53 protein-coding genes and 1 tRNA gene (1 of these 54 only partly in view) are annotated in these 57186 nt (G+C 64.6%); 37 read left to right on the top strand and 17 right to left on the bottom strand.

Annotated elements, in window-relative coordinates; genetic code table 11:
- The first annotated feature begins 185 nt into the window (after positions 1-185).
- Positions 186-1037 (top strand): N-carbamoylputrescine amidase, encoded by an 852-nt coding sequence (aguB, locus tag ATE59_RS15680; RefSeq protein ID WP_058813294.1) that lies wholly within the window; start codon positions 186-188, stop codon positions 1035-1037.
- A gap of 23 nt (positions 1038-1060) precedes the next feature.
- Positions 1061-1720 carry an FABP family protein gene (locus ATE59_RS15685; RefSeq protein ID WP_058813239.1) on the top strand — a complete coding sequence of 220 codons (660 nt, stop codon included), beginning with the start codon at positions 1061-1063 and terminating at the stop codon, positions 1718-1720.
- A gap of 5 nt (positions 1721-1725) precedes the next feature.
- Here the strand turns inward: ATE59_RS15685 and ATE59_RS15690 are convergent, their stop codons facing one another.
- From ATE59_RS15690 to ATE59_RS15710, 5 genes are all read right to left on the bottom strand, one after another.
- A complete protein-coding gene (locus tag ATE59_RS15690; protein WP_058813295.1) occupies positions 1726-2346 on the bottom strand; it encodes a PilZ domain-containing protein in 621 nt (206 codons plus the stop codon).
- 298 nt (positions 2347-2644) lie between these two features.
- Positions 2645-5152, bottom strand: coding sequence for a DNA ligase D (gene ligD, locus ATE59_RS15695; protein WP_058813240.1), 2508 nt, complete (start codon positions 5150-5152; stop codon positions 2645-2647).
- A 156-nt stretch (positions 5153-5308) separates the two neighbouring features.
- Positions 5309-6169, bottom strand: coding sequence for a non-homologous end joining protein Ku (gene ku, locus ATE59_RS15700; RefSeq protein ID WP_058813241.1), 861 nt, complete (start codon positions 6167-6169; stop codon positions 5309-5311).
- 95 nt (positions 6170-6264) lie between these two features.
- Positions 6265-6349 (bottom strand) — tRNA-Leu (locus tag ATE59_RS15705).
- Positions 6350-6415: 66 nt separating this feature from the next.
- Complete coding sequence (locus ATE59_RS15710; protein WP_058813242.1) at positions 6416-7870, bottom strand: coniferyl aldehyde dehydrogenase; 1455 nt, start codon at positions 7868-7870, stop codon at positions 6416-6418.
- A gap of 760 nt (positions 7871-8630) precedes the next feature.
- Here ATE59_RS15710 and ATE59_RS15715 point away from each other — a divergent pair.
- On the top strand, positions 8631-8894 hold the full coding sequence (locus ATE59_RS15715) for a hypothetical protein (protein ID WP_156416819.1): 264 nt from the start codon (positions 8631-8633) through the stop codon (positions 8892-8894).
- Between the two features lie 240 nt (positions 8895-9134).
- On the opposite strand, the gene ATE59_RS15720 is transcribed toward ATE59_RS15715, so the two are convergent.
- Positions 9135-9374 carry a helix-turn-helix domain-containing protein gene (locus ATE59_RS15720; RefSeq protein WP_058813244.1) on the bottom strand — a complete coding sequence of 80 codons (240 nt, stop codon included), beginning with the start codon at positions 9372-9374 and terminating at the stop codon, positions 9135-9137.
- Between the two features lie 705 nt (positions 9375-10079).
- On the opposite strand from ATE59_RS15720, the gene ATE59_RS15725 reads away from it, so the two are divergent.
- The gene (locus tag ATE59_RS15725; RefSeq protein WP_058813245.1) at positions 10080-11267 is read left to right on the top strand and encodes an acetyl-CoA C-acyltransferase; all 1188 of its coding nucleotides are present in this window, start codon (positions 10080-10082) and stop codon (positions 11265-11267) included.
- 278 nt (positions 11268-11545) lie between these two features.
- Entirely contained in the window at positions 11546-12010 is a 465-nt protein-coding gene (locus ATE59_RS15730; protein ID WP_003044510.1) for an RcnB family protein, read from the top strand.
- 84 nt (positions 12011-12094) lie between these two features.
- Here the strand turns inward: ATE59_RS15730 and ATE59_RS15735 are convergent, their stop codons facing one another.
- Entirely contained in the window at positions 12095-12553 is a 459-nt protein-coding gene (locus tag ATE59_RS15735; RefSeq protein WP_003044512.1) for an SH3 domain-containing protein, read from the bottom strand.
- 136 nt (positions 12554-12689) lie between these two features.
- Between ATE59_RS15735 and ATE59_RS15740 the strand changes: the two genes are divergently transcribed.
- Entirely contained in the window at positions 12690-13688 is a 999-nt protein-coding gene (locus ATE59_RS15740) for a 2-hydroxyacid dehydrogenase (protein ID WP_003044514.1), read from the top strand.
- A 75-nt stretch (positions 13689-13763) separates the two neighbouring features.
- Here ATE59_RS15740 and ATE59_RS15745 read toward each other — a convergent pair whose 3' ends face one another.
- The 3 genes from ATE59_RS15745 to ATE59_RS15755 form a co-directional block, all read right to left on the bottom strand.
- Positions 13764-15167 (bottom strand): NAD(P)H-dependent flavin oxidoreductase, encoded by a 1404-nt coding sequence (locus tag ATE59_RS15745; protein ID WP_058813246.1) that lies wholly within the window; start codon positions 15165-15167, stop codon positions 13764-13766.
- 85 nt (positions 15168-15252) lie between these two features.
- Positions 15253-16455, bottom strand: a complete 1203-nt coding sequence (locus tag ATE59_RS15750; protein ID WP_156416820.1) for a glycosyltransferase — start codon at positions 16453-16455, stop codon at positions 15253-15255.
- Entirely contained in the window at positions 16452-17342 is an 891-nt protein-coding gene (locus ATE59_RS15755) for an alpha/beta fold hydrolase (protein ID WP_058813247.1), read from the bottom strand. Before ATE59_RS15755 ends, ATE59_RS15750 begins: the two co-directional genes overlap by 4 nt.
- Positions 17343-17571: 229 nt before the next feature.
- Between ATE59_RS15755 and astD the strand changes: the two genes are divergently transcribed.
- From astD to ATE59_RS15785, 6 genes are all read left to right on the top strand, one after another.
- A complete protein-coding gene (gene astD / locus ATE59_RS15760; RefSeq protein ID WP_003044522.1) occupies positions 17572-19017 on the top strand; it encodes a succinylglutamate-semialdehyde dehydrogenase in 1446 nt (481 codons plus the stop codon).
- Between the two features lie 86 nt (positions 19018-19103).
- Complete coding sequence (cobA, locus tag ATE59_RS15765; protein ID WP_058813248.1) at positions 19104-19892, top strand: uroporphyrinogen-III C-methyltransferase; 789 nt, start codon at positions 19104-19106, stop codon at positions 19890-19892.
- A complete protein-coding gene (locus tag ATE59_RS15770) occupies positions 19889-20185 on the top strand; it encodes a DUF2849 domain-containing protein (RefSeq protein WP_058813249.1) in 297 nt (98 codons plus the stop codon). The genes cobA and ATE59_RS15770 overlap by 4 nt, the downstream gene beginning before the upstream one ends.
- A gap of 1 nt (position 20186) precedes the next feature.
- The gene (locus tag ATE59_RS15775) at positions 20187-21818 is read left to right on the top strand and encodes a nitrite/sulfite reductase (RefSeq protein ID WP_058813250.1); all 1632 of its coding nucleotides are present in this window, start codon (positions 20187-20189) and stop codon (positions 21816-21818) included.
- Complete coding sequence (locus tag ATE59_RS15780) at positions 21811-22257, top strand: DUF934 domain-containing protein (RefSeq protein ID WP_058813251.1); 447 nt, start codon at positions 21811-21813, stop codon at positions 22255-22257. The genes ATE59_RS15775 and ATE59_RS15780 overlap by 8 nt, the downstream gene beginning before the upstream one ends.
- Positions 22250-23035, top strand: coding sequence for a phosphoadenylyl-sulfate reductase (locus tag ATE59_RS15785; RefSeq protein ID WP_058813252.1), 786 nt, complete (start codon positions 22250-22252; stop codon positions 23033-23035). The genes ATE59_RS15780 and ATE59_RS15785 overlap by 8 nt, the downstream gene beginning before the upstream one ends.
- A gap of 124 nt (positions 23036-23159) precedes the next feature.
- Here ATE59_RS15785 and ATE59_RS15790 read toward each other — a convergent pair whose 3' ends face one another.
- Positions 23160-24671, bottom strand: coding sequence for a replicative DNA helicase (locus tag ATE59_RS15790; RefSeq protein ID WP_058813253.1), 1512 nt, complete (start codon positions 24669-24671; stop codon positions 23160-23162).
- Between the two features lie 128 nt (positions 24672-24799).
- Here ATE59_RS15790 and ATE59_RS15795 point away from each other — a divergent pair, with 128 nt between their 5' ends.
- Genes ATE59_RS15795 through dcd form a run of 4 tightly spaced genes read left to right on the top strand, consistent with a single transcriptional unit; the run spans position 24800 to position 27101 of the window.
- Complete coding sequence (locus tag ATE59_RS15795) at positions 24800-25297, top strand: UPF0262 family protein (protein ID WP_003044535.1); 498 nt, start codon at positions 24800-24802, stop codon at positions 25295-25297.
- Positions 25294-26055, top strand: a complete 762-nt coding sequence (locus ATE59_RS15800) for a glycoside hydrolase family 25 protein (protein WP_231737457.1) — start codon at positions 25294-25296, stop codon at positions 26053-26055. The genes ATE59_RS15795 and ATE59_RS15800 overlap by 4 nt, the downstream gene beginning before the upstream one ends.
- Entirely contained in the window at positions 26055-26507 is a 453-nt protein-coding gene (locus tag ATE59_RS15805) for a cytidine deaminase (RefSeq protein ID WP_058813254.1), read from the top strand. The genes ATE59_RS15800 and ATE59_RS15805 overlap by 1 nt, the downstream gene beginning before the upstream one ends.
- Before the next feature lie 39 nt (positions 26508-26546).
- Positions 26547-27101 (top strand): dCTP deaminase, encoded by a 555-nt coding sequence (gene dcd, locus ATE59_RS15810; protein ID WP_058813255.1) that lies wholly within the window; start codon positions 26547-26549, stop codon positions 27099-27101.
- Between the two features lie 54 nt (positions 27102-27155).
- Here dcd and ATE59_RS15815 read toward each other — a convergent pair whose 3' ends face one another.
- Positions 27156-27332, bottom strand: coding sequence for a YegP family protein (locus ATE59_RS15815; RefSeq protein ID WP_082657463.1), 177 nt, complete (start codon positions 27330-27332; stop codon positions 27156-27158).
- Positions 27333-27416: 84 nt separating this feature from the next.
- A complete protein-coding gene (locus ATE59_RS15820) occupies positions 27417-28556 on the bottom strand; it encodes an NAD(P)/FAD-dependent oxidoreductase (RefSeq protein ID WP_058813257.1) in 1140 nt (379 codons plus the stop codon).
- Positions 28557-28650: 94 nt separating this feature from the next.
- Between ATE59_RS15820 and ATE59_RS15825 the strand changes: the two genes are divergently transcribed.
- From ATE59_RS15825 to ATE59_RS15855, 7 genes are all read left to right on the top strand, one after another.
- A complete protein-coding gene (locus ATE59_RS15825; RefSeq protein WP_058813258.1) occupies positions 28651-29139 on the top strand; it encodes an A24 family peptidase in 489 nt (162 codons plus the stop codon).
- A 47-nt stretch (positions 29140-29186) separates the two neighbouring features.
- Positions 29187-30209 carry a Flp pilus assembly protein CpaB gene (gene cpaB, locus ATE59_RS15830; RefSeq protein ID WP_058813259.1) on the top strand — a complete coding sequence of 341 codons (1023 nt, stop codon included), beginning with the start codon at positions 29187-29189 and terminating at the stop codon, positions 30207-30209.
- 1 nt (position 30210) lies between these two features.
- On the top strand, positions 30211-31716 hold the full coding sequence (locus tag ATE59_RS15835) for a type II and III secretion system protein family protein (protein ID WP_058813260.1): 1506 nt from the start codon (positions 30211-30213) through the stop codon (positions 31714-31716).
- A 23-nt stretch (positions 31717-31739) separates the two neighbouring features.
- Entirely contained in the window at positions 31740-32390 is a 651-nt protein-coding gene (locus tag ATE59_RS15840; RefSeq protein ID WP_058813298.1) for a CpaD family pilus assembly protein, read from the top strand.
- Positions 32387-33655, top strand: a complete 1269-nt coding sequence (locus ATE59_RS15845; protein ID WP_058813261.1) for a pilus assembly protein CpaE — start codon at positions 32387-32389, stop codon at positions 33653-33655. The genes ATE59_RS15840 and ATE59_RS15845 overlap by 4 nt, the downstream gene beginning before the upstream one ends.
- Positions 33656-33724: 69 nt before the next feature.
- On the top strand, positions 33725-34696 hold the full coding sequence (locus tag ATE59_RS15850) for a type II secretion system F family protein (RefSeq protein WP_058813262.1): 972 nt from the start codon (positions 33725-33727) through the stop codon (positions 34694-34696).
- Between the two features lie 13 nt (positions 34697-34709).
- Positions 34710-35756, top strand: a complete 1047-nt coding sequence (locus ATE59_RS15855; RefSeq protein ID WP_058813263.1) for a type II secretion system F family protein — start codon at positions 34710-34712, stop codon at positions 35754-35756.
- A gap of 70 nt (positions 35757-35826) precedes the next feature.
- Here the strand turns inward: ATE59_RS15855 and ATE59_RS15860 are convergent, their stop codons facing one another.
- Complete coding sequence (locus tag ATE59_RS15860; protein WP_058813264.1) at positions 35827-36828, bottom strand: fumarylacetoacetate hydrolase family protein; 1002 nt, start codon at positions 36826-36828, stop codon at positions 35827-35829.
- A gap of 57 nt (positions 36829-36885) precedes the next feature.
- Positions 36886-37299, bottom strand: a complete 414-nt coding sequence (locus tag ATE59_RS15865) for a hypothetical protein (RefSeq protein WP_058813265.1) — start codon at positions 37297-37299, stop codon at positions 36886-36888.
- Between the two features lie 476 nt (positions 37300-37775).
- Here ATE59_RS15865 and ATE59_RS15870 point away from each other — a divergent pair, with 476 nt between their 5' ends.
- The 4 genes from ATE59_RS15870 to lexA all read left to right on the top strand — a co-directional run bounded on the left by ATE59_RS15870 (position 37776) and on the right by lexA (position 41430).
- On the top strand, positions 37776-39005 hold the full coding sequence (locus ATE59_RS15870; protein WP_058813266.1) for a sensor histidine kinase: 1230 nt from the start codon (positions 37776-37778) through the stop codon (positions 39003-39005).
- A gap of 15 nt (positions 39006-39020) precedes the next feature.
- Positions 39021-39494, top strand: coding sequence for a cyclic pyranopterin monophosphate synthase MoaC (moaC, locus tag ATE59_RS15875; RefSeq protein WP_058813267.1), 474 nt, complete (start codon positions 39021-39023; stop codon positions 39492-39494).
- Positions 39491-40681, top strand: coding sequence for a molybdopterin molybdotransferase MoeA (locus ATE59_RS15880; RefSeq protein WP_058813268.1), 1191 nt, complete (start codon positions 39491-39493; stop codon positions 40679-40681). Before moaC ends, ATE59_RS15880 begins: the two co-directional genes overlap by 4 nt.
- 65 nt (positions 40682-40746) lie before the next feature.
- A complete protein-coding gene (gene lexA / locus ATE59_RS15885; RefSeq protein WP_058813269.1) occupies positions 40747-41430 on the top strand; it encodes a transcriptional repressor LexA in 684 nt (227 codons plus the stop codon).
- On the opposite strand, the gene ATE59_RS15890 is transcribed toward lexA, so the two are convergent.
- The gene (locus ATE59_RS15890; RefSeq protein ID WP_058813270.1) at positions 41384-43543 is read right to left on the bottom strand and encodes a ComEC/Rec2 family competence protein; all 2160 of its coding nucleotides are present in this window, start codon (positions 43541-43543) and stop codon (positions 41384-41386) included. The two genes, lexA and ATE59_RS15890, sit on opposite strands and share 47 nt — an antisense overlap.
- Positions 43544-43613: 70 nt before the next feature.
- On the opposite strand from ATE59_RS15890, the gene gltX reads away from it, so the two are divergent.
- Positions 43614-45080, top strand: coding sequence for a glutamate--tRNA ligase (gene gltX / locus ATE59_RS15895; RefSeq protein ID WP_058813271.1), 1467 nt, complete (start codon positions 43614-43616; stop codon positions 45078-45080).
- Between the two features lie 37 nt (positions 45081-45117).
- Positions 45118-46404, top strand: coding sequence for a citrate synthase (locus ATE59_RS15900; protein WP_058813272.1), 1287 nt, complete (start codon positions 45118-45120; stop codon positions 46402-46404).
- A gap of 93 nt (positions 46405-46497) precedes the next feature.
- On the opposite strand, the gene ATE59_RS15905 is transcribed toward ATE59_RS15900, so the two are convergent.
- A complete protein-coding gene (locus tag ATE59_RS15905) occupies positions 46498-47811 on the bottom strand; it encodes an aspartate aminotransferase family protein (RefSeq protein ID WP_058813273.1) in 1314 nt (437 codons plus the stop codon).
- An 829-nt stretch (positions 47812-48640) separates the two neighbouring features.
- On the opposite strand from ATE59_RS15905, the gene ATE59_RS15910 reads away from it, so the two are divergent.
- From ATE59_RS15910 to ATE59_RS15945, 8 genes are all read left to right on the top strand, one after another.
- Entirely contained in the window at positions 48641-49987 is a 1347-nt protein-coding gene (locus ATE59_RS15910; protein WP_058813274.1) for a glutamine synthetase family protein, read from the top strand.
- 13 nt (positions 49988-50000) lie between these two features.
- Positions 50001-51266, top strand: a complete 1266-nt coding sequence (locus ATE59_RS15915; protein WP_058813275.1) for an NAD(P)/FAD-dependent oxidoreductase — start codon at positions 50001-50003, stop codon at positions 51264-51266.
- The gene (locus ATE59_RS15920) at positions 51263-52606 is read left to right on the top strand and encodes a transaminase (RefSeq protein ID WP_058813276.1); all 1344 of its coding nucleotides are present in this window, start codon (positions 51263-51265) and stop codon (positions 52604-52606) included. Before ATE59_RS15915 ends, ATE59_RS15920 begins: the two co-directional genes overlap by 4 nt.
- A gap of 7 nt (positions 52607-52613) precedes the next feature.
- Positions 52614-54005 carry a glutamine synthetase family protein gene (locus tag ATE59_RS15925; RefSeq protein ID WP_058813277.1) on the top strand — a complete coding sequence of 464 codons (1392 nt, stop codon included), beginning with the start codon at positions 52614-52616 and terminating at the stop codon, positions 54003-54005.
- A 118-nt stretch (positions 54006-54123) separates the two neighbouring features.
- The gene (locus ATE59_RS15930) at positions 54124-55230 is read left to right on the top strand and encodes an ABC transporter substrate-binding protein (protein ID WP_003044614.1); all 1107 of its coding nucleotides are present in this window, start codon (positions 54124-54126) and stop codon (positions 55228-55230) included.
- 24 nt (positions 55231-55254) lie between these two features.
- The gene (locus tag ATE59_RS15935) at positions 55255-56160 is read left to right on the top strand and encodes an ABC transporter permease (RefSeq protein WP_058813278.1); all 906 of its coding nucleotides are present in this window, start codon (positions 55255-55257) and stop codon (positions 56158-56160) included.
- Positions 56160-57005 (top strand): ABC transporter permease, encoded by an 846-nt coding sequence (locus tag ATE59_RS15940; RefSeq protein ID WP_058813279.1) that lies wholly within the window; start codon positions 56160-56162, stop codon positions 57003-57005. Before ATE59_RS15935 ends, ATE59_RS15940 begins: the two co-directional genes overlap by 1 nt.
- Before the next feature lie 2 nt (positions 57006-57007).
- Positions 57008-57186 carry the start of an ABC transporter ATP-binding protein gene (locus ATE59_RS15945; RefSeq protein WP_058813280.1) on the top strand. Its footprint extends 952 nt past the window's final position, so 179 of the gene's 1131 nt are visible here — the first part of the coding sequence; the start codon lies at positions 57008-57010; the stop codon falls past the right edge of the window.

A 57186-nucleotide genomic window follows, 5' to 3' on the forward strand; every position in this document is an offset into this window, starting at 1 on the left:
GATCATGCTGACCACTAGCGCTGCGGCCAAGATTGCTATTTCGTTCCAGTTCATCGGGCTACATTGTTATGCGACGATTGGATCGACCGCAATCGGTCGCTTGCGGACGACCCCTGCCATAACAACGCCAACCGCCCATCCGCTTTTGCGGTGGCAAGATGCGCCGGCTTGCTTATATCCGCCTCATGACCCGCTCCATCACCGTCGCTGCGCTCCAGCTTCCCCTGCCCGGCCCCGTGCAACCCAATGTCGACGCGGTCACGGCGCTCGCCGAGGAGGCTGCGGCCAAGGGCGCGCAGGTCATCCTGCCGCCCGAGCTGTTTGAAGGCCCCTATTTCTGCCAGGTCGAAGAAGAGGCGCTGTTCGCTAGCGCCCACCCGACCGCCGACCATCCCAGCGTCAAGGCGATGCAGGCGCTCGCCGCGAAGCTCAAAGTTGCGATCCCGACCAGCTTCTTCGAGAAGGACGGGCCGCATTACTACAATACGCTCGCGATGATCGGCCCCGATGGCGCGATCATGGGCACCTATCGCAAAAGCCACATCCCCGACGGGCCGGGCTATGAAGAGAAATATTATTTCCGCCCCGGCAACACGGGTTTCAAGGTCTGGGACGTCTTCGGAACGCGGATCGGCGTCGGGGTGTGCTGGGACCAGTGGTATCCCGAATGCGCGCGTGCGATGGCGCTGATGGGTGCCGAACTGCTCTTTTATCCGACCGCCATCGGCAGCGAGCCCTATGACGCCGACCTCGACACCAGCCGCATGTGGCGCCGCGCGATGCAGGGTCATGCGGTGTCGAACTGCATGCCGGTGATCGCCGCCAACCGCATCGGCGCAGAAGGTGACGCGAATTTCTATGGCCACAGCTTCATCACCGACGAATGGGGCGATCTGACGCAGGCGTTCGGCGCCGCCGAAACGGGGGTGCTGGTCGAAACGATCGATCTCGACCGCGCGGCGAAGCATCGCGCGGGGATGGGTTTTTTCCGTGACCGCCGGCCCCAGCTTTACGGACGGCTGGCCGAGGACATCTGACCGCGCGGATTGGGGGATAACACATGGACGTGCCGAACGACATCTTCACCGAGCCCGAGAATGTCGACCCCGACACGCTCGCCAATCTCGGCCCACTGCGCCATTTCGCCGGCATCTGGGAAGGAAAGCGCGGCGTCGATGTCAATCCGAAGGCCGACGGCCCTGAAACCCGCAACTATTACGAGCGGGTCGAAATGCAGCCGATCGACCCGCAGGCGAACGGGCCGCAGCTATTCTATGGCCTGCGCTACCATCTGCACATCAACACGCCCGAAGAGGATATCACCTTCCATGACCAGGTCGGTTACTGGCTCTACGAACCGGCGACCGGGCTGATCCTGCAAACGCTGGCGATTCCGCGCGGCCAGATCGCGATTGCGGCGGGACACGCGGCGCCCGATGCGCGCAAGCTGTCGGTGCGCGCCGAGCGCGGCCAGACTGAATATGGCATCTGTTCGACCGCGTTTCTGGAAGCGGCGTTCCGCACCGACAGCTATCAGCTCGACGTCGAATTCCATGCGGATGGATCGTGGAGCTATGTCTCCGACACGATGCTGATGGTGCATGGCCGCGACGCGCCTTTCCGCCACCGCGACCACAACCGCCTGATCAAGGTCGCCGAGGCCGACCTCAACCCTTGGGCGAAGATCGTCCGCGACGGCAAGGCAAAGGCGATCGCCTGAGCGGTTCAGCCCTCGAAACGGCGAATGCTTTCCAGATCGACGCGGTTCAGCGGTTCGGTAAACCACAATCCCCCGCGGCCGCCGCGCGCCCAGCGTACGATCGCCTTGCGCTCCAGCCCGTCGGCCAGCGTCAGGTGCAGATGGCGCCCGACCTCGAGATGTCCGCCATGGACGAAGCCCGCGCCGCTTTGCGACATGTCGACAAGCTCGATGATGCTCTCAACCCCGTCGACCTGCGCCTTGGCGCGCGAGTGGAGCGGGATGCGGGGGGCGCGATAGCCATAAGCGCGCTGTTCGGCAGCAAGCTGTTTGAGCACGCCGGCGCCGTCGATCTCTTCGTGAAAGGCCACGCCGCAGCGGCCACCGTCGGCCCATACGATCTTGCCCTTCAGCACGACACTGTCGGACAGATAGATGTCCAGATTTTCGTCGACATGAACGGGAACGTCGGCCGCAAGCTGCATGCCGCGGTCCGAAATATTGCGCACGCGCCATAGCCCGACATCATTGTCGCGCACGACTTTTGCGATCCGCCAGACCGTCCGGTAACGGTCCCCCCCACGACGATCGCCATCGGTCGCGGCCCTGGGTTCGTGCGCCGTGCCCGAAAAGCGGGGTTCGATCATTCCATCCTCCTGATCCACAATGCCATCCCGATGGAAGGAAATGGCATCGAACTAATGGAGAATATTCACGCCTGGTCGGGCAAGAATATCCGAATTCTGTAAAATATTCAATCATGTCCCGAGTAAGGTTAACCTGCTTTCAACAAGTTGACCGAACCACCCGATAAGCATGCAACCCGATTATGAATAATTTGCACATTTTCCTCATTTTAACGGTGCCAGAATTGCAACATTAAATGGCTAAGCATCGTTATTTTGCGGGCCTCGAAAGCGGGAGGATCGCAGCGCCGATGCGGGGTCAGATCGCGGGCAGCGCCTGCCGCGCAAATCCCCATCCCTTCAGCGTCGGGCTCGCGGCGCGATCGAGCAAGGCGCGGGCGTCTGCGATCGTCCAGTGGCGCGCGCTGTCGATGGCGGCCAGCCCGTCCCAATCGATGGGAACCGCCACCGGCGCCCCCGCCCGCGCCCGCGCCGAATAGGGCATGATCGCGGTACTGCCGCGCTGATTGCGCAGCCAGTCGATGAAGATCTTTCCCTTGCGCTTTGCCTTGCTCATCGTCGCGACGAAGCGATCGGGTTCGGCAAGGCTCATCGCCTCGGCAAAGCGCTTCGCAAAATCCTTATGCGCGTCCCAGCTGTGCCCCGGATCGAGCGGCACGACGACATGGACGCCCTTGCCGCCCGAGAGCATGGCAAAGCTGACGAGGCCGATGTCGGCGAGTTGACGCTTCAAATCCGCCGCGGCCTTTTTGACGTCGGCGAAGTCGAGCCCTTCGTCGGGGTCGAGGTCGAAGACCATGCGGTCCGGCTGTTCGAGCGTATCGACGTGGCTGCCCCAGCCGTGAAATTCGATCGTCCCCATCTGGACGCAGGCGAGGATGCCGTCCGCATCCTCGACATAGAGATAATCCTCAACGCCGCCGTCCTTCTCTTCGATCGGAACGCGGTGGACGTGCGGGCCGAAAGAGCCTGAATCATGCTTCTGGAAGAAGCATTGCTTCGCGCGTCCCTGCGGACAGCGGACCAGGCTGGCCGGGCGGCGGGCGAGATGCGGCAGCATTATCGGCGCGACGGCGGCATAATAGTCGGCGAGGTCGCCCTTCGTCGCCTTTGCCTCCGGGAAGATGACGCGGTCGCGGCTGCTGATCTTCACGTCGCTGACCGGGGCGGGAGCCTTGGCCTTGGTTTCGGGTTTCACGTCCTTCGCCTCCTTGTCGGCGCGCAACCCAACGAAGCTCGCGTGGCGGACCGAGCCGCCGGCGGTATATTCGGCGAAGGCGATCTCGGCGACAAGGTCGGGCCTTACCCAATGGACCTTGCGCGCCGCCGCCTTGTCGACATCGACCGGCGCCGTCTTGCGCGCGCGGCCCGCGAATTTCGCCGCGAGCATCGCCATCGCATCGGCATCGAAACCGGTGCCGACATTGCCCTTATAGACGAGTTCGCCCTTTTCGCACTGCGCGAGGAGTAGCGAGGCGAAGGGACGTGCCTTCGCCGAACTCTCCTTCCAGCCGACGATGATGAATTCCTGGCGGCGGGTGCATTTGACCTTCACCCAGTTTTTCGACCGGCGGCCGGCATAGGGTGCATCGGCGCGCTTGGCGATGATGCCCTCCTGCCCTGCGCCGCACATCGCCTCATAGAGCGTTTCGCCCGCGCCGATGACATGATCGGCGACCGCAATCGGCGGCGCTGCATCGCGGAGCAGCGCCTCGAGACGTTCCTTGCGTGCTAGATTGCCGAGCGCGGTGAGCGACTTGCCGTTCTCTTCGAGCAGGTCGAAGGCGAAGAAGTGGAGGTCGGTCGCCTCGTCCTGCGCGCCATGCCCGCGCTTGAGGACCGCCTGGAGCGCCGAGAAGTCGGGGTTGCCGTCCTTGCCATAGGCGACGATCTCACCGTCGATCAGGCACGGCGGCAGGTCGAGTGCGGCGATATGGCGGGCGAGCGGCGCGAACTTGTCGGTCCAGTCGAGCCCGCTGCGCGTATAGACGACGACCTGATCCCCCGCCGCGGCGACGAGCGCACGATAGCCATCGAACTTGATCTCGTGGAACCAGTTGTTGCCCGTCGGCACGCTGTCGACGAGCGTTGCCAGCTGTAGCTTGCGGAATTTGGGCGGCTTGGCGTCGGCTTTTGCGCCTTTGGCGACCTTGCGGTTATGCGCCGCCGCGGCCGCCATCTTCTTCGCGAACGCTTCGCCCTTTGCGCCCTTCAGCGATTGCTCGCCGTCTTCGTCGCCCGCGATCTCGGCCATCGCGCGATCGGTGAGGACGCTGGTGAGGTAGCGGCCGGTCAAGTCGTCGCTGCCCCCCGCATAGGCATCGTCGATCTTGCGGAGCAGCCAGTTTTCGCGCTTTTCGCCGGCGCGGGGCTTCATGCGGACGAGCAGCCATTCGCCCTTCATCCGCTCGCCGTCGAGGGTGAAGTGAAGATGGCCCTTTTCCAGATCCTTCGCGCTCTTCCCCGCGACCGGCGCCCAGGTGCCGCGATCCCACAGCATCACCGAACCGCCGCCATATTCGCCCTTGGGGATCACCCCCTCGAAATCGGCGTAGGCCATCGGATGATCTTCGGTGCGCACCGCGAGCCGCTTGTCGTCGGGGTTCGCGCTCGGCCCCTTGGTGACCGCCCAGCTCTTGAGCACGCCATCGACTTCGAGCCGGAAGTCGTAATGGAGGCGCGTCGCGTCGTGTTTCTGGACGATGAAGCGATTGCCGCCCCCCTTCGCAACCTTGCCCGCGGGTTCGGGGGTCAGCTTGAAATCGCGCTTCTTGTTATATTGGGCGAGAGGGTCGGCACGGGTCATCGCGTTCCACCTTGTCTGTGCCCCCGCGAAGGCAGGGGCCCATCACCGAAGCGGGCGACGCGAGCCGAACCGTAGGAAAATGGCGCGAGGCCGGATGATGGACCCCTGCCTTCGCAGGGGCACACAATAGCCGAGGGCAATCCGGCGTTCACGAGACTATGCCCGCTTTGTCGCCGGCGCCTTTTTGGCGGGCGCCTTCTTCTTCGTCGCAGCGGCGGCCGTTTTCTTGCCGTCGACCGACGCCTTGAGCGCTGCCATCAGATCAATGACATTCGATCCTTCGCGCACATCGGCGGGCTCCCCGACATCCTCGAGCACGCGCTTGCCCTTGGCTTTCGCTTTCTTGGCGATGACGCGCTTCAGCGCATCGACATAGTGATTGTGATAGTCGGCGGCGTCGAACTTGCCGCTCTTCTTGTCGATCAGCGTTTCGGCGAGATCGAGCAGGTCGGCGTCGGGCTTGCTCGCGGGCACGTCGCGGAAATAGCTGGCGGCCTTGTTCACTTCCTCGGCATAGCGCAGCACTTCGAGCACCAGCCCCTTGCCGCAAGGGCGCAGCCCGACGAGCTGTTCCTGACCGCGCAGCGCAAGCTGTCCCAGCCCCACTTTCTTCGTTCGCCGCAGCGCTTCGCGCAGGACGATGTAGGCTTCCTCGGCCAGATCGTCGGCGGGGACGACATAATAGGGCTTTTCATAATAGAGGATGTCGATGTCGCTCGCGTCGACGAATTGGACCAGCTCGAGCGTCCGCTTGCTCTCCAGCTTGACCGCCTCGATCTCTTCTTCGTCGAGCAGGACATAGTTGCCCTTCGACACCTCATAGCCCTTGACGATGTCGTCGGTATCGATGGCGCCGATGCCGGGCACGACCTTTTCATATTTGACCGGCTTGCCGCTCGGTTCGTGGATCTGGCGAAAGCTGACGCTCGCCCCCGATTTGGTCGCCGGATAGATTTCGACCGGGATCGACACCAAAGCGAGGCGGATCTGACCCTTCCAATAGGCGCGTTGCACCATCTGCAAACCTCCATAGCGGAATGCGAATGCAATGCGCGGCCTGCCATGCGGGTTCCGCCGGGGCCGTTACGCGTCTGAAAGTCGATTCTCGGTTATGGTGCCCCTGGCCGGACTCGAACCAGCACTCCTTGCGGAACTCGATTTTGAGTCGAGCGCGTCTACCAATTTCACCACAGGGGCCTGCCACGGGCGCATCGCCCGAAAGCGCGGCGCTCCCCCTAGGGCGAAGCGCCGCCGCTTGCCAAGCTATTTCTTCAATTCCTTCGCCAGCGTCTTGGCGGTCGCCTTGCCATAGGGCGGCTTGAAGCCGGCGAGCCCGGCGACGTCGAGCTTGGGCTGGCGATAAACGGCGCGCGCGTGACTGAAGGTGCGGAAGCCGTCCAGCCCATGATAATTGCCCATTCCCGACGGTCCGACCCCACCGAAGGGCAGGTCTTCCATCGCATTATGAAACAGCACGTCGTTGACCGTGACGCCGCCCGAAATCGTCCGCGTCAGCACGCGGTCCTCCTCGCTCTTGTCCTGCCCGAAATAATAAAGGCCGAGCGGACGATCATGCGCATTCACATAATCGATCGCCTCGTCGATCGTCTTGTAGGTCTTGACCGGCAGGATCGGGCCGAAGATTTCCTCCTGCATCACCTTCATATCGTCGGTCGCGCCGCGCACGATATGGAGCGGCATCTTGTGGCCGTTGGCGCTCGCGAAATCCTCGTTCGCGGGATTGACCTCGATCACCTCGGCGCCCTTTTCGCGCGCGTCGGCCAGATAGCCCTGCAGGCGGTCGAAATTGCGGCCGTTGACGACCGACGTATAGTCGTCATTCTTGAGCAGCGTCGGATAGAGCGATGCGACGCCCTTGCTCACGCTGTCGATCACCTCGCCCTCCTGATCCTCGGCGACGAGCAGATAGTCGGGCGCAAGGCAGATCTGCCCCGCGTTCATCATCTTGCCGAGCGCGACGCGCTGGCCGACGAGGTCTTTGTTCGCGCTGCGCCCGATGAACGTCGGCGACTTGCCACCCAGCTCGAGCGTCACGGGAACCAGATTATCCGCCGCGGCGCGCATGATATGCTTGCCGACGCTCGTCGCCCCGGTGAAGATCATATGGTCGAACGCCAGCTTCGAGAAAGCGACGCCAACGTCGGCCCCGCCCGTGAACACGGCCATTTCGCTCTCGTCAAAATAGTCGGGGACAAGGCGCGCCATCAGGTCGGAGACATTCTCGGTAAACTCGCTCGGCTTGATCATCGCGCGGTTGCCCGCCGCCAATATCCCCGCCATCGGCACGAAGACCATGCCGACCGGGAAATTCCACGGAGCGACCACACCGACGACACCCTTCGGCTGATAGACAACCTCGGCTTTCGCGCCGAGCAGGCCGAGCGGAAAGGTGGGCTTGCGCTTTTCGCCGCGCGACCAGGCCGCCATATGCTTCTTGGCATGTTTGAGGGCGCTGACCGAGGGCATGATGTCGGTCATCAACGTCTGTTCGCGGCTGCGATGGCCGAAATCCTCGCTCACCGCCTTGGCGAAATCCTCGGCATGATCGACCAGCAGCGCGATCGCGCGGTCGATGCGGTCGGTGCGGACCGACAGGCTTTCGGGCATCGCGGCGGTAAAGCTGGCGCGCTGCGTTTCGAGCACGCGCTGCATCCGCGCGGTTTCGCTGGCGATATCTTCCTTGATGGCGGTGGCCATGACCCGTCTCCCCATATGATTGCGCCTGTTTGACCACGCTCTGCAGCGGGTTTCAAGTTGAAACTGGGATCATACGCCTACACCTTATTTTATCATATTAGTCGTGTAAAATCAAATAGTTTTCGTGAATTTACATCGTCTCGAAGGCGCTACCGGGATACGAATTTTGTGCTTGGTGCGCCTCAATGCCATCATACCGAGCAGGATCCACCAGCTACTGCCTCAAAAACCTTGATCTGCACTGCATCCAGCCACGAGACGAATCGCAACAAGAGCGGTGCCAGTTAGGGGCGGGATACGCCGGAAATGGAAAATGAGACAATTTCAGATGCTTACAGAGAAGGTGCATGTTTCACCGTGAAACATGCACTTCATGTAGCCTTTAACCCCAGTGCCGTTACCGACGAGTGATGGATCAACTATGTGTCTGACCAATCCCTGCACTGGCGCAATCGCAGCCTAATATGCATGAGACGCCGCGCCAATTCGGCGAGCGTCGCAAGCGTTGGCCGAAGTCATAGATGTTCACGCGGCGTTCTCTGCGAACAGAATGGCAACATCTGGACTTTTTCGATTTTTTGTGCTACGCAAACCAGTCGGGGCGGCCCTACCAGAACCGCCCCGATTCGAGTTCGGCAATTACCCTCGAAAGGCCGCCGGACCCAAAGTGATTGAACGCCGTGGCGCTCCGTATTGACAATTATGGATGCCACATTTTCAGGCATTTTGCAAGGCCTTTCGGCAACCAAGGATGCCTACGATGGCTTATTTTGCAGTGTCCTATCAATTGAACAAAACCAAGGATTACAAACCACTTTGGGCTGCACTCGCCAAGCTCAACGCTACGAAGGTGATGCGGGACTTCTACCTTGTGGACGTCACGTCCACGGCGATAGAGTTGCGTAATTATCTTAGCAAAGAAGTTGACGCCGACGATATGATATTCGTCGTGCCCTTCTCGCGGAGGCCATCTTACAACCGCGCTTTTGTCGGCACGAATGGATGGATAGCCGCTAGGTTCTAGACGCTTCGGTCGGGGTGCGGTCCAGCCTTCCAAACCGCACCCCGCCCATAACCACGGTGAGACCCGGAAGGCTGCTCGGAAGGCCTACGATCTTTGATAATTATGCAGACGGCGATGAGGCGATAAAGGCGATTATCTAGCCGAACGAACGCGCCGCACTTGCTAGGCATAACGCTTGAATATTTCGAAATGTCTTTATTGGATCTGTGTTTCAAATTGCGCGACCATCTCCTCGAACGGCTATCCTGGGTCACCAATCGCACATGGGTCATCAATCGAAATCAATAAATCAATCGGCTCACCTCCGAGCGGCCGGCTCAACTCATGGAGGGTCAGCACGGTCGGATTGCGGCGGCCACGCTCAAGCCCGCTGATATACTGCTGACTGACTCCTGTCAGATCAGCTGCCTGCTCTTGGGTTAATCCTCGAGCCAAGCGAAGCCTCTTGAAATTCATCCCGACCTGGAGGCGCACGTCCATTCGACAGACACTGCCGCAATGAACCATTGAAATTTATCTACTATAATATGTATGCGCAGAAAGCACGCTGTTGCTCGGGCACCGCACAGCAGGGGTAGGCCGCCTAATTGACCATCAAGCTCACAACACCGCCGGTCCCCCGCCTACTTGGTAGCGCGATGGCGGCAGCCTATCTCGGGATCAGCGAGAGGATGCTCAGCCAAGTTCGTTTGAGGGCTGATTTCCCACAGCCCATAAAACTGGGTCGAAGGATTCTGTGGGATCGAAAAGCATTAGACGTGTTCGTTGAAGGCCTACACGCCCAACCATACGACCCATGGGCCGACGTAAGCGTAGGCTCGTAGAGGCAGAAAACGCCCTCTATCAATGACCTGAAGCTCATTGATCCTGCTCGCCGATCATGACTACACACATGCAGAAGGCCAAAAAATGGACCCATCGACCCCGCTGTGCTACACCAAGAAGATTGCCCCAATGGAGGGGCGGTTCGTATCCCATGCAGACATCCCATTTGAACGACATAGAACAACATAGCACAAAAGCGGGATACGAAATTTAGAAATATCGTTATTTTTCAATGCTATACATCGTTCAAGTTGAAACGCGCATCGTTTAGGGCGATCCCCCTACCCCACCCCCTTTCGCAAGTGCAGCAAAGGCGCTAATCGGGCCACCGATGACCTTTCCCCTACGGAGTCTTTTGCCATGACCGCCACCGATCCCGTCGTTTTCCTCTCCTATGCCCGCACCCCGATGGGCGGCATGCAGGGCGTGTTGTCGGACGCGAGCGCGACCGATCTCGGCGCGACCGCGGTGAAGGCGGCGGTCGAGCGCGCGGGCGTTGCCGGCGACGATGTCGAACGCATCTATATGGGTTGCGTGCTGCCCGCCGGCCTCGGCCAGGCACCGGCACGTCAGGCCGCCATCAAGGCAGGCCTGCCCAAGTCGGTGCAGGCGACGACCGTGAACAAGGTGTGCGGTTCGGGCATGCAGACCGTCATCATGGGTGCCGAGGCGCTCGCCGCGGGCAGCATCGATCTCGTCGTTGCAGGCGGCATGGAGTCGATGACCAACGCCCCCTATCTGCTCAAGAAGCATCGTTCGGGCGCGCGCATCGGCCATGACACCGCCTATGATCATATGTTCCTCGACGGGCTGGAGGACGCGTATGACGCCGGCCGCGCCATGGGCACTTTCGCGCAGGACACCGCCGACGCCTATCAGCTCAGCCGCCAGGCGCAGGACGATTATTCGATCGAATCGCTGAAGCGCGCCCAGGCAGCGATCGCCGACGGCGCCTTCGCCGCCGAAATCACGCCCGTCACGCTGACCACCCGCAAGGGCGAGGTTGTCGTCGACACCGACGAACAGCCCGGCAAGGGCAACCCCGACAAGATCCCGACGCTGCGTCCTGCCTTCGCCAAGGACGGCACGATCACCGCGGCGACAAGTTCGTCGATCTCCGACGGTGCCGCCGCGGTCGTGCTGACGCGCCAGTCGGTCGCCGAAGCGAAGGGCAAGAAGCCGGTCGCCAAGCTCGTTGCGCATGCCGCGCACGCGCAGGAACCCAAGGATTTCACGGTCGCTCCCGTCGGCGCGATCAACAAGGTGCTGGCGAAGGCCGGCTGGTCGATCGGCGACGTCGACCTGTTCGAAGTCAACGAAGCCTTCGCCTGCGTCGCGATGTTCGCGATGCACGACCTTGGCATTTCGCACGACAAGATCAACGTCCACGGCGGCGCGACCGCGCTCGGCCATCCGATCGGCGCCAGCGGCACGCGCATCATCACCACGCTGATCGCCGCGCTTCAGCGCCACGGCAAGAAGCGCGGCATCGCAAGCCTGTGCATCGGCGGCGGCGAAGCCACCGCGGTCGCGGTCGAGCTGGTTTAAGCCAGCTCGATGCTGTCATTGCGAACCCGGCGAAAGCCGGGTGAAGCAATCCAGAGCGGTTTATGCCGGCTCTGGATTGCCGCGCGGCTCCGCCGTTCGCAATAACGAAGCATGGCGACGATCGCGCCGCGGCCATTTTCAACCCGCGCGACACTTTGCGACACTAATGTCCTCAAAATAAACGCGGCATTCCGGCTCCGTTCAAATCGACTCGCCTAATCCTTTTCCTGTCATCGGGCAGATCCCCTCCCCCTGACGGCAAGACAAGGAATGGCATTATGAAGAGCAAAATTCTCACCGCCGGCCTGATCGCCGCGATGATGGTACCCGCCATGGCGCAGGCCCAGACCCGCGAGCTCGCCCGCGATCGGCAGGATATTCGCCAGGAACAGCGCGACCTCAACCATGCGAAGCGCTATGGCGATCGCCATGATGTGCGCGATGCTCACCGCGACGTGCGCGACGCGAAGCGCGAATATCGCGAGGACAAGCGCGACTGGCGCCGCGACAATCGCTACCAGAACTGGCGTGCGCCGTTCAGCTATCACCGCTTCGCGGTCGGCAATTCGCTGCGTTCGACCTATTACGCCCCGACCTATCGCCTGAACTATGATGCGCGCTGGGGCGTCCCGAAGGCGGGCCGCAACCTGGCCTATGTCCGCCACTATAACGACCTGTTGCTGGTCAATGTGCGCACGGGCAAGGTGGTTCGCGTCTATTATAACCACTTCCGCTGGCGCTAAACGCCAACGGTGACGAGAGAAGGGGCCGGCGGGCGACTGCCGGCCCCTTTTGTCATGCGTTGCGGGGTCATGCGTTGCGGGCGATCAATCGCCCCAGATATGGTCGGTTTCGATCCAGCCCTTGCGGCCCTTCACGTTGAACAAGCACCAGCCGTCCTTGCAGTCGGTGATGCGGCCGACCACACCGGCCTCGGCGCGAAAGGCGATCGCCGCGGCGGCGTCGGGCTTTTCGCGCATCGGACGGATGCCACCGGTGACGATCGCGGTGCGCGTGCGGCTGAGCAGCCGCGCCGCCATCCACCCCTGCGTCCCGTCGGGATCCTCGATCTTGCGCCAGATATCGTGGCGCGCGACCACTTTGACGGGCAGATCCTTGCGCCGATATTCCCACACGACGGGCACATCGGGCGACGGCCCCTTGCGCATCCGCGCCTCGTCGACGCTGATCGACGCCCAATAGGGCAGTTCGGGATCGCTTTGCGCCGCGGCGGGTCCGGTCGCCACGGCCAGCGTCAGGAGGGCGAATATCGTGCGGCTGGTCATCCGTCTGCCTTGTCAAAATCGGGGGCGCTTTTCAACCGTTCGCCGCAGCCTTCGCCCCGTTCGTCCACAGCGGCTTTCGCATCGGCGCACGCTTGGCCCTCTTGACCCCCACGCGCCGCCGCGCTCTATCGGCGCCATGCCCGATTCATCCCGCCCCAAACGCCCGCGCGTCATCGTCACCCGCCAGTTGATGCCGGCGGTCGAGGCGCGCATGGCCGAATTGTTCGACGTCGCCCTGTCGGCGCACGATCACGCCTTTACCAAGGACGAACTCAAGGCCGCGGTCGCCGATTGCGACGTGCTGGTGCCGACCGTGACCGACGAGATCGATGCCGAGATCATCGGCGCGGCGGGCGACCGGCTCAAGCTGATCGCCAATTTCGGGGCCGGGGTCGACCATATCGACCTCGCTGCGGCGCGCGCGAAGGGCATCATGGTCGCCAACACCCCCGGCGTCTTTACCGAGGACACCGCCGATATGACCATGGCGCTGATCCTGTCGGTCCCGCGCCGGCTGGCCGAGGGCGAAAAGCTGATGCGCTCGGGCAAATGGCAGGGCTGGGCGCCGAGCGCGATGCTGGGCCACCGCGTCGGCGGCAAATTGCTCGGCATCGTCGGCATGGGTCGCATCGGCCTCGCCGTCGCGCGGCGCGCCCGCGCCTTCGGCCTGTCGATCCACTATCACAACCGCCGCCGCCTGCCCGAAACGATCGAAGAGGAACTGGGCGCGAGCTATCATGCGAGCGTCGACACGCTGCTGCGGATCAGCGACGTGGTCACGATCCACTGTCCGCACACCGCCGAAACCCATGAGATGGTCAGCGCGGCGCGTATCGGTGCGATGAAGCCGACCGCCTATCTGATCAACACCGCGCGCGGCGAGATCGTCGACGAAAAGGCGCTGATTGCGGCGCTCAAAACCGGCCGCATCGCGGGCGCGGGGCTCGACGTCTATACGCACGAGCCCGCGGTCGACCCCGACCTGCTCGCGCTCGACAATGTCGTGCTGCTGCCCCACCTCGGCTCGGCGACGATCGAGGGCCGCGAGGCGTCGGGCGAGAAGGTCATCGCCAATATCCGTGCCTGGTGCGACGGGCACCGGCCGCCCGATCAGGTGCTGGAGGGGTGGGCTTAGCCTGAGCTACGATAACGGTTCGCCATACCGCTCTGGATTGCTTCGTCGCTGCGCTCCTCGCAATGACAGGATCTATCAATCCCCCGTCAGAATCCGGTCGACCAGTTCCTTCACCGTCGGGGTGAAGTTGTTGGAATAAAAGGGATCGGTCTTGAAGTTGAACGCGGCGTGGCCCGCGAACATCAGATTCTGGTCGACGTCGCCGCCGTGCGCGATGTCCTGCAGCGTTTTCTGGATGCAGAAGCTGCGCGGATCGGCGAGATAGCCGGTCGAATAATCGTCATGGTCCTTCCACGCCGAAAAGCCGCAGTGCGACAGGCAGCCCATGCAATCGGCCTGATCCTTGCGGATCACCGTCCTATCCTCTTCGGTGACGAAGACGACCGTATTGTCGGGCGTCTTGAGCGCGGTGGTATAGCCTTCGGCCACCCAGTCGCGCGCGCGGTCGCGGTCGTGCGGGGTCACCCAGAAATTGCGCCCCTTCACGCCGACGTCGAGCTGCGCGACATGGTCGCCCGCTTCCTGCTTCGAATAGGGAATCTGCCGCTCCGACCGCGCTTCGAGATCGCGGAGGAATGGATTGCGCACCGCGCTCGAATAAAAGCCTGTGGGCGAGAAGCGGTGGAGCAACACATCGCCCTCGTCGAGCGTGCGCAGCCGGTCCTTCCACTCCTGCGGGATCGGGCTTTCCTGCGTCAGCAGCGGCCGCGTGCCATATTGAAAGGCGATCGAGCCCAATTCGGGATTGTCGATCCAGTCGTTCCAGTCGCGCAGATACCAGACGCCGCCCGCCATCACGATCGGCACTTCGTCCGAAATCCCCTCGGCGCGCATCGTGTCGCGCAGCGCCTTGACGCGCGGATAGGGATCTTCGGGCTTCAGCGGATCTTCGGCGTTCGACAGGCCGTTGTGCCCGCCGGCGAGCCACGGATCTTCATAGACGACCGCCGCCATCAGATGCGCGACCTTGTGATAGGCGCGCTTCCAGAGCGCGCGAAACGCACGCGCCGACGAGATGATCGGCAGATAATGGACATTGTGCCGCGCGGCGATTTCGCTGAGCTTGTACGGCATCCCCGCGCCGCAGGTGACGCCGGTGATCAGCCCCTTGGTGCGTTCGAGCACGCCTTCCAATACCTGCTGCGCTCCGCCCATTTCCCAGAGGACGTTGATGTTGATCGCACCCTTGCCGCTGGCGAGGTCATAAGCGCGCTTCACCTGTTCGACCGCGCCGTCGATGGCGTAGCGGACCAGTTCTTCGTGCCGTTCGCGGCGCGTCGCAGCGCGATAGACCTGCGGTACGATCTTGCCTTCGGCGTCGTAGCTGTCGGCGTTGACCGCCGAAACGGTGCCGATCCCGCCGGCCGCGGCCCAGGCGCCGCTCGACATATGGTTGGTCGCCGACACGCCCTTCCCGCCCTCGACCAGCGGCCAGACTTCGCGTCCGCCGTAAAGGATGGGCTTCAAACCTTTGAACACTATAAACCTCTTTCTCTCCGCCGGCTGCGCAGCCGCGCGCCAGCCCCCATTTGCCTCTTCCGTAAGCGGAACCGGACCGCCTTTGTCAATCGAAGGCGGGGTCCGACCCCAGGAAACGCCCCGTAAAAACGTCATATCCTTCCAGCGCGCGAGCATAGAGGCTTTGATAGCCCGCGACCATCCCGGATTCGGTGAAGCGCTCGGCGGCAACGCGCCGATTCTCCGCACCCACCGCTGCGCGCAACGCCGCATCGTCCGCAAGGCGCGCCAGCGCGGCGCGAAAACCCGCCTCATCCGCCGCGATGAACGGGCGGTTCGCCTCGCCCGCCATCGCGGCCACGTCGCCGACCGCCGGGCTGACAAAGGGCAGCCCCGCCGCCATCGCCTCGATCACCGCAATCGGCGCCTGTTCGCTCCGCGACGAGAGCGCGAGCAGGTCGAAATGGCCGATCCATTGCGCCGGTTCGGGCATGAATCCCGCAAGCACCAGCCGGTCGGCCATGCCGCACGCCGCCGCCTCGGCGGCGATCGCCGCGCGCTCAGGCCCCTCCCCCACGATTACCAGCCGCACATGCGGCGGCAGCGCCGCGACCGCGCGCACGAGGCGCGGCAGATCCTTGACCTTGCGTAGCCCCGCTACCGTCCCGATCACTACCTCGCCCGGCCGGCGGACGAAGCCCGGGATGGGCACCGATGGCGCGGCGGCATAGGCCGCGACGTTGATTCCGTTGCGAATCAGATGGATGCGATCGGGCGGCAGTTTCCACTCGTCCACCGCAATCCCGGCGAGCAGCGTTGAAGGCACGACGACCCCGGCGGCGTTACGCAGCGCGTAGCGGCGATAGAGGTTGCGCTTCCAGTTGCGCCGGACGCTTTCGTCCTCGTTGAACCCATCCTCGTGATGAATCAGGCATGGCGGCATCTGATACCACCAGCGATGCCAGTAGAGCCGGTGCGCCATCACCCCGTCCATCGCGCCCCAATTATAGCTGAGCGCCAGGTCGAAGCGGTAGATATAGGTCGCAAGATCGCGGAAACGCGCCAGCGACGGCCGCCCGGCCAGCGGCGGCGCATCGGTCGGAAAGCTGACGTCAATCCCTGGATCGATCGCATCGCGCGCGCCGAGCGCATCGGGGACCGCGGAGAGGATCGTGTGTTGCGCCCGGTCGCCCATCAGGTTCATCAGGCGAACCGCGCGCGCCTCCTTGCCGCCGAGCGAAAAGCTCGAATGGAGGTGAAGAATGCGGACGGGATGCTCCCGCTCCTCGATCGCGCCGACGTCGGTCACGCGGCGGGAAGCGCCGCGATCCAGGCGTCGATCGCCGCCCGCGCCTTGGGCTCGTCCATCGTCGGCGCGTGACCGACGCCCGGAACCTCGACCAGCGTCGCATGGGGCAGCACCTTCTGCATCTTTGCGGCGGGCTGCTTGGCCAGAATGTCGGAGAGCGCGCCGCGCAGGATCAGCACCGGCGCATCGCCGAGCGCGCGATAGGCGGGCCACAGGTCGATACCCTCCTGATCGCCGGCAAGGCGCAGCGGCGCCGCAATCTGCTTGTCGTAATCGGTGACGATGCGTCCTTCGGGGGTCAGCCGGTGGGTGCGCTTGGTGATGCGCAGCCAGTCGTGAATGCCATAGTCCGGATAAACCGCGGCGTTGAGCTCGGCATAGGCGCGCGCCGCGTGCATCCACGTCGGCTGGCTGCCGCCGGCTCCGATATAGTCGCGGATGCGATCGAGCCCTGCCGCCTCGAGTTCGGGTCCGACGTCGTTGAGCACGGCGCCGACGAGCCGTCCTGGCAGGCTGGCGGCAAGGAACATCGACACCAGCCCGCCGAGCGACGTGCCGACCGTCGCGAAACGCGCGATCGCCAACTCGTCGAGCAGCGCGACGACATCCTGGACATAGGTCAGCGGGACATAGGTCATCGGATCCTTGGCATAGGCGCTCTCGCCCCGCCCGCGGAACTCGATCACGATCACGCGTCGCTGCGCCGCCATATGCGGTGCGAGCGCCTCGAAATCGCGGGCGTTGCGCGCCAAGCCGGGCATGCACAGGATCGGCGGCGCCTCCGCCGCGGTCGGGGGTCCGTCATAGATGCGCGCGTGCAGGCGAACGCCGTCGGCCGACCACCAATAATGATCGCTCCATTCGCGCTGTGCATCCTGTCGCGCCAAAATTGCCCGTCCCCTTAAGCCGATACTATCCGCCTCTATCGCGAACCGCGCGCGCCGGTGCAAGCCACCCTGTCGCGCCCGTGACAATCGGCCCGCTTTCGCTGTTGCGGGGCCTATCGCGGTTGCCGCCGTACGCTTTCGCAGATAAGAGGGCGACAATGCTTTTGCCGCCCCCCAATGATCGAGCGCACCGGCGCCTTTGTGCGCCCAAATCGACGGGGGAACGGGGATGAGCGAAGACCTTCTGTCCTTCGAGCCGGCAACCGGCGCCGAATTATGGCGCGGCCGTATCAGTGACATCGACGCTGAAGTTGCAACCGCGCGCGCCGCCTGGCCCGCCTGGGCCGCGAAGCCCGTCACCTTCCGCACCGAAACGCTGCGCCGCTTTGCCGACCGGGTGAAGGCCGATGGCGAACAGCTCGCCGATCTGATCGCGCGCGAGACCGGCAAACCTTTGTGGGAAGCCCGGACCGAGGTCGAATCGGTCGCGAACAAGGTCGATATCTCGATCAAGGCCTATGCCGAACGCACCCCCAACCGCCGGATCGAAGGCGCGATGGGGCTGCGCAACGCGGTGCGCCACAAGCCGCACGGCGCGCTTGCCGTCCTCGGCCCCTATAATTTCCCCGCGCATCTGCCGAACGGCCATATCGTGCCGGCGCTGATCGCCGGCAATTCGGTGCTGTTCAAACCGTCTGAAAAAACCCCTGCCGTTGGCGCGCGGCTTGTCGAACTGCTCCACGGCGCCGGAGTTCCCGAAGAGGTCGTGCGGCTCGTCATCGGTGGACCCGACGCGGGCAAGGCTCTGGCCGCGCATCCCGGCATCGACGGATTGCTGTTCACAGGGTCGGCGCGCACCGGGGTCGCGATCAACCGCCAGTTCGCCGATCAGCCGGGGAAGATCGTCGCGCTCGAAATGGGTGGCAACAATCCGATCGTCGTCTGGGACACCGCCGACATCGCGACCGCGGCAACGATCGTCGTCCAGTCCGCCTTCCTGAGCGCGGGCCAGCGTTGCAGCAATGCCCGGCGGCTGATCGTCAAACAGGATCTGGCCGACCAACTGCTCGCCGAGGTCAAGACGCTCGCGGGACGGCTGATCGTCGGTCATCCCCACGCCGACCCTGCCCCCTATATGGGGCCGGTAATCGACAACGAGGCCGCCGACGGACTGACCGAAAGCTTTCTGATCCTGATGTCGAACGGCGGCCAGGTGATCCGCCACATGACGCGGCCGGATGCAAACCGCCCCTTCCTTACCCCCGGCATCATCGACGTCACCGCGATGCCCGAACGCCCCGATATCGAACTGTTCGGCCCCCTGCTCCAGGTGATCCGCGTCGACAGTTTCGAAGCCGCGATTGCCGAAGCAAACAACACCGCCTTTGGCCTCTCGGCGGCGCTAATCGGTGGGACACCGCAGCTTTACGACCAATTCTGGGCGAATGCCCGCGCCGGCGTCATCAACTGGAACCGCCCGACCAACGGCGCCTCCTCGGCCGCGCCCTTTGGCGGCGTCGGCCTGTCCGGCAATCACCGACCGAGCGCCTTTTATGCCGCCGACTATTGCGCCTATCCGGTTGCCAGTTCCGAAAGCGATGCGCTGCGCGCTTCGATCGGGGTCGGCCTGCGCGATGACGACACGCCGAAGCTGGTGACGAAGAAATATCTCTGACCGCCAGGTCGGAGGCAATTTTAGCTTCACCCTCGCCAACAAAGCCTGCTTTGCGATTCCGGCGCCCCCCGACCAATTAGGGTGGCATGGAAAAGCAACCTTCTTTGGCGGGCAAGCTGTGGCTCGTCGGCGCCGGGCCGGGCGATCCCGACCTGCTGACGCTGCGCGCCGCGCGACTGCTGGCAAGCGCCGACCTTGTCGTTCATGACGGGCTGGTCGGGGCGGGCGTGCTCGCGCTGATCCCGCCGCATGTCGAACGGATCAGCGTCGCCAAGCAGCGCAGCCGCCACACGATGAAGCAGGACCTGATCAACGCGCTGATCGTCCGCGAGACGCAGAGCGGCAAGCAGGTCGTTCGGCTGAAGGGCGGCGATCCCTTCATTTTCGGCCGCGGCGGCGAAGAGCTTGACGCCGCGCGCGCGGCGGGCATTGCGGTCGAGGTCGTTCCCGGCATCACCGCCGCGGCGGGCTGCGCCGCGCAGGCGGGCCTCCCGCTCACCCACCGCGAGGACGCAAGCGCGGTCAGCTTCGTTGCGGGCCAGTGCAAGGATCTCTCGGATCAGGACTGGTCGGGGCTTGCTGGCCACGGCCGCACCCTCGTCATCTACATGGGCCTCGCGACCGCGCATGCGATTGCCGACAAGCTGATCGCCGACGGCGTTTCACCTGGTCTGCCCGTCGCGGTGATCGAACGCGGCACCACCGCCGATGCGCGCGTTCTGCGCACCCTCCTCACCGACCTTGGCGACCTTGTGGCGCGCGAGGCGGTGCAAAGCCCGACGCTGATCGTCGTGGGCAAGGTCGCGGCGCGCGCTGATGCGCTCGATTGCCTCGGCGCGCCGGGGATCGCCGAACAGATAAAGGACTTCACATGAAATTGCTCACGGGCAACGACCTGAAAACAGGATTTGTCACCTGGTGGACCGGCGCCGACTGGTCGCTCCATATCGAAGACGCCGCCGATGTCGGCGAGCATGGGGAGGCAATCCTCGCTGCCGAGGAAGGCGCGCGCCGTGTCAACGCGCCCTATATCATCGCGGGCGAAGCGACGCCCGAAGGCCCGCGCCCTGCGCATATCAAGGACCGCATCCGCGCGCTCGGCCCGACCGTGCGCCCCGACCTGACGCTGAAACCCGCCGATCCCAATGCCGGCGACTGGGTGATCTGACATGTATAAATATGACCAATATGACCAGGCGATGGTCGATGCCCGCGTTGCCGAATTTTCGGACCAGGTGAAGCGCCGCCTTGCCGGTGAGATCACCGAGGATCAGTTCAAGCCGCTGCGCCTGATGAACGGCCTCTATCTCCAGCTTCACGCCTATATGCTGCGCGTCGCGGTGCCGTACGGAACGCTCGACAGCCGCCAGATGCGGATGCTCGCGCATATCGCGCGCAAATATGACCGCGATTACGGCCATTTCACCACGCGCCAGAATATCCAGTATAACTGGATCAAGCTGGAGGATGCGCCCGCGATCCTCGCCGATCTCGCGTCGGTCGAGATGCATGCGATCCAGACGAGCGGCAACTGCATCCGCAACATCAGCTCGGACCAGTGGGCCGGCGCCGCCGCCGACGAGATCACCGATCCGCGTCCGTGGGCCGAGCTGCTGCGCCAATGGTCGAGCTTCCACCCCGAATTCAGCTATCTGCCGCGCAAGTTCAAGATCGCCGTCATCGCGGCCGAGGAAGATCGCGCCGCGATGCGGCTGCACGACATCGGCATCCAGATCGTCGAGAAGGATGGCGTCCACGGCGCCGCATTCTATGTCGGTGGCGGTATGGGCCGCACCCCGATGATCGCGCCGCTGATCAAGGATTTCGTGCCGCTCGAGGATATGCTGAGCTATGCCGAGGCATGCCTGCGCGTCTACAACCGCTACGGCCGCCGCGACAATATCTACAAGGCGCGGATCAAGATCCTGATCCACGAGCTTGGCGCCGACGAATATCGCCGCCAGGTCGAAGAAGAATTCGCGCATGTTAAGTCGCTGGGCATCGATCCGCCGAAGGCCGAGTTCGATCGTATCGCCAAGCAGTTCGCGCCGCCTGCGCTCGATGCGTCGGCGCCCGACGAAATCGACCGCAGCGACCCCGACTTCGCGGTCTGGGTCGACCAGAATGTCGCCGCGCACAAGGTGCCGGGCCATGCGATCGTCAACATCAGCCTGAAGCCCGTCGGCGGCATCCCGGGTGACGCCAGCTCGGCGCAGATCGACCTGATGGCCGACCTCGCCGAAGCCTACAGCCATGACGAACTGCGCGTCACCCACGCGCAGAACATCGTGCTGCCGCACGTCCGCAAGGCCGATCTCTACGCGATCTGGCAAAAGCTCGACGCGGCCGGGCTCGCGACGCCGAACCTCGACCTGATCAGCGACATCATCGCCTGCCCCGGCCTCGATTATTGCAGCCTCGCCAATGCGCGTTCGATCCCGGTCGCGCAGAAGATCGCGGCGCGCTTCTCCGACCTCGGCCGCCAGAAGGAGCTGGGTGAGCTCAAGCTCAAGATTTCGGGCTGTATCAACGCCTGCGGGCATCACCATGCCGGCCACATCGGTATCCTGGGCGTCGACCGCAAGGGCACCGAAAACTACCAGCTGCTGCTCGGCGGATCGGGCGCGGAGGATGTGTCGCTGGGCACGATCACCGGCCCCGGTTTCGACGAGGATGGCATCGTCGATGCGATCGAACGCGTCACCGACAAATATCTCGCCGAGCGGGACGAGGGCGAACGCTTCGTCGACACCTTCCGCCGTGTCGGCATGGCCCCCTTCAAGGAGGCGATCTATGGTTGAACGCGCCGATAATCAGCCCCTTCCGCAAGCGGAAGGGTGGCACACCGACGGCGAAGAGCCCTGCGTCACGCTCGACGCCTTCCTTTCGCAATCGAACGCGACGGCGGTGCGGCTCGAACCCGACGAGGACGCGCGCGCGCTGATCCCACACCTCGACCGGTTGACGCTGATCGAGGTCGCTTTCCCCAAGTTCCGCGACGGTCGCGGCTATTCGTCGGCGCGCATCCTGCGCGAAGCGGGCTATGCTGGCGAACTGCGTGCGCAGGGCGACGTGCTGGTCGACCAGATCGCCTATATGAAGCGCTGCGGCTTCGACAGTTTCGCACCCGAAAAGCCGCTCAACAATGCCGATGTCGAGGCGGCGCTGAGCCGCTGGCCCGAACATTATCAGACCGCCGCCGACGGCGCCGTGCCGATCTGGAAGCTGCGGCATGGCTGAGGTGAAGGCCGAGCCCCGCACCCGCGACCGGATCGACGTCGCGCCGCGTTTCACGCAGGCCGATGTCATCCGTCTCAACAACCTGTTCCGCGGCCAGGACGCGGGCGAGGCGGTTGCAAGCGTGATCGGCGCGGGGCTGATCGGCGACACCGCGATCGTGTCGAGCTTCGGCGCCGAAAGCGCGGTGCTGCTCCATCTCGTGACGCGCGTCGCGCCCGACATGCCGGTGCTGTTCCTCGACACGGGCAAGCATTTTCCCGAAACGCTGGCCTATCGCGACGAACTTGCCGCGCGGCTCGGCCTCAATCTCGTCAATCTCACGCCCGATGCCGCCGAACTCGCCGAAAAGGACGCGACCGAACTGCGCTGGTCGTATGATCCCGACGGCTGCTGCGAAATCCGCAAGGTCAAACCGCTCGAAAAGGCGCTCGCCGATTTCGACACGTCGATCACCGGCCGCAAGGGCTTCCAGTCGTCGACGCGCCAAGGCCTGCCGCGCTTCGAGCTCGACGGCAACACCGGCCGCCTGAAATTCAACCCGCTCGCCAACTGGACGCGCGAAATGCTCGACGATTATTTCGCCGAGCACGATCTGCCGCGCCATCCGCTTGAGGCAGAGGGCTATCCCTCGATCGGCTGCTCGCCCTGCACGTCTAAGGTCAAACCGGGCGAAGACCCGCGCGCGGGCCGCTGGCGTGGCTGGGACAAGACCGAATGCGGCATCCACGAAGCGGTGACGCCGATCGACGATAATCCGGCGAACGATCCGGCGTTCTGAGAACAGACCCGCGTGCCCCTGCGAAGGCAGGGGCCCATCTCCTGCCCCTTCGCCAGACGCAGGCTTTTGATTGCAAAACCTCGTGATGGGCCCCTGCCTTCGCAGGGGCACTGGGCACGGCTATCTACTCATAATCCGCATAGGCCTGGCTGTCGTCCGCCAGATCGCTGAACTTCGTCGTCTTCGCCTCGAAGTGCAGGCGAATCTTGCCGGTCGAGCCGTGACGCGATTTGGCGACGATCACCTCGGCGAGGCCGAAGACCCGCTCCATCTCGGCGGCCCATTCCTCATGCGCCGCGTGGATCTTGATATCGTCGCCCTCGACCGGGCGTTTGGGCTCGCGCGCGGCGACATAATAATCCTCGCGGAACACGAAGAGCACCATGTCGGCGTCCTGTTCGATCGATCCCGATTCGCGAAGGTCGGAGAGCTGCGGCCGTTTGTCCTCGCGGCTTTCGACCTGACGGCTGAGCTGCGACAGCGCCATCACCGGAACGTGAAGCTCTTTCGCCAGCGTTTTCAATCCGCGTGAAATTTCCGAAATTTCCTGCACGCGATTGTCGCCGCTCTTCGACGAGCCCTGCAGCAGCTGCAAATAGTCGACGATGATGAAGCCGATGCCGTGGCGGCGCTGCAGGCGGCGCGCGCGGGTGCGCAGGCTGGCGATCGTCAGGCCGGGCGTATCGTCGATGAAAAGCGGCAGCGTCTGCAGCGCCTGCGCGGCGCGGGACAATTGCTGGAACTGCTCCTTGCTGATCTTGCCCATGCGCAGCGCCTCGCCCGACACCCCGGACTGTTCGGCGAGCACACGCGTCGCGAGCTGGTCGGCGGACATTTCGAGGCTGAAGAAGGCAACCTTGGCGCCCATATTCTTTTCGGGCGGAATCCCGTCCTCCTCGTCGCGCCGCCAGCGTTCGGCGGCATTATAGGCGATATTGGTCGCAAGCGAGGTCTTGCCCATCCCCGGACGCCCGGCGAGGATCATCAAATCCGAATTGTGCATGCCGCCGATCTTGGCGTTCATGCTGCCGATGCCTGTCGTGATCCCCGACAGGTGACCGCCCGAATTGAGCGCGCGCTCGGCGGCTTGCAAGGCGGTGAGGCTCGCGGTGCTGAAGCTCTTGACCGACCCCATTTCGGCCTCGCCGCCCGCGACGCGATAGAGCGCGGTTTCGGCTTCCTCGATCTGCGCGTGCGGATCGACGCTTTCGCTCGTGTCGAGCGCACCTTCGACCAGTCCGCGTCCGACGCCGACCAGTTCGCGCAGCAACGCGAGGTCGAAAATCTGCCGGGCGAAGTCGCGCGCGCCGATCAGGCCCGCGCCGCTGCCGGTCAGTTGCGCCAGATAGCCGACCCCGCCGACCGCTTTTATCGCTTCGTCATTTTCGAAGAAGGGCTTCAGCGTCACCGGCGTCGCAATGCTGTTGCGCTCGATCAGCGCCATTGCCTGCCCAAAGATGCGGCCATGCAGCGGTTCGAAGAAATGCGCCGCAGTCAATTGCACGGGCAAATCCTCGACGACTCGGTTATCGATCAGGATCGCGCCCAGAAAGGCGGCCTCGGCCTCGATATTGCGGGGCAATTGGCGTTCGTCCCCGGCGGGAACCGGGGCAGGAAAAAGGGCAAGCTCGGGCATGGCAGCTTTCATGCGTCGAAGGCGCGGCGGGCGCAATCGACGATATCGATCAACCTATCATAACTGTGGAATGCTGTGAATAAGTCGCCCTTGCCCTTCGCGCCCGGCCAAGTAGAAGCACGGTCAGCATGACCGACGCCGACCCATCGAAACAGCGCATCATCTCGGTAGAGCTCGACGAGGGCTCGATCGTCTGGCGCAACCCCGATGTCGAGCAGGAGCGGCGTGTCGCGATCTTCGATCTGATCGAGGACAACAAGTTCGTGCCGCAGCGCGGCCACCCCGATGGCTATGCCGGCCCCTATCGCCTGATGCTCCGCGTCGAGGACGGGCGCCTGATCTTCGAGATCAGCCGCGAGGATGGCTCGCCGCTCGAAGCGGTGATCCTCGGCCTCGGGCGCTTCCGCCGTCCGATCCGCGACTATTTCGCGATCTGCGACAGCTATTATCAGGCGATCAAGACCTCTACCGCGCAGCAGATCGAGACCGTCGACATGGCGCGCCGCGCGCTGCACAACGAGGCCGCCGAAATGCTGATGGACCGGCTCGATGGCAAGATCGCGGTCGATTTCGACACCGCGCGCCGTCTCTTCACGCTGATCTGTGTGCTTCACATCAAGGGATGACGATGCGCGCGGGGGTAAAAACAAAGGGCAAAACCGCAACGAAAGGCCTGTCCGACTGGCGGACACGCTCCGCCCGGCTGGCGCGCCGGATCGGCGGCGGGTTCGTCCTCGTCCTGCTGCTCGCCGGTCTCGCGCTGTGGTGGGCGGCGCGCTGGACGCCCGACCGCGCGCTCTATCCGATTCAGGGCGTCACCATCTCCGCCGACAATGGCAAGGTCCATTGGGGCTCGATCAAGGCGGCGGGCGCCGATTTCGCCTATGTCATGGCGACCGACGGCGCCGACGGCATCGATCCGCAATATGCCCGCAACGCCGCGCAGGCGCGCGTCGTCGGCGTGCAGGTGGGCGCGATCCATCGCTACAGCCTGTGCAAGCTGGCAACCGACCAGGCGGCCAATTTCATCCGCCACGTCGCGCGCCGCGCCGATGCGCTGCCGCCGGTGGTATGGCTCGACTATGACGACCGCTGCCCCGACCGGCCGACGCGCGCGCTGCTGCTCAGCGAACTTGCGACCTTCCTCGCGCAGATCGAGGCGCATACCGGCAAGCGCAGCGTGATCGCGCCCGGCCCCGCCTTCGAGGCCGATTATCGCGTCACCGCCGGAATTGCCCGCACGACCTGGCTGCGCCGCGACTTTTTCGAACCCGATTATGGCGCCCACCCCTGGGCGATGTGGCAGGCGAACGACTATGTCCGGCTGACCGGCGCCGGCGGAACGGTGGGCTGGAACGTGCTGCGACCCGAAGGACAGGAATAATGACCGACACCCGCGATGCCCTGATCGATGCCGCGCGCGACGCCGCGAGCCGCGCCTACGCCCCCTATTCGGGCTTTCATGTCGGCGCTGCGCTGCTGCTGAAAAACGGCGATGTCGTGACCGGTGCCAATGTCGAAAACGCGAGCTACGGTCTGACGCTCTGCGCCGAAACGACCGCCATCGCCAAGATCGCCAACGAAGGCTGGATCGGCGAACTCGCCGAGATCGCCATCGTCGGCGGGCGTCCCGAGGGCGATGCACTGATCGGCAGCGATGCGGTCAACCCCTGCGGCCGCTGCCGCCAGATATTGAACGAAGCCGCCGAACGGTCGAAAACCGATATCCTCGTCCACTGCGCTTCGGGCGACGGCAGCGCGGTCACCACCTATCGCCTCAGCGAACTGCTCCCCGCCGCCTTCGGGCCGAAGGATCTGGGGATGATCCCCGACTGACCGCTTGCGCAAGCCGCCGAGGACCGACAAGACAGCGGCATGAGCATTCTTTCAGATAAATGGATTCGCGAAGCCGCCCGGACGCAGGGCATGATCGAACCCTTCGTGGAGGCGCAGCGGCGTGACGGCTGCATCAGCTACGGCCTCTCGTCCTACGGCTATGATGCGCGCGTCGCGCCCGAATTCAAGATTTTCACCAATGTCGACAGCGCGGTCGTCGATCCCAAGGATTTTGCCGCGAACAGCTTCGTCGACCGCGAAACCGATGTTTGCATCATTCCGCCGAACAGCTTCGCGCTCGCCCGGACGGTCGAATATTTCCGCATCCCCCGCGACATCCTTGTCATCTGCCTCGGCAAATCGACCTATGCGCGCTGCGGCATCATCGTCAACGTCACCCCGCTCGAACCCGGTTGGGAGGGCCATGTGACGCTGGAGTTTTCGAACACCACCCCGCTGCCCGCCAAAATCTATGCCAACGAAGGCGCCTGCCAGTTCCTGTTCCTGCAGGGGAACGAACCGTGCGAGACGAGCTACGCCGACCGCGCCGGCAAATATATGGGGCAACAAGGGGTCACGCTGCCCAAGCTGTAGTTCGCTCGAGCGTACCAGCTGGCGCGGACGCCAAATGCGCCCGCGCCGCCGGGATCATTCGGCTTCGCGGGTTTCCGCGGCAGGGCCGTTCTTTTTGATCGACTCGATGGCGTTCTTCGCCGATGCCTTGCTGCTATAGCCTTCGGTCCAGAAGATCGTTTCGCTGTTATATTTGAAATAGGCGACGAACTCGCCGGCCTTGTTCTTCTTGATCTCGAAATAATGGGCCACGGGTACCTCCACTGGTCAGCCGCGCCACGGGCGGCGCGGCTCCCGCATCCTAAACCCCTGATTTGCGCGCGCAAGCGCCGAGTGTCAGCGCGCGCCGAACCGGCCCGGCGCATAGGCGAAGGCATCGACCGCACCGATCGCCCCGCCCGGCGCCGGCGCGCCAAGCTGTGCGGCGAGCAGTGCGCCGATCGCGGGCGACGTCTGGATGCCGAAACCGCCCTGCCCCGCGCACCAGATGAAAGCGGGCTCGGCCGGGTCGGCGCCGAAGACCGGCAGGCGATCGGGGGCGAAGCTGCGCAGCCCGGCCCATTTGCGCTCGACCGCGGCGACGGGCCAGTCGACCACCGACTGCATCCGTTCGATCGCGACCGCCACGTCCCACTCCTCGGGCGCGGCATCGCACGGCTCGGACGGCGTCTCGTCGTGCGGGCTCAGCCAGACGCGCCCCTCTCCGGCGCCCTTGAAATAAAAGTCGCCGCCGACATGGACGATCAGCGGCAAGTCAGCGGTGATGGGCACGTCCAGGCGAAGCTGCGCCACCGTCCGGCGATAGGGCTGGATGCCGACCGGCGCGATCCCGCAGCGCGCAGCGACCATATCGGCCCATGCGCCTGCGGCATCGACGATCAGCTCGGCGCGCAGTGTTTCGCCCCCGACGCTGACCTCCCAGCCGCCGGTGACCCGGCGCGCACCGTCGAAACGCGCGCGCGGCGCAAGCACCGCCCCGCCGCGCTTCGCCGCGCGCAGATAGGCCGCATGCAACGCGCCGACGTCGATGTCGCTGCACGCCGCTTCATAGGCGGCGGCGGTCCATTCGGATCGCAGACCGGGCACCAGCGCCGCCATCGCATCGAAACCCATGCGGTCGATCACAACCCCCTTGGCGCGAAATTCGGCAACGAAGGCATCGACCGCCGCGGTCTCCGCGCCGCCGCGACCGATGGTCAGCGCGGTGCGCGGCGTCAGGAAAGGCTTGTCGGAAAAATCGGCTGCCGGCCGCGCCAGCGCATCGAACGACGCAGCGGACAGCGGTTGCACGCCGGGGCCGCCATAGCTTTCGTGCCAGAAGGCCGCCGACCGGCCCGTCGCATGATAGCCGGGCGCCTCCTCGGCCTCGACCATCAGCACGCGGCGGTGCGGCGCCAGCGCGGCGGCGACGCTTGCACCGGCGATGCCCGCGCCGACGATCAGCACGTCGGTGGAGGAAGGGCGCGGGTCGGACATGCGACGCCGCATATCCGCTGGCCCGCGGAATGCAACCCGGCGGGCGCACACTCATGGTTACTATTTGATAAGCCATAGTCGCTACAGCGGCGGCATGGACCAGAAAATCATCGCATTGGGCCTGATGGGGCTGCTCGCCTTGTTGATGATCGCCGCGGCGGTCAGCGACCTGCGCTCGCGCACTATCTCGAACGGCCTCAATGCGACCATCGCCCTCTTCGCTATCCCCTTCTGGATAGTGTCGGGCATGGCATTCTGGCCCGACATGCCGATGCAGTTCGGCGCCGCCTTTGCGGTCTTCGCGGTGTTCGCCGGTCTCTTCGCTCTGGGAGCGATGGGCGGCGGTGATGTGAAGATGATCGGCGCCGTGATGCTCTGGATTCCACTTTATTTGTACTTTCCCATGCTGACCATCATGGCGATCGGGGGCGGAATCCTGTCGGCTGCGATGCTGATTCAGTCCAAAATTCGTCCTTCGGACAAAGCGATAGAGGTTCCCTACGGACTCGCGATCGCCGTCGGGGGCCTTTGGGCGCTTCACCAACACTATCTTAACCAGTTTCAGTTTATCGGATCGACCTGAGGGCAAGCATCCCCGCGTCCGGTGGGTGTAGGAGGCGAAAAACCGTCATGGATACGCGAAAGATTATGCTGATCGTCGGCGCGTTGATCATTGCGATCGGCGCGGCGTTCGGGGTCAACCAGATGATGCGGGGTTCCTCCGCACCGACGGCGCGCGCAGCAGCGGCGCCCGAAATCAACGGCCCCATGATCCTCGTCGCGACGCGGCAGCTGCCGACGGGCACGATCATCGGCCCCGACAGCTTCCGCTATCAGCCGTGGCCGAAGGAGCTGGTCGAGAAGGCCTATTTCCTGAAGGACAAGACCGACGTGAATACGCTGGTGGGCACCGTCGTGCGCTACCCGATCACCGCCGGCCAGCCGCTGACCCAGGGCTCGCTCGTCCATCCCGATGACCGCGGCTTCCTCGCCGCCGCTCTCGCACCGGGCATGCGCGCCGTCACGGTCAAGGTTTCGCAGGAACAGGGCGTCGCCGGTTTCGTCTTCCCGGGCGACCGCGTCGACGTGCTGCTTGCGCAGACGATCTCGGTCAAGGAGGGCAGTTCCTATCCCGACGACCAGCTCTACACCGCCGAAACCATCGTGCGGAACGTCCGCGTCCTTGCCACCGACCAGCGCTACGACGCCGAAGACGAAACCGGCAAGACGCCGGTGCGCACCTTCGGCTCGGTGACGCTGGAAGCAACGCCCGACATCGCCGAACGCATCGCGGTCGCCGAAAATATGGGCAAGCTATCGCTCGCGCTGCGTCCGCTCGCCGAAAACACCGGCGAACTCGAAGCGGCGATCGCGTCGGGCGACGTGAACGTGCCGACCAAGGGCGGCAGCGCGGCCGAGCGCCGGATGATGGCCGATGCCGCCGGTCGTCCGACCCCGTCGCGCACCGCTACCACGGGCGGCGACGTCTCGCGCTTCTGGATTCCCGTCAGCGGCCGGGTCTCGGCGCCGCGTCCGCCCGCCGGCATGCCGATGGCAGCCGGCAGCCCGCAGGCCGCCGCCGTGCCGATCGGCCCGGTGGTTCGCGTAACCCGTGGTGACAAAGTGACCGCAGTTCCGGTTGGGGGTAAGTAAGATGCACAGCAAAGCCAATTTCAAGGCGGCGGCCCTCGCCCGCACCCTGGCCATCGGCCTGGTTGCAGCGACGCTGATCTCCGCCCCGGCGCAGCAAGCCGTCGCGCAGGCCATTCAGAACGCCAGCAGCAGCATCGACCTGTCGGTCGGCCGCGGCCGCCTGGTCAGCCTGCCGGCCGCCATGTCGGACGTTTTCGTCGCCAACGACCAAGTTGCCGACGTTCAGGTCCGCTCGGCGCGCCAGCTCTACATCTTCGGCAAGGCGCCGGGTGAAACGAGCATCTATGCGACCGACGGCAACGGCCGCGTTGTCTATTCGACCGTTGCCCGCGTCGGCAACAATATCGAAACGATTGACCAGATGCTCGCGCTCGCAATGCCTGACGCGAAGATCCAGTCGAACACGATGAACGGCTTCGTCCTGCTGACCGGCACCGTCCAGTCGCCCGACGATGCGGCCGAGGCCGAACGCCTCGTCCAGGCGTTTGTCGGTGAACAGACGAAGGTGCTTTCGCGCCTGCGCACCGCGACGCCGCTGCAGGTCAACCTGCAAGTCCGCATCGCCGAAGTGAACCGCACGCTCGTCAAGGAAATCAGCGGTAACGTGCTGTCGCGCGATCGCGACGGGGCGATGGGCAACGGCTTCCTCGGCAGCATCGTGCGCGGCCGCTCGCCGGGCTCGATCCTATATCCCGGCGAAGGCGAACCGCCGGTTGCGCCTGGCACGACCGCCTATAATTTCAATGTTCCCACGGGCACCAACAGCTTTGGGGCCGCCGGCCGCCTGTTCGGCATGGACCTGATGGCTTCGCTGGATCTCGGCGAACGCTCGGGCATGGTGGTGACGTTGGCACAGCCGAACCTCACGGCCATTTCGGGTGAAACCGCCGACTTCCTGGCGGGCGGCGAATTCCCGATCCCGATCCCCGGCAACTTCGCCGGCACGACGATCGAATATCGCAAATATGGCGTCAGCCTGGCCTATACACCGACGGTGCTGTCGAACGGCCGCATCAGCCTGCGCGTCCGTCCCGAAGTGTCGGAACTGTCGACCGAAGGCGCGATCGAAATGGACGGCTTCCAGATCCCCGCGCTGACCATCCGCCGCGCCGAAACGACGGTCGAACTCGGCTCGGGCGAAAGCTTCATGATCGCGGGCCTGATGAACAACCGTTCGATCGGCGCCATCGACAAGGTGCCGGGCCTCGGCGACGTGCCGATCCTGGGCATGCTGTTCAAATCGGACAGCTTCCGCCGCGGCGAAACCGAACTGGTGATCGTGGTGACGCCCTATCTCGTCAAGCCGGTGTCGGCGAACGAGATCAAGCTGCCGACCGATGGCTATCAGGACGCAAGCGACCTTCAGCGTCTGCTGCTCAATCAGCAGACCGATGGCGTGACGGGCGGCGATCGTCCCAAACCGCGCCTCGACACCTCGGTGAACGATGCCGACCGGCCGCGCGCGGGCTCGCCCGATGCGGCGCCCGGCTTCAACCTCAAGAAGTGATGCTGGCAAACAGGAGCAACGTGATGAAGAAAATCGCAACTTGGACCGTCCTGGCGCTGGCAACCACTCTCGCCGGCTGCGCAGGCGCCGCGAACAGCAATCGCAGCCTTGAATCGGTGCATCAGCCGGTCGTGCGCAACGACATCTACCAATTCGACGTCGCGGCGACAGGCGGTGACCTCGCCCCCAGCGAGCAAGGCCGTCTGCAGGGCTGGCTCGATGCCATGAACGTCCGTTACGGCGACCGTATCGCGATCGAGGACCCGTCGGCCTATGGCAGCAGCGGCGCGAAGGAAACGATCCGCGAGATGGTCGAACGCCGCGGCCTGCTGCTCAGCGGCGATGTGCCGGTGACGACGGGCGCGGTCGCGCCGGGCTATGTTCGCGTGATCGTGACGCGTGCCTCGGCTTCGGTGCCGAGCTGCCCCAACTGGTCGAGCCGTTCGGCGATCAACGTCAACAACGCGACCTCGGCCAACTATGGCTGCGCGACGAACAGCAATCTGGCCGCGATGGTCGCCGATCCCAATGATCTGATCAAGGGCACCAGCGAGCGCGACAATGATCCGACGACCGCCACCCGAGCGATCAAGACCTATCGCGACAAACCGCCGACGGGCGCAGGCGACCTGCGCGGTCAGGCGACGAGCAACAACGCAGGAGGCAGCCAGTGAACGCGCCTTTCAAAGCAGCCGGGCTGCGTGACCCGTTCAACGCCTTTGTGTGCGACGACGATACGCTGGAGCTGATCCGCGTCGCCGCCGCCGACATGGGCTGGCCCATCGAGAAGTGCAACAAGGGCGGCCTGCGCAACGCGGTGCAGTCGCTGTCGGTCTCTGCGAGCCCGAATATCCTGTTCGTCGACATGTCCGAGTCGGGCGATCCGATCAACGACATCAACGCGCTGGCGGAGGTCTGCGAACCCGGCACCGTCGTCATCGCGGCGGGCCAGGTCAACGACGTTCGCCTCTATCGCGATCTCTTGTCGAGCGGCATTCAGGATTACCTCCTGAAACCGCTGTCACTCGATCAGGTCCGCGACGCGCTGACCAATGCGCAGGCGATCCTTTCGGCCCCCAAGCATGCCGACATGCATGACGACAAGCCGCACCACATGATGGCGGTCGTCGGCGTGCGCGGCGGCGTCGGCGCCTCGATGGTGTCGACCTCACTCGCCTGGGCGATCAGCGAACAGGCCGACCGCCAGACCGCGCTTCTCGACCTCGACGTGCATTTCGGCACCGGTGCGCTGACGCTCGACCTTGAGCCCGGCCGCGGGCTGATCGACGCGATCGACAATCCCAGCCGTATCGACGGGCTGTTCATCGAACGCGCCATGGTGCGCGCCTCGGACAAGCTCAGCCTGCTGTCGGCCGAAGCGCCGATCCACCAGCCGGTGATGACCGACGGTTCGGCCTTCTATCAGCTCGAGGAAGAGCTGCGGAACGCGTTCGAGATGACGATCGTCGATATTCCGCGTCAGGTTCTCATCCCCTTCCCGCACCTCGTGTCGGAATGCGGGACGATCCTGCTCGTCACCGACGTCACGCTGGCTTCGGCGCGCGATACGATCCGTCTCCTGTCGTGGTTCAAGCAAAATGTGCCGGGCGCGCGCGTCGTGCTCGTCGCGAACAAGTTCCAGACCACGATCGGCGAATTGTCGCGCAAGGAATTCGAATCGTCGATCGAGCGCGCGATCGATGTCGTCGTCCCCTTCGACCCCAAGCTTGTCGCGCAGGCGGCCAAGCTCGGCAAATCCTATGCCGAGGTGTGCAAGGGAACCAAGGCCGGCCAGGTCTGGGCCAATCTGACGCGCGTCATCCTCGACGGGGCCGATGCCGAAGCCGAAGAGGTGGCACCGGCGAAAGCAAAATCGGGCAGCTCGCTGCTCGGCAAGCTGGGCGGTCTGGGTACACTCGTCAAAAAAGGCGCGAAATAAGCACGTGACGGGGGCTGGCGCAGGCCGGCCCCCGCCGCGACCACAGCGGGAACGGGGCAAAGGGCGATCATGAACCTGCCAATCATCCTAACATTCGGCGCCGCGTTGCTGGCGGTCGGCATGCTGGCGCTGGCTTTTGCCGGACCTTCTGCCGGCAAGGCCAAGACCCGCCGCCTGTCGTCGGTGAAGGATCGCCACGCGGCTTCGACCGAGGCGGTCGTCGCGGCCCAGATGCGCAAGACAATCGCTGCCGCTGGCAATAGCGGCAACACCAGCATCAGCAGCCTGATGCCGCGGCGCGAGTTGATGGAACTGCGCCTTCGCCGGACCGGCAAGGGCTGGACGCTCAGCAAATATATGTTCGCGTCGATGGCATTGTTCGTCGTCGTTGCGGGCGGCATGCTGTCCGTGCGTGCGCCTTTCATGCTGGCGCTGATGTTCGGGCTGCTCGCCGGGGTTGGGCTTCCGCATATGGTGGTCGGGCGGATCATCAAAAAGCGCGTCCTCAAATTCAACGCACGCTTTCCCGACGCGATCGACCTGCTCGTTCGCGGCCTGAAATCGGGGCTTCCCGTAACCGAAACCTTTCAGGTGGTGAGCCAGGAACTGCCCGGCCCCGTCGGCGAGGAGTTTCGCGGGATCGTCGAACGCATTCGCATCGGCAACACGATGGAACAGGCGTTGCAGGAATCGGCAGAAATGCTGGGCACGCCCGAATTCCAGTTCTTCTGCATCACCATCGCGATCCAGCGCGAAACGGGCGGTAATCTTGCCGAAACGCTGGCCAATCTGTCGGACGTGCTGCGCAAGCGCGCGCAGATGAAGCTGAAGATCAAGGCGATGTCTTCGGAAGCCAAGGCTTCGGCCTATATCGTCGGCGCCCTGCCGTTCTTCGTCTTCGGCGTCGTCTGGTCGATGAACCCCGGCTATCTTCAGGGCTTCTTCTTCGAACAGCGGCTGATCGTCGCTGGCCTGGGCGGTCTGGTGTGGATGAGCATCGGCGCCTTCATCATGTCGCGCATGATCTCGTTCGAAATCTGAGGAAGGACGCAGCATGAACAGCACCCTCCTCCTCACCGCCTTCTCCGGATCGCAGCCCGGCCCGACGCTATTGGGCGTCGACGTCGTCTGGGCCTCGACCATGCTCGTTGCGGTCGGCATCTTCGCGGTCATGGTGGCCATTTACGGCGCGCTGACCGTTCGCGACCCGATGGCGAAGCGCGTGAAGGCGCTCAACGATCGCCGCGAACAGCTGAAGGCGGGGATCACCGCCTCGACCGCCAAGCGCCGCGCGCGCCTCGTCCGCAAGAACCATACTGCCGACAAGATGCGCACCTTCCTCGGCAAGCTGCAGGTGCTGCAGGACAGCCAGATCAAGGAAGTGCAGCAAAAGCTGGCGCAGGCCGGCATCCGGTCGAAGGATCTGGCCGTCGCGGTCATTTTCGGCCGCCTCGTCCTGCCGATCGTCTTCGGCGGTATCGCGGCATTGCTCATCTATTGGGTCGACATGTGGCCCGACCTGACGCCGTTCAAGCGTTCGGGCGCGACGATGGCCATGCTCATCCTCGGTTACAAGGCGCCCGACCTGTTCATCCAGAACAAGCGGCAAAAGCGCACCGACGCGATCCGCAAGGGCCTTCCCGACGCGCTCGACCTGCTGGTCATCTGCGCCGAAGCGGGTCTGACCGTCGACTCGGCCTTTTCCCGCGTGTCGAAGGAGCTCGGCCGTGCCTATCCCGAACTGGGCGAGGAATTCGCGCTGACTTCGATCGAACTCGGCTTCCTGACCGAACGGCGGCAAGCGTTCGAAAATCTGGCGTATCGCGTGAACCTCGAATCGGTGAAGGGCGTGGTCACCACCATGATCCAGACCGAAAAATACGGGACGCCGCTTGCCAGCGCGCTGCGTGTCCTGTCGGCGGAATTCCGCAACGAACGCATGATGCGCGCCGAAGAAAAGGCCGCGCGCCTGCCCGCGATCATGACGGTACCGCTGATCCTGTTCATCCTGCCGGTGCTGTTCATCGTCATCCTGGGCCCGGCGGCCTGCTCGCTCAGCGATGCAATGTCGGGCGGCAGTCTCGGCGGCGGCAAGCCCTGACGAACGCCGCATCGCAAACCCAACAAAAAAGGGGCGGGATCATTCCCGCCCCTTTTTTGCTGCCGGCGCGTCAGGCGACCGTCTGTTCGATCGCGCCGAAGATGCTGTGGTGGCGCTCGTCGTCCATCCAGATCCGCACCGTATCACCCGCCTGCATGAAGGGGGTTTTCGCTTCGCCGTCGCGGATTGTCTCGACCGTCCGCACTTCGGCAAGACAGCTGTAGCCGAGCCCGCCCTCGCCGATCGGTTTGCCGGGTCCGCCATCGGCGTCGCGGTTCGACACCGTCCCCGATCCGATGATCGTCCCCGCGCGCAGGTCGCGCGTTTTCGCGGCATGGGCGATCAGCTGGCCGAAGTCGAAGGTCATGTCGACGCCGGCATCGGCGCGGCCGAGCGGCTGGCCGTTGAGATCGACGCACAGCGTGCCGTGCAGCTTGCCGTCCTGCCACCGGTCGCCGAGCGCGTCGGGTGTAACGAACACCGGCGACATCGCACTCGACGGCTTCGACTGAAAAAAGCCGAAGCCCTTGGCCAGTTCGCCAGGGATCAGCCCGCGCAGCGACACGTCGTTGGTCAGGCCGACGAGCAGAATGTGGCTCCGCGCCGTTTCGGCATCGACGCCCATGGGCACGTCGCCGGTGACGACCACCACCTCGGCCTCCATGTCGCAGCCCCACGCCGGATCGCTGAGCGGGATCGGATCGCGCGGCGCCAGAAAGGCATCGCTGCCGCCCTGATACATCAGCGGATCGTGCCAGAAACTTTCGGGCATTTCGGCGCCGCGCGCCTGCCGCACCAGCGCGACATGGTTCACGTAGGCGCTGCCATCGGCCCATTGATAGGCGCGCGGCAGCGGCGATGCAGCGTCGCGCTCGTGAAAGCGCTCGCGCGGGATCGCCTCGTGATTGATATCTTCGGCAAGCGCCTTCAGCCGCGGCGCCGTTTCCGCCCAGTCGTCAAGCGCCGCCTGCAGCGTCGGCGCGATATGGGTCGCATCGGCATACCAGGCGAGGTCGTCCGAAACGACGACGAGCCGGCCGTCGCGCCCGGCTTTCAGCGAAGCTAGTTTCACATCTGTCCCTTTGTCTGCGATGCCGGCGAACCATCATCGCAAAGGGGGGAGCGACGATCAGCGCGGCATCTGGATGGATGCGAAACAGGTAAAGCCGCTCTGCCCCGCCTGCAAGCGCCGGATATATTGCAGATAGGCCTGCGACTGGTTGTAGCTGGTGCCCGGCAGCGTCTGGCCGCGAAAGGCGCGCTTCACTTCCTCGCCGGTGAACGGCCGCGGCGCGCCCGGAAACGCCCCCTGGGTCCCCGGCGGGACAAGCTTGCCCGCCGCGTCGATGTAGCGGCCGGCGGCCGATGCGTCGGGCACCGGAATCTGGCAGTTCATCACCGATACCGCGGTCTGTGCAAAGGCGGGGCGGATGGTCAGCGCCGCCGACACGCCGACCGCGCCGAGCGCGAGCATCTTGCGCCGCGAGGGAACGGCTTCGTCGCCGGTCGCGGGCGCTTCGGTCGGGATGTCGCTGTCTTCCATGGCCGCGCATTAAACCAGTGAAGCCTTTAGGAAAAGCAAAAGACCGGCCGCCTCCCGCGCCCTTCCCGCTTTGGGACAGGCTGCGCAAAGGCGTTAAGGTCGTGCGGACGGATCCGAAGAATCGCTGGCGACCGATGTTTGCCATTCGATCCTTGTTGTGGCTGCGCGACAGAGAGGATATTCTCCTTCGTCATCCCGGACTTGATCCGGGATCCATTCACCCAGCGTTGGAACAATGGATCCCGGATCAAGTCCGGGATGACGAACAGGTAGTAATCCAGCGTCGATATTGTGTTCCCCGGCGAAGGCCGGGATCCAGAGCGTCGAACGCCGACGTTGGTGCTGTAAAGGCCTGGGCCCCGGCCTTCGCCGGGGAGCACAAAGCGGTTGGCTGAACGCCCGCCTTCCCGGCTCCCCCCGACTCTCCCCGCGAAGCGCCTTGCGCGCCGCGCCGCTTCGTGCGAGGCGCAGCGTCGATGTTCGACCGCCTGTCCAGCCTGGTTGCGGCGCTGACGCTTGTCGCCGTCGCGGCGATTTTCGCGGCGCTTGTCGGCGGCGACCTCGCCTCGATCGCGATCCTTGCGCTCGCCGGAGCGCTCGGCGCGGTCATCGTCTATGGCGCGCAGCCGCCGCCTGCCGCCGCGCCGCCTGCCGTCGCCTCTCCCGTCCCCGTCGAACCGCCGCTGCTGCTGCGCCATCCCGATTTCACCCGCTGGGCCGATCAGGAGCGCGAACCGGTGCTGGGGGTAATCGACAATGTCGTCGCCATCGCCAACGATGCAGCGGTTCGCCTGCTCGGACGCCACATCGTCGGCGCCGACATCCGCACCGCGATCCGCCATCCGGTGGCGGCCGAATGGCTGTCGGCAGGCGACGTCGACACGGGCGCGATGACCGTCGATCTCGCCGACTATCCGCGGCCCGGCCAGCGCTGGACGATGCGGATCGCGACGCTGTCGCACGGCGGCCGCATCATCTTTTTGTCCGACCGCTCGGCGATCGATGCCGCCGACCGCATGCGGTCCGATTTCGTCGCCAACGCCAGTCACGAACTGCGCACGCCGCTTGCCGCGATCCTCGGTTATGTCGAGACATTGCAAGACATGAACGACGAGGCCGATGCGCCGACGCGCAACCGTTTCCTCGCGATCATCGAGCGCGAGGCGCGGCGGATGCAGCAGCTTGTCATCGACCTGCTGTCGATCTCGCGCGTCGAAGCCGATCGCTTCCGCCGCCCGACCACCCCGGTCGATTTCGCCGCCATCGTCCGCCATACGCTTGCGCAGATGAAGGACAGTGCAGAGGCGCGGCCGCAGGACATTGCCGATCGCCTCGGCGATGCAGCGCAGCCGGTGCTGGGCGACGCGGCGCAGCTCGGCCAACTCGTCCACAATATCGTCTCCAACGCGATGAAATACGGCCGCCCCGGCACCCCGGTGACGGTCGAACTGACGCGCGAGGGCCGCCGCGTCCGTTTGGCGGTCCAGGACGAAGGCGAAGGCATCGCGCCCGATCACCTCCCGCGCCTCACCGAACGCTTCTACCGCGTAGACGAAGCACGCAGCCGCTCGGTCGGCGGCACCGGGCTGGGGCTGGCGATCGTCAAGCACATCAGCGAACGGCATAACGGCCAGCTCGATATTCAAAGCGAAGTCGGTAAGGGCACACGCGTGTCCGTGTCCTTTCCGCTGTCCGAAGCGCACTGACAAAGGACCGCATCGATGACGAACCGACCAACACATCTCGACGAAAGCGGCGCGGCGCATATGGTCGATGTCGGCGCGAAGGCCGCGACCGGTCGGCGCGCCGTCGCCAGCGGTCGCATCGCGATGGCGCCCGAAGCGCTCGCCGCGATCCGCGCCGGCAACGCGCCCAAGGGCGATGTGCTGTCGACCGCGCGCATCGCCGGGATCATGGCGGCCAAGCGTACCGCCGAGCTGATCCCGCTTTGCCACCCGCTGGCGTTGACCAGCGTCGCGGTCGAATTCGACTGGGAAGCCGACGGCATTTCGGTCCGCGCGACCGCCGCGACGACCGGGCCGACGGGGGTCGAGATGGAGGCGCTAACCGCCGCGTCCGTCGCATTGCTGACGCTCTACGACATGGCGAAGGCGCTCGACCGCGCGATGGTGCTCGGCGATATCCGCCTGCTCGAAAAGAGCGGCGGCCGGTCGGGCGACTGGCGCGCCGCATGAGCGCGCTGCTCGCGGTCGAGGAGGCCCAGGCGCGGCTGCTGGCGCTGAAGCCGCCGCTCGGCGCCGACAATATCGGCGTGGCGCAATGCGCCGGGCGCTACCTTGCGCAGGACGTCGTCGCCGGGCGCGACCAGCCCGCGGCGGCGCTGTCGGCGATGGACGGCTATGCGATCCGCTTTGCCGATATGCCCGGCCCGTGGACGATCGCCGGCGAAGTCGCCGCCGGCACCGCGCCCGCCCACGCGCTCGGCCCCGGCGAAGCGATCCGCATCTTCACCGGCGCGATGCTGCCCGACAATGCAGATACGGTGGTGGTTCAGGAAGATGTCACCGCCGACGGCGCGCGCCTGACGCTCACCGGCGATCGCCCCGCGTCGCGTGGACGCCATGTCCGCGCCCGGGCAAGCGATTTTGCAGCGGGCGCGCATTTGCTCACGGCGGGATGTCGCCTCGCTCCCGGGGCGCTCGCCGCCGCTATCATGGGCGGCGCGGGCGAGCTGATTGTCGGGGGGCGCCCGCGCGTCGCGATCCTGACGACAGGCGACGAACTGGTCGCGCCCGGGCGTGCGCTCGCGCCCGGCCAGATACCCGACAGCAACGGCACGATGCTCGCCGCGATGCTCGCCGCCGAACCCGCCGACGTCACGCTGCCGCTGCGCGCGCGCGACGACCGCGGCGTTCTCGCCAACATATTGGGCGATATGGCGCGGCGGCACGATGTCATCGTTACCGTTGGCGGCGCGTCGGTGGGCGATCACGACCATGTCCGCGGCGCGCTTGACGATGCGGGCGGGCAGCTCGATTTCTGGAAGATCGCGATGCGCCCCGGCAAGCCGCTGATCGCCGGCCGGATCGGCGACGCGATCCTGCTCGGCCTGCCGGGCAATCCGTCCTCGGCGTTCGTGACCGCGACGCTCTTTCTGCTGCCGCTCGTCCGCTACCTTGCCGGGGCGGCCGCGCCGTTTCCGGAGGTCGGCCAGGCCCCGCTCGCGGTGCCACTCGGTACCGGCGGGACGCGGCGCGATTATTTGCGCGCGCGCCTCGAAAAGGGACTGCTCACCCCCTGCGACGGACAGGACAGCGGTCAGACGCAACCGCTGATCGCGGCGAACGCGCTGATCGTCCGCGATATCGGCGCGGCGCCCTGCACGGCAGGCGCGCTTGCAAACTATATCGCGATCGCTTGACAAGTTCCGGTCTGTTCCACTATCGTTCCCCTTATGTCCGGCAACGCCATCATGGAGAACGACCGATGTTGACCGCGAAGCAGCATGAACTGCTCCACTTCATCCAGGAACGGCTCGACGCCAGCGGCATCTCGCCGTCGTTCGAGGAAATGAAGGAGGCGCTGGGCCTCAAGTCGAAATCGGGCATCCACCGGCTGATCAGCGCGCTCGAAGAACGCGGCTTCCTGCGCCGCCTGCCCAATCGTGCGCGCGCGCTCGAAGTGTTGAAGCTGCCCGACGCGGCCAAGCCCAAAACGCGGAGCGACAGTGACAATGTGGTACCGCTGCGCAAGCCCGCACCGGCGCTGAAGCCCATCGCCGCGAACGACATTATCGAAGTGCCGCTGCACGGCAAGATTGCCGCGGGCGTCCCGATCGAGGCGTTCGAGGATTATAACCGGCTCGCCGTTCCCGCCGCGTTGCTCGGCGCGGGCGAACATTATGCGCTCGAAGTATCGGGCGACTCGATGGTCGAGGCGGGGATTTTCGACGGCGATTATGCGCTGATCCAGAAGGCGAGTACCGCGCGCGAGGGTGATATCGTCGTCGCGCTCGTCGATGGACAGGACGCAACGCTCAAATATTTCCATCGCGAAGGCCGGATGGTGCGCCTCGATCCCGCCAACAGCGCCTATGAACCCCAGCGCTACGAAGCCGATCGCGTCATGGTGCAAGGTCGGCTGTCGGGACTGCTTCGTCGTTACCACTAAGCTGGTGCGGGCGGCGCCAAGGATGCGCATCGCCCGCGCGCAGCGCCGAAACGAGCCGCGGCTTCGCGCCCAGATAGAACGCAAGGCCGCCGCTTTGTTCCAGCGTGTCGCGGTCGATCGTCAGCCAGCGCGCGACGCATTCGCGCGGTAGCCAGCGTTCGCTGATGACCACATCGGCGGCGGCGCAGGCGGCCGCCATCTCCTCACCCGCGATCCGGTCGCGCCCATGCGCGGCGAGGATGACGCGCGGCGCATCGCCCCTGCCCTGTGTCCAGCGACAGAAATCGCGATTGCAGTCGACATGGTCGAGATCGCCAAGCGCGACGAGCGGCGTGTCGATCCCCGCCGCTTCGGCCATCGCGTCGCGTACGAAATCGCCGGCACGATCGCGCAGCATGGCATAGCCGCCGCCCGGCACGGCGGCTGCGATATGCCGCCCGTCGCCGGTCACGAGCAGGTCGGGGCGCGGCTGTGCGAGCAGCACCGCCATTCCCGCTACCAGCGGCACGGCGCCTGCCCAGCGCCACCCGCTGCGCCACAGCAATATCCACAACCCGCCCGCCATCGCGACCCCGAAAGCCCATGGCGGAAAAACGGGCAAGGTGGTGACGGCGCCGGGCGCCGCGGCGACATGATGCGCGAGCCCGATGAGCAAGCGCAGCGCATGATCGGCCACCCACCAGAAGGGCGCCCCCGCCCCCACCGCGTCGAACAGCAGCGCCAAAGCCTCCGCCGGCATGATGACGAAGGTCGTCAGCGGGATGGCGAGGACATTGGCGAGCGCGCCGTAAAGCCCCGCCTTGTGGAAATGGAACAGCGCGATCGGCGACAAGGCGACCTCGACTACGATGCCGGTGATCAGCAGGCCGGCGACGCCGCGCCCGAAGCGGAAGGCAAATGGCTCCTCGCGCCGCGCGACGAAGCGCTGCATCGCGCGGCTTTCGTGGAGCGCGACGATCGCGGTTACCGCCGCGAAGCTGAGCTGGAAACTCGGCCCGACCAGCGCCTCGGGCCGCCATAGCAGCACAAGCAGGGCGCCGGCAGCGACGAGCCGCAGGGTAATCGCCTCGCGCCCCAGCAGGATCGCCGCCAGGACCAGTAACGCCGCGATCAACGACCGCAGCGTCGGCACCTCGGCGCCAGCCAACCACGTATAGCCGCCGCCCGCGAGCGCCCCGGCGGCGGCGGCAAGCGGCAACACATAGCCTGCGAGCGCGAGCCGCGGGCTGAGCGCCAGCAATCGCATGGCGAGCAGCATCGCGAAGCCGACCACCGCAGTGACGTGCAGTCCGCTGATCGACAGCAGATGCGCCAGCCCGCTGCGCCGCATCGCCTCCTCGTCCTCGGGCGTGATCGCGCCGCGATCGCCCGTTACCAGCGCCGACGCGACACCGCCCGGCGACCCCGCAACCTGGCGATGGATATGCTCGCTCAGCCGCGCGCGCAGCGGCTGGCGTGCCTGCTCGGCACCTGACGGCAGCATGACATCGCCAAGCACTGTTCCGACCGCGCCGATGCGATCGAACCAGGCGCGCTGCGCAAAATCATAGCCGCCGGGCAGGCTCGCGGTTGGCGGCGGCATCAGCCGCGCGTGCACGCCGATCATCGTCCCCGGCACAATTGGGCGCCGCTGGTCGCCGCGCAGCGTGAGCCGCAGGCGCGGCGGCAGATCGGGGCGCGCGAGCGGCCGCACGACAAGCCGCAATTGCGCGCGCGCCGGCAAAGGCTCGGCCGCTTCGACCCGCGCCGAAAATTCGGTCGTCACCGGCCGCGCGAGCACCGGCGCCTCGACCCACAGCGCGCGGCCCCAGATCAGCAGCAGCCCTGCCGCGGCAACCCCGCAACCGATCGTCAGGGCGCGGCCAACGCGGGTCTGCCAGCCGATTGCCAGGCCGAAGGCCATGCCCCCCGTCAAGGCGCAAAGAAGCCCGATCCATTGCGCCATCGTCGGCAAGGCGAACCACAGCGCGATCCCCGCGCCGAAGGCCACAGGAAACCAGAGCGGCAGCCGCTCGCACTCGACCTCCAGCCGCGTCTCGAGCGCCGCCGGCAAAGCGCCGAACCATGAAAGCGTCCGCGCGGCAATGGGCGTTTGAAGCGTGCTTGTCGCCATGCTAGGGGCAGCCCCGAAATCCGCCGCGGTCCCTGTTCCGCGGCCGGCAGCCTGAGTGAAAGAGGCCAGAGTGGCAACCGAAAACAAAACCGAATTGGCAGAAGCGACCCCCGAAGCGACGGGCGCCGCCGTCGTCACCCGCTTCGCCCCCTCCCCCACGGGATATCTGCACATCGGCGGCGCGCGGACCGCGCTGTTCAACTGGCTTTTCGCGCGCCATCACGGCGGCAAGTTCCTGCTGCGGATCGAGGATACCGACCGCGCACGCTCAACCGACGCCGCCATCGACGCGATCCTCGACGGGATGCAGTGGCTCGACCTCGATTGGGACGGCGAGACCGTCTATCAGTTCGCGCGTGCGGCGCGCCATGCCGAGGTTGCGCACGAGCTGCTTGCCAAGGGCGCGGCCTATCGCTGCTATTTGACGCAGGATGAACTGGCCGCGATGCGTGCCGAAGCACAGGAAAAGCGCATCCCCTTCCGCGTCCGCAGCCCGTGGCGCGACCGTGACGACGGCGATCCCGCCGCCCCGCACGTCATTCGCTTGCGCGCGCCGCAAGATGGCGCGGTGACGATCCACGATCGCGTGCAGGGCGAGGTGACGGTCCAGAATGCCGAGCTCGACGATTTCATCCTGCTGCGCAGCGACGGCACCCCGACCTATATGCTCAGCGTCGTCGTCGACGATAACGACATGGGGATCACGCATGTCATCCGTGGTGACGATCACCTGAACAACGCCTTCCGCCAGCTCGCGCTGATCCGCGCGATGGCGTGGCGCGAGCCGGTTTATGCACACGTCCCGTTGATCCACGGCGCCGATGGCGCAAAGCTGTCGAAACGCCACGGCGCGCTCGGCGTCGATGCCTATCGCGACGAGCTTGGCTATCTGCCCGAGGCGGTGAACAATTATCTGCTTCGCCTTGGCTGGGGGCATGGCGATGCCGAAATCATCAGCCGCGAGCAGGCGGTCGAATGGTTCGATCTTGCCAATGTCGGCCGCTCGCCGTCGCGCTTCGATTTCAAGAAGCTCGAAAATCTGAACGGCCATTATATCCGCGAGGCCGACGATGCCCGGCTCGCCGGCCTGGTGGCGCCGCGGGTCGAGACGCTGGTCGGGCGCGCGCTCGACAGCGACGACCGCGCCTTGCTGGCGCGCGCGATGGACGTGCTCAAGCCGCGCGCGAAGACATTGGACGAAATTGCCGAGGGCGCCGTCTTCCTGTTTGCGGTGCGTCCGCTGACGATCGAAGAGAAAGCCGCCGCGCTGATCGCCGAAGCGCCCGAAGGCTTGCTGGCGAATGTTACCGACCGCCTGCGCGCGCTGGACGACTGGTCGCACGATGCCATCGAGACGGCGGTGCGCGAAACGAGCGAGTCGGCCGGTGTCGGCCTCGGCAAGCTCGCTCAGCCGCTGCGCGCCGCCTTGACCGGCCGCACCGTTTCTCCGGGCATTTTCGACGTCTTGCTGCTATTGGGACGCGACGAGAGCCTGGCGCGACTTGACGCAGCGCACAATTATCCGGCAGGGGCGTAGCCACTCACTCTCCCGCCCGTAGATCAGGGGAAAAAATATGACCGACCAGACCGCGAAAATCACCCTGGGCGACAAGACTGTCGAGAGTCCGGTGCTGAAGGGCACCGTCGGCCCCGACGTCGTCGACATCCGCAAATTCTACGGCCAGACCGGCGCCTTCACCTATGATCCGGGCTTCACCTCGACCGCGAGCTGCGAGTCGAAGCTGACCTATATCGACGGCGACGAAGGCGTCCTGCTCCACCGCGGTTATGCCATCGGCGATCTTGCCGAGCATTCGACCTTCATGGAGGTCGCCTATCTGCTCCTGAACGGCGAATTGCCGAACGGCGACGAGCTGGCGAAGTTCGATACCACGATCACGCGCCACACGATGCTGCACGAACAGCTTGCGACCTTCTATCGCGGCTTCCGCCGGGACGCGCACCCGATGGCGATCATGTGCGGCGTCGTCGGCGCGCTGTCGGCCTTCTATCATGATTCGACCGAGATTCACGATCCGCACCAGCGCATGATCGCGAGCCACCGCCTGATCGCCAAGATGCCGACGATCGCGGCGATGGCGTATAAATATTCGGTGGGTCAGCCCTTCATCTATCCGCAGAACGACCTCAGCTACACGCACAACTTCCTGCGCATGACCTTCGGCGTTCCGGCCGAGGAATATGAGGTCGATCCGGCGGTCGTCCGCGCGCTCGACCGCATCTTCATCCTGCATGCCGACCATGAGCAGAATGCGTCGACCTCGACCGTTCGCCTTGCGGGTTCGTCGGGCGCCAATCCCTTCGCGTGCATCGCGGCGGGCATTGCCTGTCTTTGGGGTCCGGCGCATGGTGGGGCCAACGAAGCCGCGCTCAACATGCTGCGCGAAATCGGCCGTCCCGAACGCATCCCCGAATATATCGCGCGCGCGAAGGACAAGGATGATCCGTTCCGCCTGATGGGTTTCGGCCACCGCGTCTACAAGAATTACGACCCGCGCGCGACGGTGATGCAGAAGACCGTGCGCGAGGTGTTCGCCGCGCTCAAGGTAAACGACCCGGTCTTCGACGTCGCGCTGCAGCTTGAGGAAATGGCCCTCAACGACGATTATTTCGTCGAAAAGAAGCTCTTCCCAAATGTCGATTTCTATTCGGGCGTCATCCTGTCGGCGATCGGCTTCCCGACCACGATGTTCACCGCGCTCTTCGCGCTCGCCCGTACCGTCGGCTGGGTCGCGCAGTGGAACGAGATGATCTCGGACCCCGCGCAGAAGATCGGCCGCCCGCGCCAGCTCTACACCGGCCCGACGCAGCGCGCCTACGTCCCCGTCGACAAGCGCTGAGGCGGTACCGGGAACCTGTCCCGGTTCAGAACCGCTTGCAGAAAGGGGCCGCATATGCGGCCCCTTTTTTGTACGCCCACCCGAGCGGAGCGGTCAATCGATGCGGTCCAGAAGCTCGGCAAGCTTGCCGAACATCGCGTCTATCTCTGCCTTTTCGACGATCAGCGGCGGCGACAGCGCGATGATGTCGCCCGTTGCGCGCACCAGCAGGCCGCTGTCGAAGGCAGCATGGAACAACTCCATCGCCCGCGCCGTCCGAGCGCCAGGTCGTGGTTCGAGTTCGATGCCGGCGACAAGCCCGATCGTGCGGATATCGATGATGTGGCGCCGCCCCTTCAGGCTGTGCGCCGCATCCTCCCAATAGCCGGCGAGTTCGTTCGCCCGGTCGAACAGCGCTTCGCGCGCATAAATATCGAGCGTCGCCAGCCCCGCCGCGCTCGCGAGCGGGTGGCCCGAATAGGTATAACCGTGGAACAGCTCGATCCCGCCCGGCACGCTTTCGATCACGGCGTCGTGGAGGTCGCGCTTCACGGCGACCGCGCCCATCGGCACCGCCGCGTTGGTCAGCCCTTTCGCCATGGTGATGATGTCGGGGGTCACCCCCCAGGCCTCGGCAGCGGTCGCCGCGCCGACGCGGCCGAATGCTGTAATCACCTCGTCGAAGATCAGGATGATGCCGTGTCGGTCGCAAATCTCGCGCAGCCGCTGGAGATAACCGGCCGGCGGGATCAGCACGCCGGTCGAGCCCGCCATCGGCTCGACAATCACCGCCGCGATCGTTTCGGCGCCATGCAGATCGACGAGCCGCTGGAGGTCGTCGGCCAGTTCGGCGCCGTGCGCCGGGAAACCGCGCGCGAAGGCATTGCGGGCCAGATCGTGCGTGTGCCGCAGATGATCGGTTCCGGGCAGCCCCGGCCATGTGCGGCGATTGCTGACGATCCCGCCGACGCTGATTCCGCCGAAACCGACGCCATGATAGCCGCGCTCGCGCCCGATCAGCCGGGTGCGCGTCCCCTGCCCCTTCGCGCGCTGCACCGCGAGCGCGATTTTGAGCGCGGTATCGACCGATTCGGACCCGCTGTTGGTAAAGAATATCCGGTCGAGCCCTTCGGGCATCAGCGCCGCGAGACGCTGCGCCAGCTCGAAGGGCAGCGGATGGCCAAGCTGAAAGGTCGGCGCGAAATCGAGCGTTGTCGCCGCCTTGGCGATGGCTTCGGCGATTTCAGGGCGGCAGTGGCCGGCATTGCTGCACCACAGGCCCGAGGTGCCGTCGAGGATCCGGCGTCCGTCGCCCGACTGATAATACATCCCGCTCGCCGCGACGAGCTGGCGCGGATGGGCCTTGTAGGAACGGTTCGCGGTGAAGGGCATCCAGAAGCTTGCCAGCTGGTCGTTGTCACCCTGCATCGATCATCTCCCAGCTCTGCCGAGGGCGGCAAGCGGCCATTATTTTGTCAGCCCCAAAGTTCACCGAAGGTCAGCCTTGTCCGTTCTCCATCTCTGGCGTTGGCACAACCGACGCGCCAGGTGTCGTGCGACGCTATCGCGTCCAAACAAAGTAGGACAGCGAAAAATCGGGGGCGGGATAGTGACTTTGGGGTGGATTCCAGCCTTTCAATTCTCGTCATGCTGAACTTGTTTCAGCATCCATGGACGGGACTTTCGTCCGGCGCGGCGCTTGAGGAAATGGCGCGCCATGGATCCTGAAGCGAGTTCAGGATGACGATGCTGTAAATGTCGGGCTGCGGTGGCTAGCCGACAAATCTCTCTTCCCGTTCGTGTCGAGCGAAGTCGAGACACCCATCGACGCGACGCATGGCCGGAGAGGCATCTCGACTTCGCTCGATGCGAACGGGCTGGGGAAGCATGAGTGTCTACCTACGGTCGTTAACGGCTCATCCTGCTTTGGACCGGGATACCCTCACATCGGTCACCTCGCTCTGCCCAGCGGCCGCCGCCATCAAGACAACTATCAATGACGAGATAACTTCGCGCTACCCAACCAGCCCAAATGCCGAGCATACCTGCGAGTATTACAGCCAACACGATTCGTCGCCTCATGCTGTGAGTTATAGGTCCGCTTGCAATGTCCGCAATCGGCCGGTTCGCGACACTCTGCCTCCTGAAATATTCCATCGAGAAATGACCGATAACGGCCCCTCTGGCGCTCCGTTCAACTTCGCTATACGCTGCATGTTCCACAAACGGGCCGGCTCCTCGGCCCAATCGGGGGCGCATGTCAGTCAATCTGGAACAATGGATCAGCGACCATAATATCGACGAAGTCGAATGTATCGTTCCCGACATCAACGGGGTCCAGCGCGGCAAGGTTCTGCCCGCCAAGAAATTCCTCGCTTCGGTCAAGGACAAGTCGCTGCGCATCCCCGGCAGCGTCTTCATCTGCACGATCGACGGCCATTATCCCGAGGATATCGACGATATCTGGGACAAGGATCCCGACAAGATCCTGCTTGCCGACCCCGATACCATCTGCGTCGCGCCGGGCTTCACCTCGCCGACGGCCTTCGTCATTGCCGATGCCTATAATGGCGACGGCACCGAGGTCGATATCGCGCCGCGAACGATCCTGAAAAAGGTGCTGGGCCTTTACCAGGACAAGGGATGGAAACCGATCATCGCACCCGAGGTCGAATTCTATCTCGTCTCGCAGAACACCGACCCCGACTTTCCGTTGACGCCGCCGACCGGCCAGTCGGGCCGGGCGGAAACCGCGAGCCAGCCCTATGGCCTTGAAGCCATGAACGAATATGAGGATATCATCGATCATATCTATGACGATTGCGAGCTGATGGGGCTCGATATCGACACGATGATCCACGAAATGGGCGCCGCGCAGCTCGAGGTGAATTTCATGCACGGCGATCCGCTGCGGCTCGCCGACGAGGTGTTTCTCTTCAAGCGCGTCGTCCGCAACGTCGCGAAACAGCACAGCGTCTATGCGACCTTCATGGCGAACCCGATGGCGGGTCAGCCGGGAAGCGCGATGCACATTCACCAATCGGTCGTCGATGCCGAGACGGGGCGCAACCTGTTCGCGACCGCCAATGGCCGCGACAGCGCGGCCTTTCGATCCTATGTCGCGGGACTGATCCGCTTCATGCCGCAAATCTCGCCCATGTGGGCGCCCAATGTGAACAGCTTTCGCCGGATGCGTCCCGACAGCGCGGCGCCGATCAACGTCCAGTGGGGCGTCGACAACCGGTCGTGCGGCTTTCGCATTCCGGTGTCGGACAAGAACAACCGCCGCGTCGAAAACCGCCTGCCCGGCGCCGACAGCAATCCCTATCTGGCGATCGCGGCCTCGCTCGTCTGCGGCTATATCGGCATGGTCGATCGCATGGTACCGCCCAAGCCGATCACCGGCAGCGCCTATAACCGCGCCCGCACCCTGCCGCGCACGCTGGAAGCCGCGCTCGACCGGTTCAGCTCCTGCAAGAAGGTCCGCAACCTGCTCGGCGACGATTTTTTCGAAATCTTCTACGCCGTGAAGGATTATGAGCTGTTCAACTATCAGTCGGTGGTGTCGAGCTGGGAGCGCGAACATCTGCTGATGCGCGTTTGACGCGCGCGACGCCATGACCGACCCGCTGAGCCACAGCTATTATTCGGCGACCGCGCACGATTGGCTCGTGGATGCGGACATCGAGGGCGCATACGCCTGCGACGTTGCCGTAATCGGCGGTGGCTTTACCGGCTTGTCGGCCGCCCTTGCCTGCGCCGAGAGAGGCTTTTCGGTCATTCTCGTCGAAGCGGAACGGGTCGGCTTCGGCGCATCGGGACGCAATGGCGGGCAGTTGATCCCCGGTCTTCGCTGGTCGGCGTCCGAACTCGAAGCCGAATTCGGCCGCGAACGCGCCGATGCCTTGTTCGATCTTTGCTGGCGCGACAATCGCGTAAAGCACCGGATCGCGACACATGGCATCGACTGCGATCTCAAGGCAGGGCATCTCGAGGCCGCGTGGACACCGAAAGATTTCGATGCGATGCGGCGCGAAGCCGACTATCTGGGCCAACGCCACAGCTATGAAACCGATGTGGTCGCCAAGGCCGACATGGACGCCCATATAGCAAGCCCGCTCTATCATGGCGGTGTCTACGATCCGCAGGGCGGGCATTTCCATCCACTCAATTACGCGATCGGTTTGGCGAAAGCCGCCGAAGCGGCCGGCGTCCGGATACTTCAGGGAAAGCGTGCAAACTGGATTCTCGACGGCAACGGCGGCGAACTGTTTCTCGACCGGTCGACGATAGAGGCACGCTACGTCATCGACGCCACCGATAGCTGGATCGGCGAGGTCGAGCCCGACCTCGGGCGCTACACGGTACCGATCATGAACTATAATATCGCGACGGCGCCGCTCGCGAATGCCGATGCACTGCTTCCGACCGACGCCGCGGTCGCCGACAGCCGTTTCGTGCTCAACTATTTTCGCCTGTCGGCCGACAAGCGCCTGATCTTCGGCGGCGGCGAGCGTTATTCGCAGACGCCGCCGCGCGACATCGCCGCGTTCGTGCGTCCGTTCATGGCGGAAGTTTTTCCGCAGATCGCCAATGCCGAAATCGACTATGGCTGGGGCGGTGCGGTCGCGGTGACGATGAACCGGTTGCCGCATATCGGGCGGCGCGGGAACGTCTTTTTCGCGCATGGATTTTCGGGGCATGGCGCGCTGATCACGACGACCGCCGGCGAATTGATCGCCGAGGCGCTGGCGGGGACCGCCGAACGCTTCGACGTGCTCGCGAGCCTGCCCTCGCGCCCCTTCCCCGGCGGCAAATGGCTGCACCGCCCGCTCGCGACGCTCGGCCTTCTCTATTACGCACTGAAAGACAGGCTGGGATGATCGCCGACGCCGCCATCGCCCGCGTCGCCGCGCGCGAGGCCGAACGCTTCCGCGCCGACAACCCGCACGCTTTCGCGCATCAGGCCGCGGCGACCGGCTGGTTCCAGTCGGTGCCCTTCCACTGGATGAAAGATTGGCCCAGCCCGGTGCCGATCGTCGCCGCGTCGGCCAAGGACGCGACGCTGACGAGTATCGACGGGCGGACCTATGACGATTTCTGCCTTGGCGACACGGCCAGCCTGTTCGGCCATTCGCCGCCCGCCCTCGCCGCCGCGCTCGCACGGCAGGCGGCCGAAGGACTGAGCTATATGCTGCCCACCGCCCGCGGTGCCGCGCTGTCGGCGAAGCTGTCGGCCATGTTCGGCTTTCCGCAATGGCAGGTGACGACCACGGCGAGCGAAGCCAATCGCGCCGTCATCCGCTGGTGCCGCGGGATCAGCGGGCGGCCGAAAATCCTGACCTTCAACGGCGCCTATCATGGCGCGGTCGACGATGCGTTCGTCGATCTGAAAGACGGCGCGCCGGTGATGCGCGCCAGCCTGATCGGCCAGATCCACGATCTTCGCGGCACGACGACGGTGATCGAATTCAACGACGCAGGCACGCTTGCCGCCGCGCTGCGCGGCGGCGATATCGCCTGCGTCCTCGCCGAACCCGTCATGACCAATGTCGGCATGGTGCAGGACGCACCGGGCTTTCTCCAAACGCTGCGCAGCCTGTGCGACGAGACGGGCACGCTGCTGGTTTTCGACGAAACGCACAGCATCTCGTCGGGCTATGGGGGCCATGCCCGCACCCACGGTCCGATGGCGGATCTGATGGTCGTCGGAAAGTCGATCGGCGGCGGCGTGCCGTGCGCCGTTTATGGTTTCAGCGCCGCGGTCGCGGAGCGCATGGCGGCGCTCAACAGGAGGCGCCCGCCGGGGCATAGCGGCATCGGCACGACGCTCTCCGCCAACGCGCTTGCGATCACTGCGATGGACGTCATGCTCGGCGAGGTCATCACCCCCACCGCCTATGACGCCATGCTGCGCGGCGCCGCGCGGCTGGTCACGGGGCTGGAGCGCGAAATCGCCGCTGCGTCGCTCGACTGGCACGTCACGCAGGTCGGCGCCCGCGTCGAGTTTCTGACCTGTCCCGTCCCGCCCCGCAGCGGCGGCGAGGCGAAGGCGGCGATGCACCCCGCGCTGGAGGCCGCGATCCACATTTTCCTCGCCAACCGGGGAATTTTGCTGGCGCCATTTCACAATATGATGTTGGTGAGCCCGGTGACCGGCGACGACCAGATCGACCGGCTGGTCGGCGGCTTCGCCGACTGCATCAAGGCGCTGAAGGAGTAGTGGGGCAATGGCGAAGTCGTCGGGCGTGATCGCGCCGCGGTCGGAGGCCGAGGAATTCTTCCGGGCCAATCCCGACGTCGATTCGATCGAGATGATCTATACCGACATGGGCGGCGTCCCGCGCGGCAAGCGGCTGCGCCAACATGAGGTGCTTGCTGTCTATGAAAGCGGACGCATGTTCCCCGGCTCGATCACCGTCGTCGACATCACTGGGCAGGACACCGTCGAAACGGGCTTGGTCTGGGAAGATGGCGACGCTGACCGATCGATGAAGCCGATCCCCGGCACCCTCGTCCGCACGCCGTGGGGCGGCGATCAGGCCGCGCAGTTCCTCGTCGATTTCTATGAACTCGACGGCACGCCGCACGACCTCGATCCCCGCCATGTGCTCGGCCGCGTGATCGACCGCTACACCGCCGACGGCCTGACCCCGGTGCTTGCAGTCGAGCTGGAATTCTACCTGCTCGACCCGCGCCGCGCGCGCGACGGGTCGGTGCGCCCCGCCCGCCCCGGCTACAGCCGCGACACGCCGCGCAATGTCGAAGTCTATGGCCTGCGTGAACTCGACGACTTTCGTCCCTTCTTCGACGCCCTCTATGCGGCGACCGACGTGCAGGGCCTGCCGCTCGAAAGCGCGATCAGCGAATTTGCACCGGGCCAGTTCGAGCTGACGCTGCGCCACAAGCCGGACGCGCTGCGCGCCTGCGACGACGCCATCATCTACAAGCGGCTGGTCAAGGCGATCGCGCAGCAACATGGGCTCGAAGCGACCTTCATGGCCAAGCCTTTCGCCGAACAGGCGGGGAGCGGGATGCACATCCACGTCTCGGTCAACGATGGCGCGGGCGGCAATATCTTTGCGAGCGACGATCCCGAGGGCACCGATGCGCTGCGCCACGCGATCGGCGGCATGATCGGCAGCGTCGGCGACGGCTTTGCGCTCTTTGCCCCGCACGCCAACAGCTATCGCCGGTTCAAGGCGAACAGCTACGCCCCCGTAGCGCCGACGTGGGGGGTCAACAATCGCACCGTGTCCTTCCGCATCCCGGCCGGGCCGCCGCCAAGCCGGCATGTCGAGCATCGCGCTTGCGGCGCCGATGCCAATCCCTATCTCGCGGTAGCCGCCGTGCTCGCCGGCATGCATCACGGAATGACAAGCCGGACCGACCCGGGTCCGGCGGTCGTCGGCAACGGCTATGATCGCGACGCCTCGGGCGACGACAAGCCGCCGTCGAACTGGTTCGCGGCGGTCGACCGCTTCCACGCCTCGGCGCTGATGCGCGATTATCTCGGCGACCGCTTCGTCGACATGTTCAGCATCGTGAAGCGGGTCGAACAGGATCGCTATTTCGGGACGGTGCCGACGATCGACTACGACTGGTATCTGCGCAACGCATAGCGACCTGCCTGGGCCACGACGCACGAAAATGTCACGGATTCGTGTTGCGGTGCAAAAAAGCCTCTTTTCAAGCCGACATTAATGAGTCAGCTTGCGGTCACAATCAGGGAGGCCAGCCATGGATTTGAACGAACTGCTCGCGCAGGGCCGCAATCGCCGCTCGCTGCTTCAGGCGATGGGCGTCGCCGCAATCGGGATCAGCTTCGGCGGCCTCGCCGCGTGCAGCAAGGGCAGCGACAAGAAGCTTGCCAACGGAGAAGAGGCCAAGCTCAACTTCTACAACTGGGACACCTATATCGGCGAAACGACGCTCGACGATTTCAAGGCGTCGACGGGCGTCGATGTCACGATGGACCTGTTCGACAGCAACGACACGCTGTTCGCGAAGTTCAAGGCGGGCAATCCCGGCTATGACGTCATCGTGCCGTCGAACGACTTTGTCGAACGCATGGCGCGCGCCGACATGCTGATGCCGCTCGATCATGCGCAGATCCCGAACATGAAGAATATCGACCCCAGCTTCCTGAACGTCGATTATGATCCGGGCCGCAAATTCTCGATGCCTTACACCTGGCTGGTTCTGGGTATCGGCTATCGCAAGTCGAAGGTGAAGACCGCGCCCGACAGCTGGAAGGTCCTGTTCGACAGCGACGAATATAAGGGCCGCATGGCCTGGCTGTCGGAGGCCGGCGACATGTTCCGCCTCTATGGCAAATATCTCGGCAAATCGGTCAATTCGCTGACGCCGGAGGATATTCAGACCATCTCGGCGATGATGATCAAGCAAAAGCCCTATGTGAAGAAATTCCACGAGGATGACGGGCAGGATCTGCTGCTCAAGGGCGACGTCGATGTCGTGCTCGAATATAATGGCGACATCGCACAGGCGATGACCGAGGATCCCGATCTCGATTTCGTCGTGCCGAAGGAAGGCAGCCAGCTCAATTCGGATACGCTGTGCATTCCGAAGGGCGCGCCGCACCCGAAGAACGCCCACGCCTTCATCAACTATATGCTCGATGCCGAGGTCGACAAGAAGATCACCGAAACGATCCTCTACCCGACCCCCAATGCCGCCGCGAAGGCGCTGATGCCCGACAGTTACAAGAACAACCCGGTCATCTTCCCGCCCGCGGACGTCCTCGCCAAGTGCGAATATGCGAAGTTCAACGAAAAGCTTCAGCCGCTCTACGAGGAAGCCTTTACGAAGGTGCGGGCGTCGTAACGGTCTGAAAGGGGCATCGGGGGGATGGCCGAGCAGGACTGGAAAGCGAACAAGCGGGTCTTCGCGGCGGTGTCGGTTCCGACCCTGCTATGGACCCTCCTGTTCTTCGTCATCCCGATGGCGATCGTCTGGTTCTACAGCTTCGGCGAGAACCGGGGCCTGACCGAGATCGAATTTTCGGGAACGCTCGAAAATTACAAGCGCGCGACCGAATTTCTCTATCTGTCGATCTTCGGCAAAAGCTTCGCGGTCGCGGCGCTCGTCACACTCATTTGCCTGATCGTGGGCTTTCCCGTGGCGATGGCGATCACCTTCGCGAGCGAGAAGTGGCGGCCGTGGCTGCTGCTTGGCATCATGCTGCCCTTCTGGACCAATTTGCTGATCCGCACCTATGCGCTGATGATGCTGCTCGGCACCCAGGGCTTCGCCAACAAGGGGCTCGGCGCGCTGTGGGACGGCGCGAGCTGGCTCAAGACGCTCGTCGGGATGCAGCCGCTTCCGACGTGGGACCCGGTGCAACTGCTCTTCAACAATTTCGCGGTCGTCTTCGGGCTGGTTTACGTCCATCTACCCTTCATGGTGCTGCCGCTCTATGCGGCGCTTGACCGGCTCGACCGCAGCCTGATCGAGGCGAGCCTCGACCTTGGCGCGGGGCATTTCCGCACGATCATGCGCATCGTCGTGCCGCTGGCCGCGCCGGGCATCGTCGCCGGCGTAATGATCACGCTGATCCCCGCGCTCGGCGCCTATCTCACACCGGACCTGATGGGCGGGACCGACAGCCAGATGATCGCGAACGTGATCGAACGCCAGTTCAAGAAAGCGAACGACTGGCCCTTTGGCGCCGCGCTCTCCTTCATCCTCATCTACGCGATGTTCATCCTGATCGCGCTGCAATCGATGCGGCGCAAGGTGCCGGAGGCGCGCTGATGGCGATCTTTTCCCGCACCCCGCGCGCGCCGCTGGAATATAGCCGCACCCTGTGGATGCGGCTGTGGGTCGGCGCGGTCATGGTCTTTCTCTACGCGCCGCTGGTCGTGCTGATGATCTTCAGCTTCAACGACAGCAAGCGCAACGTCGTCTGGCGCGGCTTCACCTTCAAATATTATGACAAGGCCCTCGGCAACGACGTGCTGGTCGAGGCGCTCGTCAACTCGCTCACCATCGCGGCGCTCGCGACGCTTATCAGCCTGATCCTCGGCGCGGTCGCGGCGGTGATGCTCTGGCGTTTCCGCTTCCCGTTGAAGGGCGCGGTCGACGGAACGATTTCGCTACCGATCATCGTTCCCGAAATCTGCATGGGTGTCGCCTTCCTGATCTTTTTCGCCAAATGGCTCGAATGGCCGACCGACCTGATCTGGCCCTTCAATCTCGGCGCGATCATCATTGCCCACATCACCTTCTGCTTTCCGTTCGTGACGATGGTGGTGCGATCGCGCCTCGCGACCTTCAACCGCGAGCAGGAGGAAGCGGCAAAGGACCTCGGCGCCGGCGAATGGGCGGTGTTCCGCGATGTGCTGATCCCGCACATGCGCCCGGCGCTGATCGCGGGCGCGCTGTTGTCCTTCACGCTCAGCCTCGACGATTTCGTCATCACCTATTTCACCAGCGGCCCCGACACGATCACCTTCCCGGTGAAGGTTTATTCGATGGTCCGCTTCTCGGTGACGCCCGAAGTCAACGCGGCGTCGACGCTGCTCATCCTCCTCACCATCCTGCTCACCGCCGTCGCGCTGAAACTTCAGGGCGTCAAAGCCATTGCGGAAACCCATTGACCATGACCGACGCGCCCAAGCCGATCATCCAGATCCAGAATGTCTCCAAACGCTTCGGCAAGGTGACCGCGGTCGATAACGTCAGCCTCGACATCATGGCGGGCGAGTTCTTCGTGCTGCTCGGCCCGTCGGGCTGCGGCAAGACGACGCTGCTGCGCATGATCGCCGGCTTCGAATTGCC

This window comes from Sphingopyxis sp. A083, from assembly GCF_001468495.1.
In the GTDB taxonomy this organism is placed as follows: domain Bacteria; phylum Pseudomonadota; class Alphaproteobacteria; order Sphingomonadales; family Sphingomonadaceae; genus Sphingopyxis; species Sphingopyxis terrae.

Bases quoted from the DNA above. Each gene is read 5' to 3' on its own strand.
- ATE59_RS15710 (WP_058813242.1), bottom strand. From the start codon at position 7,870: ATGGCCACCGCCATCAAGGAAGATATCGCCAGCGAAACCGCGCGGATG.
- ATE59_RS15795 (WP_003044535.1), top strand. From the start codon at position 24,800: ATGACCGACGCCGACCCATCGAAACAGCGCATCATCTCGGTAGAGCTC.
- cobA (WP_058813248.1), top strand. From the start codon at position 19,104: ATGGAAAAGCAACCTTCTTTGGCGGGCAAGCTGTGGCTCGTCGGCGCC.
- ATE59_RS15865 (WP_058813265.1), bottom strand. From the start codon at position 37,299: ATGGAAGACAGCGACATCCCGACCGAAGCGCCCGCGACCGGCGACGAA.
- ATE59_RS15790 (WP_058813253.1), bottom strand. From the start codon at position 24,671: ATGCCCGAGCTTGCCCTTTTTCCTGCCCCGGTTCCCGCCGGGGACGAA.
- ATE59_RS15850 (WP_058813262.1), top strand. From the start codon at position 33,725: ATGAACCTGCCAATCATCCTAACATTCGGCGCCGCGTTGCTGGCGGTC.
- ligD (WP_058813240.1), bottom strand. From the start codon at position 5,152: ATGACCCGTGCCGACCCTCTCGCCCAATATAACAAGAAGCGCGATTTC.
- ATE59_RS15915 (WP_058813275.1), top strand. From the start codon at position 50,001: ATGACCGACCCGCTGAGCCACAGCTATTATTCGGCGACCGCGCACGAT.
- ATE59_RS15715 (WP_156416819.1), top strand. From the start codon at position 8,631: ATGGCTTATTTTGCAGTGTCCTATCAATTGAACAAAACCAAGGATTAC.
- ATE59_RS15780 (WP_058813251.1), top strand. From the start codon at position 21,811: ATGGTTGAACGCGCCGATAATCAGCCCCTTCCGCAAGCGGAAGGGTGG.
- ATE59_RS15835 (WP_058813260.1), top strand. From the start codon at position 30,211: ATGCACAGCAAAGCCAATTTCAAGGCGGCGGCCCTCGCCCGCACCCTG.
- ATE59_RS15735 (WP_003044512.1), bottom strand. From the start codon at position 12,553: ATGACCAGCCGCACGATATTCGCCCTCCTGACGCTGGCCGTGGCGACC.
- ATE59_RS15805 (WP_058813254.1), top strand. From the start codon at position 26,055: ATGACCGACACCCGCGATGCCCTGATCGATGCCGCGCGCGACGCCGCG.
- ATE59_RS15930 (WP_003044614.1), top strand. From the start codon at position 54,124: ATGGATTTGAACGAACTGCTCGCGCAGGGCCGCAATCGCCGCTCGCTG.
- ATE59_RS15935 (WP_058813278.1), top strand. From the start codon at position 55,255: ATGGCCGAGCAGGACTGGAAAGCGAACAAGCGGGTCTTCGCGGCGGTG.
- aguB (WP_058813294.1), top strand. From the start codon at position 186: ATGACCCGCTCCATCACCGTCGCTGCGCTCCAGCTTCCCCTGCCCGGC.
- ATE59_RS15730 (WP_003044510.1), top strand. From the start codon at position 11,546: ATGAAGAGCAAAATTCTCACCGCCGGCCTGATCGCCGCGATGATGGTA.
- cpaB (WP_058813259.1), top strand. From the start codon at position 29,187: ATGGATACGCGAAAGATTATGCTGATCGTCGGCGCGTTGATCATTGCG.
- ATE59_RS15785 (WP_058813252.1), top strand. From the start codon at position 22,250: ATGGCTGAGGTGAAGGCCGAGCCCCGCACCCGCGACCGGATCGACGTC.
- lexA (WP_058813269.1), top strand. From the start codon at position 40,747: ATGTTGACCGCGAAGCAGCATGAACTGCTCCACTTCATCCAGGAACGG.
- ATE59_RS15685 (WP_058813239.1), top strand. From the start codon at position 1,061: ATGGACGTGCCGAACGACATCTTCACCGAGCCCGAGAATGTCGACCCC.
- ATE59_RS15900 (WP_058813272.1), top strand. From the start codon at position 45,118: ATGACCGACCAGACCGCGAAAATCACCCTGGGCGACAAGACTGTCGAG.
- ATE59_RS15920 (WP_058813276.1), top strand. From the start codon at position 51,263: ATGATCGCCGACGCCGCCATCGCCCGCGTCGCCGCGCGCGAGGCCGAA.
- ATE59_RS15825 (WP_058813258.1), top strand. From the start codon at position 28,651: ATGGACCAGAAAATCATCGCATTGGGCCTGATGGGGCTGCTCGCCTTG.
- ATE59_RS15775 (WP_058813250.1), top strand. From the start codon at position 20,187: ATGTATAAATATGACCAATATGACCAGGCGATGGTCGATGCCCGCGTT.
- ATE59_RS15690 (WP_058813295.1), bottom strand. From the start codon at position 2,346: ATGATCGAACCCCGCTTTTCGGGCACGGCGCACGAACCCAGGGCCGCG.
- ATE59_RS15910 (WP_058813274.1), top strand. From the start codon at position 48,641: ATGTCAGTCAATCTGGAACAATGGATCAGCGACCATAATATCGACGAA.
- ATE59_RS15870 (WP_058813266.1), top strand. From the start codon at position 37,776: ATGTTCGACCGCCTGTCCAGCCTGGTTGCGGCGCTGACGCTTGTCGCC.
- ATE59_RS15800 (WP_231737457.1), top strand. From the start codon at position 25,294: ATGACGATGCGCGCGGGGGTAAAAACAAAGGGCAAAACCGCAACGAAA.
- ATE59_RS15890 (WP_058813270.1), bottom strand. From the start codon at position 43,543: ATGGCGACAAGCACGCTTCAAACGCCCATTGCCGCGCGGACGCTTTCA.
- ku (WP_058813241.1), bottom strand. From the start codon at position 6,169: ATGGTGCAACGCGCCTATTGGAAGGGTCAGATCCGCCTCGCTTTGGTG.
- ATE59_RS15820 (WP_058813257.1), bottom strand. From the start codon at position 28,556: ATGTCCGACCCGCGCCCTTCCTCCACCGACGTGCTGATCGTCGGCGCG.
- dcd (WP_058813255.1), top strand. From the start codon at position 26,547: ATGAGCATTCTTTCAGATAAATGGATTCGCGAAGCCGCCCGGACGCAG.
- ATE59_RS15905 (WP_058813273.1), bottom strand. From the start codon at position 47,811: ATGCAGGGTGACAACGACCAGCTGGCAAGCTTCTGGATGCCCTTCACC.
- ATE59_RS15770 (WP_058813249.1), top strand. From the start codon at position 19,889: ATGAAATTGCTCACGGGCAACGACCTGAAAACAGGATTTGTCACCTGG.
- ATE59_RS15720 (WP_058813244.1), bottom strand. From the start codon at position 9,374: ATGGACGTGCGCCTCCAGGTCGGGATGAATTTCAAGAGGCTTCGCTTG.
- moaC (WP_058813267.1), top strand. From the start codon at position 39,021: ATGACGAACCGACCAACACATCTCGACGAAAGCGGCGCGGCGCATATG.
- ATE59_RS15725 (WP_058813245.1), top strand. From the start codon at position 10,080: ATGACCGCCACCGATCCCGTCGTTTTCCTCTCCTATGCCCGCACCCCG.
- ATE59_RS15925 (WP_058813277.1), top strand. From the start codon at position 52,614: ATGGCGAAGTCGTCGGGCGTGATCGCGCCGCGGTCGGAGGCCGAGGAA.
- ATE59_RS15940 (WP_058813279.1), top strand. From the start codon at position 56,160: ATGGCGATCTTTTCCCGCACCCCGCGCGCGCCGCTGGAATATAGCCGC.
- ATE59_RS15840 (WP_058813298.1), top strand. From the start codon at position 31,740: ATGAAGAAAATCGCAACTTGGACCGTCCTGGCGCTGGCAACCACTCTC.
- ATE59_RS15880 (WP_058813268.1), top strand. From the start codon at position 39,491: ATGAGCGCGCTGCTCGCGGTCGAGGAGGCCCAGGCGCGGCTGCTGGCG.
- ATE59_RS15740 (WP_003044514.1), top strand. From the start codon at position 12,690: ATGCCCGATTCATCCCGCCCCAAACGCCCGCGCGTCATCGTCACCCGC.
- astD (WP_003044522.1), top strand. From the start codon at position 17,572: ATGAGCGAAGACCTTCTGTCCTTCGAGCCGGCAACCGGCGCCGAATTA.
- ATE59_RS15855 (WP_058813263.1), top strand. From the start codon at position 34,710: ATGAACAGCACCCTCCTCCTCACCGCCTTCTCCGGATCGCAGCCCGGC.